Consider the following 57671-nt stretch of genomic DNA (forward strand, 5'->3'; position numbering starts at 1 on the left):
CCGAGCTGCTGGTTGCCGGTCGTGGCGACCAAGGAGATGTCGAAGGCGCTCAACCAGCCCGCGGTGCGGACCAGTTCGGGGAAGCGGTCCTGCCGGTTGCCGCCGCACCATGCCTCACTGCCCACGATTCCCTTGGCGTGCAGTAGCTTCGCGCGCTCGACGGTCAGCCGCATCAGGTCGTCCACGCCTAGCCGGTAGCGGACGTGCGGATCGAAGAGCGGGTCGCTGAGCAGATCGATCACCGGTGATCCGGACACTATCGCTCCTTCCGGTGGCGGGTGGGCGCGGGCAGATCGTGGCGGGTCAGGTGCAGCGCCGAGAGGGTGGGCGCGACGATGTCACGCAGGTAGACCTGCGCGTTGATGCCGGTGGAGCGCATCAGAACCGAGCGGGCTTCGGGATCGGGCAACAGCTGCTCGGCGGGCATGCGAAAGGTCCGCAGGACATGGGCCAGATCGACGAGAGTGCCTGCGCGGTCCTCGTCGAGTAGCAGCGCGACCATGTGCTGGTAGAACTTCGTATGCGCCATCTCGTCGCGGCCGATGATCCGGTAGATATCGGCCAGGACCGAGTGCCCGGTCTCGTCGGCCAGCGTGCGCTGCGAGCGATAGACCACGAAGGTCGTGAGTTCCTGGATCATTCCGTAGATCAGCATCTCCCGGGGACTCGCGTACGGCCGTTCCCAGCGCTTGGCCAGGACCGTGTCGGCGTAGTCGTGGAGTTGGGCTTGGGTACGTTGACCGCTGCGATGCAGGTATTCGCGGAGCACGAGCGCGTGTTTGGATTCCTCGTACCCCCAGTTCGCGGCGAACCAGGCCTGGGCGTAGTTGCGGCCGAACAGTTCCAGGTGCGTGTTGAGGTAATCGGGGAGAAAGAGTTCGACACCGCAGAATGTTTCGGCGTTGGTCGCGAGCTGCGCATCACTGCGCGCGGTGTCGAGCCCGTCCCAGTCGATGTCGTTGAACGGATTCCAGCGGCGCGTGCGCTCGGCGTTCTCGAAGAAGGTCATGTACGTGCGGTGGAAGGATTCGCGCAGATCCCTGTTCAACGGTCGACCCGATGCGCTAGTTCGGTGATGATGAGCTGGCACAGCCCCTCGACATCGGTGACGGCGTAGAGCTTTTCGTCGGGCAGGCGGATGTCGAGCTGCTTCTCGGTCCACGTGACGAGCTCCAGCAGTTGCACCGAATCGATGCCGGAGGAGAAGAGGTCGGAATCCGGGCGCAGGGGCGGATGTGCTGCGGAGGTGACATCGCGCAGACCGCTGCCGAGCAAGGCCAGCAGTTCGTCCTGGGTCATAGGCGTTCCTTCGATGCGGTTTCGTTGAGGCAGAGAGCTTTTACTCGGGATCGTCCACGCGACGCAGGCACCACTGGGACAGGGTCATGTGCCTGCGCGCGAACGAGTTGATACAGCACGTCAGATAGCGGTCATAGGTTGCGAACAGTTCGCCGCCCCAGCGATCGCGAATTTCTTCCTCGTGCGCGCGCAACCGGGTGCGCCAGTGCGTCGTGGTGCGTTCGTAGTCCTCGCGCCGGGTGCGCAGTTGCATGACCTCCCAGTAGGGGCCGACGGCCATGATGATGTCCTCGGCCCGGGGCGCCATGCCGCCGGGAAAGATGGTCTCGCCGAGCCAGCGCAGCTCGCGTGCCTCTTCGGCACGGCGCGGCAGGCGCTCACGCAGACCCGTCTGGAGTGCGAAGTACGCGCCAGGGTTGGTCCATGTCCACGCTTTGTGGAAGTAATCGCGGTACCTGGCGACGGCTCGTCCGGCGCGGGCGTCCTCGGGGGTGCAGACATGTTCGATCATGCAGATCGACTGCACCGCGTCGAAGGTGTGCACCGGGATGAAGTCGCGATAGTCGACGCAGGAGACGGTGACGCCCGGCAGATCGCGGCGCACGATGTCGTCGTACTGGGCTTGCGACAGGGTGATGCCGTGTGCTCGGGCGACGTCGCGTTCCTGCGTGAGGTACGCGAGATTGTTGCCCCAGCCGCAGCCGATGTCGAGCACCGTGCGGTCGGGCGCGATGTGCGCGAAGTCGTGCAGGACCGCGAGTTTGGCGAGCTGGGCGGCGTCGAGGTCGTCGGTGTCGTCGAAGACGCCACACGTGTAGTTCATCCGGCTGTCGAGCCAGAGCCGGTAGAACTCCGGGTCGAGGTCGTAACTGACGGCGATGTCAGCTTTGCTGGACATGCAGCGCCCCTTCCAGATAGCGGCGGCGGGTCTCCTGCCGTCGTGGCTTCCCCGAGGTCGTCCTCAGTACGGTGCCGGGGGCCACGGTCACCACGTCGTGCACCGGGATGCCGAGGGCGGCGGCGACGGCTTCCCGCAGTGCCGCAGGTATTTTCATGTCCGCGGTCCGGCATTCCGCGACCACGACCAGTTCCTCGGAGCCCGATCCAGGCCGGGTGCAGGCCACGACCCCGCCCGCGCGCACACCGGCGACGGTCTCGGCGACCCACTCCACCCGTTGCGGATCGATGTTGCGGCCGTTGAGGATCAGCAGATCCTTGACCCGGCCGGTCACGAACAGCTCTCCCTCGGCCAGGTAGCCGAGGTCACCGGTACGCAGCCAGTCGTCCGGCCGAAACGTGTGGTGCGTCGCGGAGACCGCACCCAGATAGGCGTGTGCGACCGAGGGACCGCGCACCCAGATCTCGCCGATGATCCGCTCGGCGACGGTCTCGCCGGCGTCGTCGCGCACGGCGATCTGATGACCGGCCAACGGCGGTCCACAGCTGACAATCGTCGCGGTGTCCTCGGGAACCGTAGACGTGGCGTTACTCTCGGTCTCGGCCGGTATCCGGGCGGCTGTTTCCGGATCGAGGGGGACGGCGCGTCCGCCGGACAATTCGTCGGCGCGGAGGTGGTCCACGCGGTAGGGGCGATCCGGCGTGGCGAGCGCGACCGCGAGCGTGGCCTCGGCGAGTCCGTAACACGGTGTCAGCGCTTCGGGTTCGAGTCCCGCAGGTGCAAAGGTGTTCAGAAAGTGTTGCAGCACAGCATGGTTGATGGGCTCCGCGCCGCATCCGAGCACGCGCACCTGATCGAGTTTCAGCGCGGTGATCTCCTCGGGCGAGGTCCGGCGGGCACTGAGCGCGTAGGCGAAATTGGGGGCGAAACTGATCGTCGCGCGCCGGTCGGACATGGCGCGCAACCACAGCCCGGGGTGGCGGACGAAGGCGCGGGTCGGCACGAAGGAGACGGGAACGCCGATCAGCAAGGGCGCCAAGACGAATCCGACCAGCCCCATGTCGTGGTGCAGTGGCAGCCAGGACAGTCCGCGGTCCACCGCCGGATCGGCGCGCAGGCCGTCGCGCATGATGGCCATCCCGTTGGCGCGCACCGCGGCCACCCGCGCGGGAATCGCGCGCGGAGTTCCGGTGCTGCCGCTACTGAACTGCACATACGCGGTCGCGTCCGGTTCGGGAGGGCAGGGGTCCGACGTGTCCGGCGGCGCGGCCACGACGGTATCCAGGACTATCGTCCGCTCGCTGCCCGCAGGTGCGGCGGTGCCGGCGCGCAGCGCGATCGCCCGGGTCTGCGCTGCCGCGGCCATCGCTGCCACGTGATCGTGCCAGGCGGCGCGACGTCCCTGCGGCGGCGGTGGCGGCACTGGAACCGGCACCACTCCGGCCCACAGGGCGCCGAGGAAGGCCGGGACGAACAGGCGCGGGTCGGTGGCTTCCATCGCGACCCGGTCACCGGGTCGCGCACCGGCCGCGCGCCATCCCGTGGCGGCAGAGCGCACCTCGTGCAATAGGTCGTGCCGGCTGAGGACGCTCCATTCGCCGTTCTCGCCGAGGTACTCATGGGCGGGCGCGTGGTCGTTCTCGTAACCGGCCACGACATCGGTGACCCAGCTTTCGCGCAAGTGTCGTTGCCCCTCTCGCACAGCCGATTTCGAGGAATCGGAGCGGTCGTGTTCCGGGTCTCAGTACACGTGACCGCGCGGCGCGAGGGCCAGGCACGCAATTGCGGCGTGCCGATCAGTTCTTGCGATACACCGAAGGCCGGACGCCGGTGTACCGCAGGAACGCGATGGACAGCGCACCGGCGCTGCCGAAACCGCAACGCGGAGCGATCTGTTCGATCGAGAGCTCGGTGTCGCGCAGCAGCCGCTTGACCTCATCGACCCGCAGCCGGAGCAGGAACTGATGCGGTGTCGTCCCGGTCTCGGTCCGGAAGACCCGGACGAGGTGGTAGACGCTGAGATGCACCTCGCCCGCGATATCCGCCAAAGTGATCGACTCGGCGAACCGTTCACGCATCATCGTCACCGCCGCGCGCACGCGCCGATCCTCGCGGTTCGGTGCCGTCGGCGCCGCCGCACCGGCATGCCGGACGAGCAGGTGCATGCTCAGGAAGGCGGCTGCGGACTCGGCGTAGAGATCGTCCGCACCGCTGGGGACCGCGAGTGCGCGTACCACTTCCTCGATCAGCGGATCGCCCTGTGTGAGCGCCGCGGACACCGCTTCGAAATCCACGTCCTGTTCGCCCAGCTGTGCCGCGGCCGCGTCGACCGTATTGCGCGGGATGTGCACTTGCACGCTGCGCATCGGTCCGTCGCCGCGATAGCTCACCGACGTGGCCTGGCCCGGCAGTTTGGCGTCGATCGTGCCGGGCAGCCAGGTGGACCGCACACTGCGCCCGCCATTTCGCGTCTGCAGCACCGCCTTCCCCGTCAGCGGCAACACCAGATGCACATCCGCCGCGGCAGGCAACGGCATCTCGCGCACCACGGGCGCATGCTCGAACCGCTGAACGAGCAGCGACTGCCAGCCGGCATCCTCGAAGCTGCAATACGTCCGCCGAACGCAGCCGTCGAAGTCGAAACCGGCATAGGGTTGCAGATCGAAACGAGTGGAATCGAACACCATATCCCGACCCTACTCAGCGGGTAGTTCGCGACCGTAACTACTCGATAATCCGCGGGTCATCGTCTCCGAGAACGCGCCGCTCCGGCGCAACTGGGGTCGCAACTGGGGAATGTGGACGACTTCGATTGTCCTACCATCCATTCGACGGCAGACTCGCTGGAGCCGCCGCATGACGGGAGGGGTACGACAATGCGATTTCGCATGAATTTCAAACAGGGCGTCGCGGCGGTTTCAGCGGTTGCCGGAATGGTCGGAATGGGCGCGTTCGCCGCGCCCGCGCAGGCCGAAGCAGCTGGATACGACCGCTGCCCGAGCGCCCGGTTCTGTATCTTCAGCGCACCCAACGGCGGTGGCCGAATCGCCTATTTCCAGCTCGGTTCGACCGACCTCCGCCTGCAGAACATGGACGGTCAGGTCTATTCCCTCTGGAATCGCACATCGCAACCGTGGCACGGATACACCGAGTACAGTTATCGCGGCGGTATCATTTTCAGTGTCACCCCGGGCTGGAAATCCGACGTCCCAGCCGACGTCGCCGTGCAAATTCATTCCGTACGTGGTGTCTGAATCGCGACGTCAGTCTGCGACGGGCGACGATGTGGCCGGAACTTCCGGAGCCGTCGGCGCCCGGCCAGGTACCCGAGCGGCGATCGGGCGAAGGGCGAAACCAGGCGTGCTGTGCGGCCCCACTCGCACCGTGGCGAATTCCGTCGGCGTGCCTACCGGTCGACATCGCTGCCGTCCGAACCACCCCTGCTAACATCCGGCAACATCGCAATAAATCAGCCGGGTCGTGGTCCACAGAAGGGATCGGTCGGGGCGTGGCGGAAACTGTGATCGGACGACGTGCGTTGTTGACCACCGCGGCTGCGGCGGGGGCGTTGGCCGCAGGGGCGACGACCCTCGCCTGCGGGCCGCCTGCCGCTCGAACCGACTTCGCTCGGTCGATGGATCGCAGCGTGGAGTTGGCCAGGGAGATGCTGGGGGTCGACGCCGCGGGCAACGATATGCGGCTGACCTACCTGCGTACGCTGATCGACACCGGTCTGCCCGAAACTGCTGCGCCCAAACGGGTTCTGGTGATCGGCGCGGGTCCGGCCGGACTGACCGCGGCGAATCTGCTGGCCGACGCCGGGCACCGGGTGACGGTCATCGAAGCCAACGGCAGCCGAACCGGCGGACGCGTCAAGACCTTTCGCGGCATGTTCAGCGATCCGAACCTGTATGCGGAGGCCGGGGCCATGCGGCTGCCGAGCGCCCATCCCATGGTGCTCGCGCTCGCCGACAAATTGGGTCTGCGGCGGCGGCAATTCCACAACGCGGACGTTGCACCGGAGGCACGTTCCGCGGCGGTCACGCCCGTCGTCTATCGCTCCTTCACCGGTGAGCAATGGAGCAACGGTCCCGCTGCCGAGTTCCGGCCGCCGCCCGCGGCGGGCCGTACGCTGATCAACACCAACGGAAGGATCGTCACGCGCGCCGAGTACGCCGGCGATCCCGCGGCGTTGCATCGCGATTTCGGTGTGGACCTCACCGCGCCGGCCAGAGCTGCGCTCGATTCGGCGTTGCACAAAGTGGGAGTGCCTGACGACTGGCCCATCGAGCGTCGAATCGATGGCTGGGCAAAGGTTTTCAATACCTACGAGGACTACTCCACGCACCGTTATCTGACGGAGCACGGCTGGAGCCTTGCGCATCTCGCCACGGTGGGCACCCTGGAGAACCTGACCTCCCGACTGCACTACGGTGTCATCTCCGCGATGGTGGACCATGCCCTCATCCGCCCGGACGCGAGCTACTGGGAACTCGAAGGCGGCACCGCGACGTTGACCGACGCGCTCACCCGCAAACTCGGGCCTGCCGTGCGTCAGGGCAGACGCATGACCCACCTGGAGCAGACCGATCGCGGTGTAAAGGTGTGGACCACCGCCGAATCCGGCAGCGAGCACACCGATGGCGCACCGATGGATCCGATCGAATCGTTCGAGGGCGACTACGCCATTCTCGCTATCCCCTTGACCGCCACCCGTTTCTGCACTTTCGACCCACCGCTGTCCTATCCGACCCGTCGTGCCATCACCGAGCTGCACCATGATGCCGCCACCAAGGTGCTGCTCGAGTTCAAGACCAGGTTCTGGGAGCAAGGCGTTCGTGGATTCCGCGGCGGTGGGTGCGTATCGGACTGTCCTAATCGATTCACCTATTTCCCCTCTCACGTGCCCGATTCCGACGGCGGCGTCGTCCTGGCCAGCTACACCTGGTCCGACGATGCCATGCGCTGGGATTCGCTCACCGAAAGCGAGCGGGTGCATTTCGCGCTCGCTGGGATGCGTCGCATGTTCGGTCCCCGCGTCGACACCGAATTCACCGGTGTCGGTGTCTCGCAGTCCTGGCAACGTGCCCGCTATGCCCTGGGTGAAGCGGTCATTCCCACCCCCGGCCAACTACACGAACACCACGCCGCGACCCGAACGATCGAAGGGCGAATCCATTTGGCCGGCGACCACACCACGCTCAAGCCGGCATGGATCGAAGGAGCGCTCGAGAGTGCGGTTCGCACTGCCCTGGAAGTTCACCAGAGATGAAGGGGCGGTGTCGATCGCGGGTACGACCGCTGCCGAGGATTCGGGATCACAGTAGATACTGGGCGACGATGTGGCCGGAGTTTCCGGAGACGCCGGCGCCCGGCCAGGTGCCCGAACCGAGGACGTAGAGGTTGGGGACGAAGGTGCGGTGACCGGGTGCGGCGGAGATCGGGCGAAGGGCGAAGCTTTGCGCGAGGTCTTGCGCGCCACCGTAGGGGTCGCCGGGCCCGCTGTTCGGGTTGAACGCGGAAAGAGTTGCGGGAGTGACAATTTCGCGGGCGATGATAGTGGCGCTCAAGCCCGGGACGTGGCGCTCCACGACCTCGAGTACCCGGTCGGCGAAATGGTTCACCACATCGGTGTTCCAGGTGCCGTCGGTGGTGATCGCCCCTGCCGCGTCGCCGTGTGGACGGGTGGGCACATCGGTGACCTGGATGCGCAGCACGCTGGTGCCCGCGGGTGCGCGCGTCGGGTCGTGTGCGGTGGGGGAGTCGATGGTCATCGTCGGCCACGCGGGCAGCAACCCGGCCCGCGCCTGAGCGACGTGCAGGGACAGTCCGTCCAGCGAATCGGTGAGGAACGGTTGCCCGATCCGTTCGAAACGCTTGTCCGTCCAAGGGATCGGCGCGCTGGTCGCGAGGTGGAGCTGAAAGAGACCGGTGCCGTAGCGGTATCGGCTCGCTTGCCGCAGGATACGTTCGGGCACTTCGGTTTCGCCGAGCAGCCACTCGTAGAGCTGGTCGGGATTGACGGAGGCCACGACGCTGTTGCGGGCCCGACACGCGCTACCGTCGGACAGCTGCACGCCGACGGCGCGTCCGTCGGTCACCCGAATCCGGGTGACGGTGGCGCCGGTCTGGATCACACCGCCCCGGTCGGAGATTATGCCCGCGAGCGCTTCGACGAGTTTTCCGATGCCGCCCTGCGGAATCGGCATGCCGCCCGCGGTGAACCCGAGCGGGAAGATCGTCGTCCAGAACGCGCCGCCCGCGTCGTCCGGCCCGTGACTCACGTGCGCTGGCCAGGAGCCGAAAAGGCTTCGCATCGCTGGGGATTCGATCTCGGAGACGGCCGAGCGCGCGCTGTCCAACGCGATCTCGGCGACCTCGGACCAGCCATTGCCTTCGCGCACCAGCTGAGCGATGGTGGCGCGGGCCGCTTCGCTGGTCAGGTCCTGGCCCAGCAGTCCGAATATCGGGCCCACCGCGGGCCCCAGCGCCGACACGATTTCGGCGACCGCCGAGCTGTCGCCGGGGTGCAGCCGGTCCGCCTCGTCCGCGAGTGCCAGCGGATCCCGGGGGAATACCGCCGTGGTGCCGTCTTCCAGGGACACACCGGTCGGGAATTCGGGCTGCAAGATCTGCAGACCTTGTTTCTCCAGGTCCGGCCCCAGGTCACGCCACGCGGGCCCGCTGGTGAACAGCGGGATCGCGGACGAGAACGGGTCGTAGATCACTCCCGGCGTCAATTCGGCGCTGCGCACGAACCCGCCCACCCGATCATTGCGGTCGATGACGAGCACCTCATGGCCCGCTTTGCTCAGGTAGGCCGCGGCGACCAGTGCATTGTGGCCGCCGCCGACGAATATGTGATCGAAAGTCTGCATCTGTTCAGTCGACCAGCACCCGCAGGGGACGTCGATATTTCTTGTCACTCACCGGACCGGAACCTCGTTTTCGGCAGTGGGCTTGATGGCGACCAGGATGTCGAACGGTCCGGGCAGGACCGCGGCCTCCTGGAAACCGATCTCGCCGAGCAGGTCGAGATAGTCGGTCGCCTCTCGCAACATGCTCGTGCAACTGTCGACGCCGATGAGGAAATACGACCAGAAGAATTGCCGGGCGAGCCGTTCGGCGTCCCGGAATTCCTCGCAGATGAGCACCCGCCCGCCCGGGGCGAGGGCGCGGTAGGCCTTGATCAGAAGTTCCCGGGCTTGCGGTCGCTGCCAGTCGTGCAGCACGCGCACGAACGACAGGACGTCGTACCCGCTCGGCAGCGGTTCGGCGAGGAAATCGCCGCCGACGAAACCGAGCCGGTCGCCGCAGCCAGATTCCGCCCGCGTGCGGTCCACGAGGGGACCCAACGCGGGCAGGTTGTAGACGTCGGCCCGCAGGGACGGCTGATTCCGCAACAGGTGCGCGGCCAAGGTGCCGTCGCCGCCGCCGACGTCGAGTAGCCGTGCGGTGTCGCGCCACAACTCGGCGTGCATGCCGAACGCCTCGGCGATGGGGCCGATCCCGGCCGCCATGCTGTGTTCGAATCCGGCGATCTGCTCGGCGTTGTCGAGCGGCCATTCGAAAGCGGAGGCCGCCATGCCATGCGTGCCGTGCAGTACCTCGGGCAGCCGGCCGTACAGCGTGCGCCACGGGTAGCCGTCCCGGTCCCGTTCGACGGAGGCCGGGCCCAGCACGTCTACGGCCGCGTCGCGCGCGCCGTCGATCGCGTGATATCTGTTGTCGCGCAACAGGTCCGAAGACTGCCGAGCGACCAGGCCGAGGCATTCGAGACAGTCGAGCAGCTTGTAGAGGCGGATCGGCACCACCTCGAAGCGATCGCACAGTGCGCCGAGCGACACGGGGCCGGTGTCCAGCGCATCGAAAAGGCCCATCTTCCAAGCGGTTCGCACGACATCGATGGCTTTGTCGCCGTTGAACAGCAAACTGAGCAGTGCGCGCGGCGAGACCACGATCCCGGTCATGCGCGCAGCCCCTTTCGCTCCGCAGCCAACGCGTCCATGAAAGCGTCCACTTCGTCCACCGTGTTGTAGATATGGGGAGCCACGCGCAGCCCCTCGCGCCAGCTGCACACCATGCCGCGTTCGACCAGCCGCTGCTTGACCAGCTCGTCGCCCGGAAAACTGAGGCAGACAACGCCGCCGCGGTGCTGCGCCGCCTTCGGGGTGCGCACCGTGAGACCCGCTGCGACCGCCCGCTCGATGATGCGTCCGGTGCAGCGCAGCGAGTGCGCCCGGATGGCCGGCATGCCCACCGAAGCCAGCAGATCGAGGCCGACGCGGGACATCATGGCGGTGAGCGGAATCGGCGTGCCGCCCGCGAGCCGCCGCGCATCGGCGGCCCAGTCCTCGGCGGGCCGGAACGACAGCGGGTCACGACCCGCGAACCAGCCGGTGGCGGCGGGTCGCAGCGTCGGCAGGAGTTCGCGGCGTGCGTAGAGGAACGCGGTGTGCGCCCCGCACAGCCACTTACCCGCGCCGCCGAGCACGAAATCCGCCCCGAGCGCGGGCAGATTCAGCGGCACTGCGCCGACGGTTTGGAAGGCGTCGACGATGACCAGCGCACCCATCCGATGGGCGCGCGCGACGATCCTTTCGAGATCGAGCATTGCTCCCGTGGTGTAACTGCCATGGGCCACACAGACGAGCAGGGTCTGCTCGTCGATCGCGGATTCGATTGCCTCGGTACCGAAATCGACCACAACGCGTTCGGCGCCGTAGCGGGCGAAGCCTTGCCACAGGAACGGCACGGTGGGGAACTCGCGGTCGGTGGTGAGCACCTTCGAGCGCTCGCCACGAAAATCGAAACAGGTGGCGAGCCGGCCGAGCAGTGTGGTGAGGTTGGTGTCGGTGACGATCGTTTCCGCTGGGGCGCTGAGGAATTCGGCGAGCGCGTGGATGTAGCCGTCCAGCTCGTCGAGCCATCCGCCCCATGCGTCGTCTCGCCAGCTCCGCATCGTCGCCCAGTAGCGATCGAGTACCTGCTCGACGCCGCGCGGCATCGCCCCGGTCGAATTGCTGTTGAGATACACGCAGGTGTCGAGCACCGGGAACTGCGCACGCAAAGTGTCGATATGGCCGAGGTAGTTCATCGGGCCGTCGCCGTACGTGCCGCTCCGGGTGCGTATCCGCACTCGCGTCGCCAACCCTCGGTCAGCTCGATCCGGATCTGCCACAGCGAGCGGAACAGCGGCTGGGTCATCCGGCCGGTCAGGACCCGCGTCGGCACCCCGTCGAGCGCGTGCACCCCGTGGCCGATGCCGATCGTCCTGCGCACCAGCATGAAGTGGCTGATCAGCCACAGCTGGAACCGTTCGTCGAAATCGACCAGCAGCTCACAGATGCGTTCGAGCTCGGGCTGCGCGCCCGCGTAGACCTGCGCCAGGCCGACCCCGCGGCGGTCCAGCAGCCGTTCCATTGCCGCGTCGACATGTTCGGCGGCGAGGAGAACGGCGTTGTAGCCCGGCGATTCCTGCCCGCTGCCGTTGCCGAGACTGCGCCGGATGGCCTGATAGGTGCTCGGTGTCAGCGTCTCGAGCACGCGGATTTCGCGGGCCAGGCACTCGGCGATCCGGATCGTCCGATCGAGCCGCGCGGAGACCCGCCACAGGTCGTCACTGTCGAGTTCGCTTACAACACCGACGAGTTCGTGGGCGATCAGCTTGAGCCAGACCTCCTGAGCCTGATGGACGATCTGGAACATCAGTTCGTCCGGCTCGGTGAGCCGGTCCACCTCGGTCTGCAAGGACAACAGCTCGGTGGTGCGCAGATACACCTCGTAGTCGGAAGTCCCGTCGCCGACCCAGGCCTTCAAGACGGTGTTGAACATCGGCTTCGACAGTGCCTCCCGCAACTGTGCCGCCGCCGACCCGTCCTCGATCGTGGACATGAGCGTTCCCCCCCGGGCGGCATCGCGCCGCCTGTTCGAAATACCTTGTGCCCCCGATTTCGCGACCGGACAGCCGGGCGCATCGCGCCGGTTCACCCAGCGGATCGGTCGCCGGTGACAGTCGGTGTGCAGAACCACACCGAGGGTTCGTGACCTGCGTGCGGTCCGCTGAGTCGACCGAGGTCTTTACCCGGCGAGGGTGGGGTTCGAGAGTGGTGGTCGGCGCCGGGGTTGCTCGGTGGTAGCGAAATGGGCTGTGCCCCAACATTATCTAGATGTAGGAATAATCGTCGTATGACTGCTTCGGCTCGGCTGCACATCAGCAAAGAATTCCCTGCGATGCTGGAACGAATCGACGCGCTCGCCGAGTCGATAGAAGCGAACGCGGCGGCGGCCGCGGAACGTGGCAGCCTCACCGACGATGTGGCGCAGGACTTGCTGGCCGCGGGGATCGTCCGGGCCGGACTGCCGGAGAATCTCGGTGGCTACGAATTCTCGCCGCTGCAGTTGATCCAGACGATCGAGCGGCTCAGCTATCACGACGCCTCGGCCGGATGGACGATGATGGTGTTGCAGATGGTGACGGGCACTACCGCGGCCTACCTCGGCGCGGCCGCGGCGGCTGAGTTGTTTCCCGATGTCGCTGCGGGCAAGCACGCATTACTGTCCGGCCACGGCACCCGGCCGGGACGAGCCGTCCCGGTGGACGGCGGCTACCTGGTGAGCGGGCAGTGGCAGTTCGCCTCGGGCATGGCACTGGCCACGCATATCCACAGTGCGATCCAGGTCGAAGGGACGGGGGAGCCGCGGATCCTCGCGATGCCCAAATCACAGGTGACGCTGGTGGACAACTGGGATGTGCTCGGTCTGCGCGCGACGAGCAGCATCGACTATCACTGCACGGAAGTCTTCGTCCCGCAGACGCATACCTACCCCGCGACGACCATGACGCCCGCCAATGGCGGTGCGATCTACCGCATCGGCGTGGTGAACATGTCCGCGATCGTGCACACCGGCTGGGCGCTCGGCACCGGCCGGCGACTGCTGGACGAGCTGCGACGCTACGCCGTGCAGAAGTCCGGCTCCTTCCACGCCGCCGTCGACACCGCGCAGTTCCACGCCGAATACGCCGGTGCCGAAGCGAAACTACGGTCGGCCCGCGCGTGGGTGATGCGGGTCTGGCAGGATCACGAAGAGACGCTGACCGACGGGGATCCGCTCAGCACCGAACAGGAGACGCTGGTCCGGCTGGCGCTCAACCACGCGACGTGGACGGCGCACGATGTCGGCCGGACCGTGCACCGCTGGGCCGCGACGACCGCGATCCGGCGCGGCCCGATCGATCGGTTCCTCCGGGACCTCGAAACCGGTACCCAGCACATCACTTCGGGCCCGGTGGTGTTGCAGAACTGCGGCAAGTGGCTCAGCGGTGCGCAACCCGGAGCGCACTGGGAGTTCCTGGATCTGGTGGAGTGAGCGGACTCTCAGTTCTGCAATGTGATCGGGGCGTTGACGAGTTCGGCCTCGGTGGGATCACCGTTGGCGTCGTAGAACAGCCAGACACTGGTGAATGTGGCGGGGCCGGGCTGGAATTCGAAGTAGCTGCCGGGCGGGAAATGGATGGTGTAGGGGTGTGCGGCGCCGTCGCAGTCGCCGGGCACCGTGACCGACGGTGACGAGACACCCGCGTCGTCCTGGTACAGCCCCGAATCACCCCTGATGATGCTGCTCGGCCCACCACCGCACGTGTAGGTGCCCGTGACGTCTACGCTGCGGTCGGTGTTCAGGTGCGCAACGCTGTCCACCGTGAGACTGGGCGGCGGGGCGGCCGTGGCAACGGCGGTAGGTGCCATCGTGACACCGAATCCCGCTGTGGCGGCGACGGCCAGTCCGGCGATCCGGTGCTTGACGATGCGCCTTCCAGTGCTTCGGGCATGGTTCAACATCGCATGACTCCTGTTGCGTAGGAGAGGAATTCGAAGACGCTTGCCCAAGTGAGCGTATCCCGTCCCGGGCCGTCCCACGATCCCCAGAAAGTACGGTCGTCGCGCGCGGGGTGGTCATCGCGCCGAACGGATCTGCTGCGGCGTCGCAAGACCGCTTACAGCGCAGCGTATGCGGCGGCGACGAGGTTGTGGGCGCGGCGGTCGCCGGACAGCCAGTCGCGGCGCAGATTCGGCACGAAGGCGATGGCTACCCGGTGGGTGTGGTCGCCCAGCCCGATTGCACCGCCCGCGCCGGGATGTCCGAAGGCGCTCGCACGGGCCGGTTCGGGCAGGATGAAGTTTTCGCAGGGCAGCATGTAGCCCAGGCCGAAAGCGCTCTCCAGCAACAGCACCGCGTCGGGGCCGCGGACCTGTTCGCGAGTCGCTTCGCTCAGCAATCCCGGCGGCAGCAGCGTTGCGTCGACGAGATCGCGATAGAACCCGGCCAAGGCGCGCGCCGTGGTGACCAGTCCGCCCGCGGGCCACCCGCCCGCCAGCACCTCCGGATTGTTGAAGGACCCAGCGGGATTGGTGGAGGCGCGCAGTGCAAGCGAATCGGGGTCTCGAAAGGCCTGCGCCATTTTCGCGACCGTCGCGGCATCGATCGGGCCGGGATCGGACCAGAGCTGTTCGGCGGCAGGCGGGAACGCGACCCGGGCCGCCCGTGCGGCTACCTCGGGCGGTGCGCCGATCCACAGTTCGCCGCCGAAGTGACGGCGTACGTATTCGCCGACCGTGGCACCCGTACGGCGCCGGATGAATTCCCCGACGAGCCAGCCGAAAGTGAGTGCGTGATAGCCGTGTTCGGCACCCGGCCGCCACAGTGGTCGCTGGCCGGCGAGGAGCGCGGCCATGGCGGCCGGGTCGGCAGCGTCGGCGGCGGTGACGATGCGATCGAAGACCGGTAGCCCGGCGCGATGTGCGAGCAGGTCTGCCAGGGTCGTCGCCGCTTTCCCTGCGGCGCCGTACTCCGGCCACCATTTCGTCACGGGTTCGTCCCAGCCGATACCGTCCGCGTAGGCCAGCGCGAGGGCGGCCGTCGCGGTGACCGCTTTCGTGCACGAAAAGGTGACAGCTGGGGTGTCACGCTCCCAGGCTCGCCGCGTGCGTGTGTCCGCCACGCCACCCCAGAGATCGACGACGGCACGACCATCCACGAAGACCGCGACGGCGGCTCCCGTGTTCTGTCCATCGTCGAAACTCGCCTCGAAAACTTCGCGCACGGCCCGGAACGCAGGATCTACGTGCCCGTGCACCAGCCGGTTCATGGACAGAATTAGAACACGTTCTAATTTGTGGCGGGCAGTTTTCGCTCTCGATGAACCCAGAGGTCGGCGCGATCGCCCGAAACCAGAGCCAGCGCCCTGGATGCAGTGCGGAAGTAGCGCGCGCCGAACGCTGGGGTCAGTCGCCGTATTGGTCGTATGCCTCGAACTCGCCGAAGCCGTCCTCGAACCAGCCCAGATCACGCCACGTGCCCGAGCCGTCGAGCGGGCCCTCGTACACGATTTCGAGATAGCTGCCGGACTGGTCGTCCAGTCGCACGCGGCGGCCCCGGCTGTACAGGAACAGGGACACGCTGATATCAGGCTTTGCGTCCTCGTACGCCATACCGAGCACCCCCTCCCACGCCACCTGGAGCGGCCCGGACGGAGCCGGCCCCCGTAGGAGACAGGAGAACCCCTCGTCGAACTGGTTCGACTTGACCAAGGTCACCTCTTCGCCGAGATGCGCGCCGAAACCTGCGACGAGGGTATCGATCGTCGCCTGCCACCGGCCGGGTGGCGGGTTGTCCTGAGGGTCGTTTTCGACCGTCACTGCCAGCTGTTCCCTTCCCAGCTCTCCCGCGTGGGATACACCACTTCATGAGCGCCGTTGTTACGGGTGATTTCGACGTAATGCTCGCTCTGGGACCATTTTTCCGGTTTGAGCGCTTTCGGCTTCTTTTCGTTCTTGTCGATCAAACCATAGGCCGTGATGACGGAGTTCTTGTTGCCTGCCTCGGTGACGACAATCGAGCCTTTGCTGTAGTAGACGTCGACGGGGCGGATGTAGGGCTCCTTGGTGACATGGTGCTTGCCGTGGTAATCCCCGCTGAAGATCCGTTGCGGGTTGTTGAGGATCGATGCTTGAACCTCAGGGGTGACACCGTGTTTCTGCAGCGCGTGACCGATGCGGCCGCCGGGGTAGGGAGCAGGCGCCCGTTGCAGTTCCTTCGGCGTGACCTGCCGGTAGAAGTTGGCGAAGCGTTCGCACGCGGCCGGCGTCAAACCGAGTGGGTCGATGAACCGGAGCGGATTGCTGGTGTAGGCGTACGGGTTCGGTGCGGGGTCCAACCCGAGGGGATCGGGTGTCAGGTACTGGCCGGTGTCCGGGTTGTAGTACCTGAACATGTTGTAGTGCAGGCCGGTTTCGGGGTCGTGGATCTGGCCGGGGAACCGTAACGGCGAGCCGGTTCGCCCGCGCCAAGTCGTCCGGCCCCACAGATCGGTGTGTGCGTCGGCCACGGTGTCGGCGGTGGCGGGGTCGACCAATTCGGCGGGGGCGCCTACGAGATCGGCGACGATCGCGTAGAACTCGCGATCGACCGTGCCCTGGTCGGTCGACTGGGTGAGCGGCGTGTGTGAGCCGGGTTGGTACTGCCAGCGAACGGTCGCGGTACCGCTGGACTGCTCGATGAGATGTGTGCCGTCCCAGAGATAGTCGACGCGCTCCAGGACGGTGCCGTCGGTAGCGAGGTGTTGTTTGGTGGTGCGGCGGCCTAGGGCGTCGTAGGTGTAGTGCCACCACTGGCCATCCGGCGTCCAAGCATCGGTCAATTGGTCGAAAGCGTTGTAGCGGTAGTGCCATACGTCCGGTTTCCGGGACAGCCGGACAGTGGTTTTGCGAATCAGCCGTCCGGCGGCATCGTAGTGGTACCGGGTGCGGCCATCCCGGACGAGGAGAGCGCCGCGGTACTCGCGACGACCGTTGCCAGGCGGAAAGCCGGGTTTGCCCCCAGGTGTCGGTGCTGACACCGTGGCGCTGGTGACGTTGTCGAGTGCGTCGTAGGTGTAGCGCTCGGTGGGCGCGCCATCGGTCGAAACGGTGGTGACCCGACCGGCGGGGTCGAGCTGGTAATCGCGTCGCAAGAGGTCGGTCTGCGCACGGTCGACGGTGTGGGAGATGAGGTATCCGTCTGGGCGATAGGCGAATTCGTCGCGACGAAGGCGGATCGGGTCCGGTCGAGCGGACGGCCCGGCTGCCAGTGACAGGGAGCGTGGCGGAAAGGCGGTCACCTCTTGGTGCGTCACTCGGCCGAGGGCGGTGAGGCCACGCGTGACGGCCACTTCGCCTACCCGCCAGGTGGTCAGCCGTCCGAGCGGGTCGTAGTCGAAGGTGATGTCGTGGTCGTCGGCGTTGAGATGGTCCAGGCGGCCGGTGACATCGTGGTGCCAGGTGGCGACGGCGCCCGAAGGTGTGGTCCGGCGCGTGCGGTGGCCGCGCCTGTCGTGTTCGAAGAGCATCGGCGGGTTGGCGTCGAGTTGCTCGGACGCAACGGCACCGATTGCGGTGTAAGCGAATTCGAGACGATGGGTGAGATCCGCGCCGACGCCGTTCACCGCGGCCAGGACGCGGCCTGCCGGGTCGTGGGTGTAGCGGATCCACTCGTCGCCCGCGGAAATCTCGGTCAGGCGGCCGAGGACGTCGTGGTGCTGGTGACGAGTCGCGCCGGTTGCCGGGGTGATCGCGCTGACCCGCCCCGCGCGGTCGTACGCGTATCGGGTGGTCGCGCCGCTGTACGCGGTCTCGGCGACCAGCCGTCCGGCACTGTCGTATTCGTAGGTCCAGGTCTGGCCGATCGGGTTGTGTACGGCGACGAGGCGGCGTTCGGTGTCCCAGGTGTAGCGAGTGGTCGAGCCGTCCGGATCGGTCCGGGAGCGCAGGAGGTCGAAATCGCCGTACACGAGCCGGGTGACCGCGCCGGTGCGATCGGTGCGACTGCGAATGTTGCCCTCGCCGTCGTAGGTCCACGATTCGCTGCGCCCGTCGGGATCCGTTCTGCGCAGCAGCTTTCCAGCGGCAGACCAGTCGAAGCGAGTGACCTCGCCGAGGGGATCGGTGATGTGGGTGGCACGGCCCGCGGCGTCGCGCCGGATATGCGTCACCGCGCCGTGCGGCTCGGTGACCTGGATCAGCAGCCCGGCCCGATCCACCTGAAAGGTGGTGCGGGCACCGTTGGCTTCGACGACGGACGCCAGCGCGCCGTTGGGGTGATACGTGAACTCGGTGCGGCCCCCCACGGCGTCCACCGCCGCGGAGAGATTGCCGTCCACGGACCATTCCCGGCGCGTTACCGAACCGTCGGGGGAGGTGATGGTGAGTGGACGGCTGCGCCAGAGATATTCGACGTCGGTCGAATACCCGTCCGGCCGAATGACTTTCGCGCAGTCGCCCGCGCCGTTGTAATGGTAGCGGGTAATCGCGCCGTCCGGCCCGGTGACGGTCAGCGGCCTGCGGTCGGCGTTGTAATCGATGTGCGTGCGGCCGCCGGTCGGGTCGACGAGATCACGCAGTTGCAGTTCGCGGTCGAAGCCGTGGGACGTGGTGGCGCCGGACGAATCCGTGACCATGGTGAGCCGGCCGGTGCCGTCGGGGAGTTCCAGATAGTCGTAGTCGCAGTTCAATACTCCGGCAGTGCCGCGCTGGAAGACGACGCGACCGTACTCGTCGTAGGTGTTCACCATCTGGTTGCCGTTGGAGTCGGTCCACGAGGTCATCCGGTGCTCGGCGTCGTAGGTGTACCGGGTGGTGGCTCCGTCGGCATCGGTGACCGCAGCCAAATCTGTTCCGGCATAGGTGAACCCCAGCACCCGGGTGGCTGATTCGCCGAGCTCGGGATCGTCGGAGAGCAGCGACAGGCCGGTGATCCGCGCACCGTCGGAATCGATCCGGACCCGATACCCACCCGAGTGCGTGACCTCGACCGGCACGCCGTCGGCGTCATAGTGGAAGCGGATACGGTTGCGGTGCCGGTCGGTGATCGCCGAGATCGCGTAGTTGCCGAATCTGGCCTCGATGCCGTCGAGTCCCAGTTCCGGCGCGAAATGCCAGAGCACCTCCGCTCGTTGATCCCACACGCGGTAACCGCCGGCCTCGGTGCGGGTCAACGACCACTGCTGCCCCTCGGTGAGCGGGTGCACCGGAACGCCGACCTCGGCATGCGGGTAGGCGAGCATCATCGCGTTCTCGCCGATGAACGTGACACCGGCGTCCTCGACCACGATCCTCGCGTCCAACGTGCTCGACCACGACGGGCCGAACCAGCGTCCGAAGCCGTAATTCGAATGATGGGCCCGCTGCAAGGTCAGCGGCAGCACACCGGGTAGATCGAGATCAGTGTCGGGCAGGAGGAATTCGCCGGTGCTGATATCGACCGGGTCCGTGGAACAGGTCTTCTGCGCGGGCGTCCGATCGGCCTCGGGACCTGCCGCTCGTGCGTGCTCATGCGCATTCCGGTCGGCGTCGGCGCGATTGCGGGCGGGGTGATCGGCATCAGGGTCGTGGTGGTCCCGCGGTGCGTTACCAGGATCGTGCGGACGGTCGCGGTCGGTGTGGCGATCGCGGGGTGCGTCGTCGCGGTCGCGGGGGCGGTCGTTGTCGTGTTCGCGGTCCCGGGTGCGTTCGCGGTCACGGTCGGTGTGGCGATCCCGCGGTGTGTTCTCCGAGTCGTGCGGACGATCGCGGTTGTCGGTGCGGTCGCGGTCGGTGTGGCGATCGCGCGGCGAGTTGTCGGGCCTGTGCTGCCGGTCGTGATCGGTGTCGCGATCGCGCGGTGTGTCGTTGCGGGGGCGGTCGCTGTCCGGGTGGCGATCGCGCGGTCTGTCGTTGAGGTCACGAGGGCGGTCGTGCTCGCCGTCGCGGGTTGGTTGGCGGTCGCGGTCGGGGTGGCGATCGCCCAGGTCGCGACGACGGTCCCGCGGTGCGTCGTCGGGCTCGTGTGGGCGCCGGTGGCGGTCGGCGCTGTCCGGGGCCCGATGCGGGTCCTGGTGCGGCGCAGACCTGTTCGTGTCGCGGTCCGGGTGGGAATCGGCGTGCCGAGCAGGTGTTTCCGGGTGCGAGCGGGCCGTCGGTTCAGCGTGTGCGCGCTGCGGGGCGTGGTCGGGGGTGGCGCGGGTGGCCGGCGACGGGTGTGGCTCGGTGCGGCTGGTGGTAGCGGGGTCGCGGTGCGGGCGGGCGACCGGTTTCGGATCGGCGTAGGGACGCGTCGCCGGGTCCGGCTGCGCCCGTGCGGCAGGAGTCCGGTCGGGGTGGGGGCGGGTACCGGGTTCTGGGCGTGACGAGGGGGTGAGATCGGAGTATGCGCGTGTGGGGTCGGGCTGCGCGCGGACGCCCGGCGCGGGATCAGGGCGGGTGTATGGCGCCGGAGCGTCGGGATGCGACCACGGGCTGGTCTGCCAGACAGGTGCGGGATCGGGTTGGCGTGCGGTGCTCGGCTGCGGGTCCGGCGTGTGCGTGCGGACCGACGCCGGGTCGGTCTGCTGTGTGGGCGTGGCCCCGGTCTCGGCGCGTGCAGGCGGCGCGTGGTCGGGGTGGGTGGTCGAAGTGTGGTCCGGGTCGGTGCGAACCCGCGGTGCCGCTTCGGAGTTCGCCTGGGGCGATCGCGGGGAGTCGGTGTTCGCGCGGGTGTCAGGTGTCGCGTCGGAGTTGGCGCCCGGTGACCGCGTCGCATCGGAGTTCTCGCGCATGCCCGGCGTGGTGTCGGCGTGTGGTGCTCGCGCGGTGTCGGGGTCGGCGTGGCTGCCCGGTGCGGTGTGCGGCGCTCGCGCGGTGTCAGGGTGCGCGTGGGTGTCCGGCGTGGCGTCGGTGTGCGGCGATCGCCCTTCGGGGCTCACTTGCGGCGCATCGGAATTGGCGCGTGTGGAGGGCGAGTCGACGTCGGTGCGGGAATGGGGTGCGCGTTCGGGATCGGCGTGCACCGTCGGGGGGTTGTCCGCGTGGGTCGTGGGGCGCAACGCCTCCGGGCGGGGTCGGTGCGATGCGGCGGTGGATCCGCGTCAGGGCGCGCGGCCGGGGTCGGGTCCGCGTTCGTGTGCGGCGACGGTGCGGGGTCGGGATCGCGGTGGGTGACCGGCGACCGGTCAGGGCCGGGATCCGCGTGCTGGTTCGGTGTGGGCGAGGGGTCGGTACGCGAGGTAGGGGAGGGGTCGGCGTGCGGGCTCGGTGCCGGGTCAGGGTCCGAGTGCCGAGTGGGCGCCGGATCGGGCGCCTGCCGCGCCGGACCGGCTGCGGGGGACTCAGGTCTATGCGGTTGCTCCGTCGTCGAATGATTTGTACCGCCGACGTTTTCGGGCCTCGGGGCGGGGGCCTCGGGACGGCTGTTCGCCTGCACCGGGTTCTGGTCGGTGGGCGTATGCCCGTTGTCCACCCGGGTGGGCGCGGGTCGCTGCGAGGTTTCCATCGACATGTGCGACGGCGTGCCGCTCGGGGTGTGCGTCGAATTGGGCAGGTGCCTTCCGACGTCGCCGACATCGTCGGCGACGCGGGCGAGCCGGCCCGCGTCCTTCATCTTCCGCAGTGCACTGACGGCGACCTTGGCACTGCCGCCGCCACCGGTGGCGGCGGTGAGCAGCGCGTCACCGGTCAGCGCGCCCATGAACTCGAACGGATTCTTCCTGGCGTCGGACAGTATCGCAGAGACCGTCGCGCCCGGATCCGCCACTGCGACAACCAATCCCGTCGCGAGATCGGACAAGCCGGCCGCGTACTCGGCGGGGTGGGTCATGTTGTAGATATCGGTCGGGTTGACCTGGCGCACGAACTGCACGAGTCCGGTGAAACTGGTGAGCAGCCCGGAGGTGAAGTTCAACGCCCCGTGTTCCAGAACGCCGCCCATATCCGAGATGTTGGCGATCCAGCGGTCGGTGAAAGGGGGTTCCTTCGGCGCCTTGTCGGTGGCGGCGCTGAACGCGCCCACGGCGATGGATGCCCCGTTGTCACGCTGAGTTCGCGCGCCGCGCAGAATTTCTCGCGCTTCGTTGCGCATCGAGGTCCAGGTGTCGACGAGTGTGGTCTGCGCCTGCTGTTCGCCGGTGAGCGAGTTCCACCAGTTCTTCTGCCTGCGTTCCTCCGCGTCGGCGGCCTTCCACTTATCGATGGCGTCGGCGGCCTTGCCCTGTCCGGTTTTCACCTCGTTGTGCCAGGCTTCCATCGCCTTGGCTGCCGAGGTGAAGGCGTCGGCGCAGTCGAACCACAGTTTCGGCTGCTTGTCGTAGACCGCGTTGAACGCGTCCGCGCCTTCGCCGACCCATTCGGCGGCATCGATCTGCTTGAGCGCCTGCCCCGTCGAATCGATGGCGGTGGCCATCTTCTGCAAGGTCTGCGCGGTGGAGCTGATTTCGGCAGGCTCGCCGCGGATCAGTTCTTTCGGTTCCTCGGTCTCGCCGAGTTCTTCCTCTTCGACGTCGCCGCCGGTGCCGGAGGCGATGTTGTCGCCGAGGTCGTCCAAGCCCTCGGCGATGCCGTCCAGACCGATCGCTTTCGCACCGTCGGAGAGCACGTCCAGCGCGTCGTCGGCGACCTGTCCGACTCCTTCGACGACCGCTTCGACACCGTCCTCGATCGCCTCGCCGATGTCGTTGACAACATCCCAGAATCCCAAGCCTATTGCCCCTCGGACTGTTTCATGATTTCGGCGGCCTTCTTCGCGGCGCCGGTGTCCCACCCGGGTGTCTGGCCGGAGAGCAGGCTGCCGCTGACCGGGGACACATTCGCGATCGCCTGCGGAGCGACCGCTTCGATCACTTTGAAGTTCGTCATGATCTTCTGGTTCGCCTTGTCGAACGACTGCATGCTGTAGTCCGCGTTGCGAATGTGGTTGAAGGCGTTGTCGGAGAAGGTGTCTCCCCAGGAACGGGCGGTGATCTGCTCGTCGGTGAGATGTGGGTTGCCCGCCAGGTGGGTCCACATCTTCTTGAGCATGCCCTCGGCCTTCTCGTCCATCTCGTGGTAGCGCCCGGCCGCCAGACCGAGCGTCTTGGCGATCGAGTTGCCCGCCTGCACCAGTGCCCGTACGCCCCACGACCAGCGCTCGGTGAACTCCTCGAACGTCTGTTGCACGGTGTGCTTGCCCGCCTCCATCGTCGACAGGGTGAGCAGGGCGAAACCGCGGCCCATGTTGCCGGTTTCGCCGATGCCCAGGTTCGACAGCTCACCGATGGTGGACTGAATGCCTTTCGCGGCCTGCTGCAGCACCGCAGGATCGACCTTCACCTGCTGGGTCACGCTGCCCCCTCGATTCGTGTGTTACTCGGTTACTTCGGGTGGAAATGCCATCGGGGTCGACCCGACGATGTCTACTGCGATGCCGGTGGGTTGCTTGCACGATTCGGCGTAGTCGAGCAGTCGCCAACCGGAGAGGGTGTGGTACCGGTACTCCCGGTCGGCTTCGATACCGTCTTCGGCCAGATAGCCTCGCGCCGTCATGTAGCGGGCGTATTCCTCGACGCTGGTGAACGCACACAGCCAATCGACACCACACACCTGTGACGTGGAGATGCGCTCGTCGTCGGTCACCGGCACGAACAGCGCTGCCTGCCGAAATGCGGCCTGCAAAGCTTCGGCCTGACCGAAACCGGCATAGAATGCGGCGATTTCACCGCGCAGAATTCCCCGGCCGTCGGCGTCGGACATCCCCCGAACCCTCCCCTGTGATTATGCATTGTCCGCTGAACGAGTTCAACAGAGTGTACGCACATCCCGCGACCAGTCGAGGTGCTACCAGTTTGCTGGAGCGCCCCTATTTCTACCGGCACGAACGATTTCAAACTGCGTCGCGAGACGTGTCGGCGAAGGGGGTGGCAATTCGCGGGCATCGGCCCGTGCCAATAGAATTGGGGGCATAAAGGTCGTCCGGCGGTGCACCACGTTCGGTCGTCGGGACAGTCTCGAACCGGGGCGAATCGTGTCGAAGACAGCTCAGGTCAGCTTGGCGGCCAACCTCTTCGCGTTCATGTGGGCGATCGCTTCGATGGAGATCATCGGGTTGACGCCGGAGGCGGTGGGGAAGCAGGAGCCGTCGGCGACGACGATGTTGGGGACGTCCCAGGTGGCGCCGTCGGGATCGGTTGCGGACAGCTGCGGGGAGCCGCCCATACGGGCCGAGCCCATGATGTGCAGGGCACCCATCGCACAGCGTCCGGGCGCGTAGCCCGCGGCACGGCACGCGGCGGCGAATTCGGCGTGTGAGCCGCGGCGACCGGGCTCGTAGTCGACGCCGGCCTGATGGCCGGAGAAGATGCGGCGGGCCCCCGCTGCTTCGAGAATGCTTGCGGCGCCTTCGATCCCGGTGTGCAGATGTGCGGCGTCGTAGGACGAGAGACGGTAGTTGACGATCGGTTCGCCGGATTTGTCGACGGTGACGGTGCCCGAGTCGCGGTCGCGGGTGATGATGCCGATCGGTGTGGTGCGGGCGAATTCGAGCAGGGTGCGACGGTGGGCGTCCGCCCCGCGCCATCCCATGAAGCCGAGGGCGAGGCCGGGGTGCACCGGCCCGGTCTCGTAGATGACGCCGTAGCCGTTGCCGTCGAGATCGGCGTGCTCACGGCAGATTCGGCCCTGCAGCGCGCCCTCCCAACCCCGCAGTTGCGCCCCGAACACGCCGAACACCGCGGCGGCCGGATGCAGGCGTAGGTGGCGTCCGATGTTCTCGTTGCCCAACCCCGATCGGCGCAATAGCGCGGGCGTCTGTACCGCGCCCGCGGCGACGACGACGGCGCGGGCCCGCACCTCGATCTGCGACCCGGACTCGGTGATCGCCGAAACGCCTTCGGCGCGACCGTGTGTCACGTGGATTCGGCGGACGTTCGCGCCGACGACCAGCCGCGCACCGGCGGCGGCCGCGTCAGCGAGCCAGGTCTTGGTGACGGACTGTTTGGCGCCGACACGGCAGCCGTAACCGCAAGAACCGCATTCTTTTCCGGCGTCGCAGGCGTCGGTCACGTTGCGCGGCAATGTGTCGACCGCCCAACCGAGCGCTTGTGCGCCGCGTTCCAGCACGCCGTCGCGGGCCGAGAGCGGCGACCGGGTGTCGGTGACGGCCAGTCGTTGGCTCACCACCTTCAGTGCTCGGTCGAACTCGGTCTCGGCGAACTGCTCGGCGCCCAGCGCGGCCCATTCCGCGCGGACAGAGTCGGGAGTCGGCAGAGAGGTGCTCCAGTTGACGACCGTGCCGCCGCCCAGACAGGTACCCGCGACCAGGGTGATCTGCCCCTCCGCGGAACTCGCGCCGGGCGCATAGAGCTGTTCCAGGGCCGCGAGTTCGCCCGCGCCGAAATCCCGGTCGTCGTAGTAGCTTCCGCGCTCCAACACGATCACGTCCAGGCCCGCTTCGGCCAGCACGGCTGCCGCGGTGCCGCCGCCCGCCCCCGATCCGACGATGACGACATCGCAGGTGAGTGTGGCGTTTTCGGTGTATCGCAAGGGCGTGAGCGCGGGTGCGGGGGCGGTGCCGAGCGGTCCGCTCGGTGCGGGATAGCCGATCTCGCGCCACAGCGGATTGGTGCCCGCCGGGCCGGGCGTCACGTTGTAGGCCAGCAACGCTGCCTGTTTGAGCGCTTGGAAGATCGCACGCACCGGCCCCAGCCGGGAATCACCGAGGCGCAGCAGGGCCTGTTCCCGTTCCTGTTGCGACAGTGTGGAAAACCGTCGCGGTCCCGCGCCGAGCAGCAAGCCGGTCAGCCGAGAATCCCACCACCCCAACAGCATTGCCAGCTGCTTGCGATCGGCCTCCCGCGGGCTGCGCCGCAACAGCCGGAACACGGTGTCCACCGCCCCGAGCTCGCTCGCCGACGGCAGCGTCGAACCGTCGCCGGGAACGAAGGTATCGCAGATCATCCGCAGCGCTGCCCGCTGCTCGGCCGTCGGCTCCATCCGAATCTCCCCTTCTCCACTGCCGGACGCAGTTAACCATGCGACGCGTGTGTAGTACCCACTTTGGTCCATATATGCAGGTAGGGATCTTGCAGCAGAAGAATGTAGATTTACTTTCCGGTGTGCGGCGAGTGCTTCCGGCAGTGTGCGCCACCGCACGCTCGGACGGTTGCCTGCAGTCCGGTTCGCTGAGCAGACCGGATCGTGGTGTCCGGGCGGCGTTCCTGACACGCTGCGGATGGATGGCACAGTTCTGGTGCCACTTCGGGAGGGGTGATCAGATGAAGGGGCAGTGGATATCACCGAGGTCAGCGGGCTGCTGATTTCCGACAACTGCCACACCGACGTGGTGGTCAACTGGTTCATCTGGGCCTGACCCCAGCACATTCCAAGGAGTCGAGATGGAATTTCCACTCTTGCAGGGCGCTGGAGAAGTGCCCGAGGTCGACAGCGTCCGAACCGTCGCCCTGTACGAACCCGGGTCCGGCCGAATCATCCACCAGCACATCGCGGTCGTCTTCGCCGGTGGACGCGACCTCCCTGAGGCGGAGGCGATCGAAGCCGCCCGCCGCAGCGCCGCCGAGGCCGGTCACCGCACGAAGGACCTGAAGGTCGCCGTCGGCACCAGCCCCGACACCCTCCGCGGCGCCCACCGAATCGACACCGCCACCGGCGCATTCGTCCGCATCCCGAATCCTGTTCCTGGACAACGTGGCCCGTCTACGTCCTGACCGATCGCCGACCTGGAGTGAACGCGATGGTGGATCAGCGCACAGTCTCGGCGTGGTCGAGGATGACCTGTTGTGCGAGGGCCCACGCCGAGGAGGTGGCGTCGGCGAATTCGCCGTGCCCCGTGCCCGGCAGCAGCCGCAGGTCGGCACTGTTGCCCGCGCGTCTGGCCGCGTTCACATAACGGCGGCTTTGTTCCGGAGCCACGACGGTGTCGGCGTCGCCGTGCAAGGCGGTGATGCGTACGCCGGTCGGGAGATGAGCGATGGGGGAGGCGTATCGGTAGCGTTCGGGGACCTCGCTGGGCGAGCCGCCGAGGAGTTTCCGGACGAATCCGTCGCGCCCTTTGGTGACGGCGTATTCGGGATCGAGCACCGCGGACATGAGGGTGGCACTGCGGATTCGCAGCGCCTTGGGCTCGGGCGACCGCTGGAACCGGCCGGCCACCCAGGCGGCCAGATGACCGCCCGCCGAGTGCCCGGCGACTTGAATCCGCTGTAGGTCCAGCGCATTACCCGACTGCTGCTGCACGGTGGTGGCGAGCGCGAGAACCGCGTCCGCGACGTCGGTGAGGGTGACCGGCCAGCCGCCCGCACCGTTGACCCGGCGGTATTCGATGTTCCACACCGCCACCCCGTTCTCCGCCAAAGCCGTTGACTGTGCGTCGAATTGGGTGAGCGTTCGATTCTGCGACCAGCCGCCGCCGTGGATCAACACCACGACCGGAAACGGGCCGGGTCCGGTGCGCGGCAGATAGAGCTCGCCGAAACAGTCCGGCGCAGTGTCGTACGCGATGCGCAACGGCCGGTCCGGGGTGGCGGCAACAATGCCGGAACTGATCATGGCCGGTGCGATGGGTTCACGCGGCCCGTACGCGATCCCCAGGGTGACCAGCGCGGCCAAGACGGCAACGACTAGTCGGCGGACTCGCCGCGGGCCGAACACCATGATGGCCGGCACCTCCTCTTCCCTGGCGCATCGCCGCCACCCTACTGGCCGCCGGTGTCCGATATGGCAGGCAACGGACAACAGGTGTCGACCGTCACTCCAGGGCGCGCGCCGACCGGGTTCAGCGCATGATCGAGGGGCTGCCCATACGTGGCCGCGAGACAAGGACTCGGCGAAAGCGAGTGAATGCATGGACCGGAGAATCCACAGTTGGCGCACCGTGTCGGTGGTGGCGGCCGCGGTCGCGCTGGCCGGCGCGGTGTCGTACTGCGGTTCGGCGGCCGCCGAACCGATCGCACCGGCAGGCTGTGCGACGCCGGACTTGTGGACCGTGCCCACCCGACCGGCGGAATCTCTGACGATGATCGTCGCGTACAGCTTCGGATATCGGAGTCCGGCCGATCCGTCCAGCGGTGACCACGAACCGGGACCGGTCAACGAGGCGCTGGCCGACGCGGTCGTCGCCGCGCGGGGTACGCGCGACATCCCGGTGTTCGCGCAGTCGGAGATCGCGGCGGTACTGCGGTCCCGGTATGCCATGCACGATGTGATCAGCATCGACGGCGACACGAATCCGGACGGTTCGCCGATCTATCTGTCCACCGAGGGCGTCGCCGCGAAGGTCGCCGCGTTGCGCGGTAGTGCTCGTGACACCGACATCGCGGGTGTTGTCGCGTTCCGCGATCACCTGTGGCGCGCAACTCGTACAACGTCGGCGGCCGGTTTCACAGCCGGAGCACCGGCCGACGTTGCGATGCCCGACCGATACGACCCCCGGTCGGCCCAGCCCTGGACCACCGGCCCGGAACGCTATCTGCCCGTCGACTACGCGGGAAGGCTGAAATTCCTGATGTGCCGATAGCGGCAGCGCCGTCGATTGCCCCGCTGTCGAGCCCGGCCCCGCCGAACACTCCGGCGCCGCCGCAGTTGCGGCGGATCACGGCCGGGGTGCTGGAAAATATGCCGTCCGGAAGTTTACGCGGTGCATACGAAAGGGGCAGGGCATGCTTCCCTCGGCAGATGTCGTCGGCATCGTCGCGCAGCGGGCGAGACCTCGGCGAGCTCGGCGTTACCTCTCGGTCGCAACGCTTCTCGCGCTGTGCATCGGACTTCTGGTGGTACCTACGGTCTTCGCTTCGGCAGATTCGCTGCCCACAGCGCCGAAACTCTGCACAGCCGAGGAAGAGAAGTCCGGCGACGCTGAAACGATCGACAGTTGCCAGCGGAGAAGGCTCGACAGCGCGATCGCCCGCTATGACGCATTGCCGGAATCGGCCAAATTTTCGCCTTTCGAGGTCAAAGGTGACATGAAGGCGCCGTCCAAACCCAGGGACGCTCAGTCCGCGGCCAATCCTCGCTTATATGAGGCATGGGCAAAGGACGTGAACTTCAGTGTGTGTCGATACGTCGCGATGAACGGCGGCGAGCTTTGTGGCTACGAGGAATGTGCGAGCGGCGATAACGTGCTGAAATCCGGGCTGTGCGACGCGTTGAGTGGTGGCTATCCCGAGGATGGTAAACAGCACGATGATGACAAGCTGCCCGAGGATCTCCTGGATCTGAAAACAACCACTGAAGACGTCGTGTTCGCCGCCGGCGCAGTGGATACCAGCGGCAGCTCGGCGGAAAGCCGGATCGCCGCGAACACGGCCGAAGCGGCCGCGGTCGCGGCGCAACGCGCGCTCGGCTGGCTTTCCTGACCCTTCAGCTCACGGCCGGGCTCTCAGCGCAATGCGAGGTATTTGGTTTCGAGGTACTCCTCGATACCTTCGGTGCCCGCCTCGCGGCCCAGACCGGATTGCTTCATGCCGCCGAAGGGGGCCGCGACGTCGGAGACGATGCCGCGGTTGACGCCGACCATGCCGGACTCGACCGCTTCGGCGACACGAAAGGCTCGGTCCAGATCTTTGGTGTAAATGTAAGCAGCCAAGCCGAATTCGGTGTCGTTCGCGGCCTCGACCCCTTCGGCTTCGCCTTCGAAACCCGTGATCGCGGCGACCGGGCCGAAGACCTCCTCGCGCAGGATACGGGCGTCGGCGGGGACATCGGCGAGGACCGTGGGCGCGTAGAAGTAGCCCTCGCCGGGCAGGCTGTGGCCGCCGGTGGTGACGACGGCTCCCTTCGCGACGGCGTCGAGTACCAAGTCGGACACCGTGTTTCGCTGTCGCTCGTTGATCAGCGGCCCCACTTGGACACCGTCGAGGTGACCGGGACCGATCTTCAGCGCGAGCATGCGGGCGGTGAGCTTCGCGGTGAATTCCGCGCGCACCGCGTTGTCGACGTGGAAGCGGTTGGCCGCGGTGCACGCCTCACCGATATTGCGCATTTTGGCCGCCATCGCGCCGTCCACCGCCTCGTCGAGGTCCGCGTCGGCGAACACCACGAAGGGGGCGTTGCCGCCGAGTTCCATGGACGTGCGCAGCATCCGGTCGGCGGATCGGGCGAGTAGAAGCTTGCCCACGGCGGTGGAACCGGTGAAGGTGACCTTGCGCAGGCGCGGGTCGGCGAGCAGGGGGCCGGTCAGTTCGGCCGCGCGCGAGGTCGGCAGGATCGACAGCACGCCCGGCGGCAAGCCGGCCTCGGCGAACATCTGTCCGAGCAGCAGCATGGTGAGCGGAGTTTCGGGGGCGGGCTTGACCACCATGGTGCAGCCGGCGGCGAGCGCGGGCGCGATCTTGCGGGTGCCCATCGCGAGCGGAAAGTTCCACGGCGTGATCGCCAGCGTGGGGCCGACGGGCTGTTTGGTCACCAGGATCCGGCCGTTGCCGGAGGGCGAATGGGTGTAGCGGCCGTGTACGCGCACCGCTTCTTCGGCGAACCAACGCAGGAACTCGGCGCCGTAGGCAACCTCACCGTGGCTCTCCGCCAACGGTTTTCCCATCTCCGAGGTCATCAGCAAGGCGAAATCGTCGCGCCGCTGCAGTACCAGTTCCCAAGCCCGGTGCAGGATTTCGGCGCGTTCTCGGGAAGGCCGCGCCGCCCAGTCGCGCTGCGCCGCCGCGGCGGCGTCGAGCGCGGCCACCCCGTCGGCGACCGTGGCGTCGGCCACCTCGGCGAGCACCGCACCGGTCGCCGGATCGTGCACCGGGAACGTGGCGGCGTCAGCGGCCGCCACCTGCCGTCCGGCGAGCCACAGCCCGGTCGGCACCTCGTCGAGCAGGGCGGTTCGGTCACGCATCGTTGTTTCTCCTGGTGGTCGCGGGGGCTCGGTCGCGCAACACCTCGGCGAGCACCTCGATGCCGTCGGCGAGCAGCTCGTCGTCGATGATCAGCGGCGGCAGCAATCGGATCACGTTGCCGTAGGTGCCGCAGGCGAGCAGTAGCACGCCGCGCGAAAGCGCTTGGGCGACAATTTCTTTGGTCAGCAACGGATCCGGCTCCGTAGTGCCCGGACGGACGATTTCGAGGGCGAGCATCGCACCGCGTCCGCGCACCTCGCCGATCACGTCGACCTGCGCCGCCAGTGCGCGCAACCGTGGCAGCACCGCGGCTTCGATGGCCCGGGCCCGGGCGGGCAGATCGAGCTCGCGCATGGTCGCGATGGTGGCGAGCGCGGCCGCGCAGGCCACCGGGTTCCCACCGTAGGTTCCGCCGAGTCCACCCGGATGCACCGCGTCGAGCAGCTCGGCCCGTCCGGTGACGGCCGCGAGCGGCATACCGCCCGCGATGCCTTTGGCCATGGTGACGATGTCGGGCACGACGCCTTCGTGCTCGCTGGCGAACCAGGAGCCGGTGCGGGCGAAGCCCGTCTGCACCTCGTCGGCGATGAACACGATGCCGTTGCGCGCCGCCCAATCCGACAGGGCCGCAAGAAAACCGGGGGCCGGAACGATGAAGCCGCCCTCGCCCTGGATCGGTTCGATGATGAGCGCGGCCACCGCGTCGGCGCCGAGCTGCACCTCGATCCGGGAGATCGCGCGCCGCGCGGCCGCCGCGCCCGACAGGCCGCCGTCGCGATAGGGATACGACATCGGCATCCGGTAGATCTCCGGCGCGAACGGGCCGAAATTCGCCTTGTAGGGCTGGTTCTTCGCGGTGAGCGCCATCGTCAGGTTGGTGCGGCCGTGATAGGCGTGATCGAACGCGACGACCGCGCTGCGCCCGGTGGCCAAGCGCGCCACCTTGATCGCGTTCTCGACCGCCTCGGCGCCGGAGTTGAACAGCACGGAGCGTTTCTCGTGCCGTCCGGGTGTCAGTGCGGCTAGTTGCTCGGCGACCTGTATATAACCCTCGTACGGCGTGACCATGAAACAGGTGTGGGTGAAACGTGCGGCTTGGTCGGCGATCGCGGCGGTGACGGCCGGGTGGGCGGCGCCGACACTGGTGACGGCGATCCCGGAACCGAGGTCGATCAACGAGTTTCCGTCGACATCGACGATGACGCCACCGTCGGCGTCGGCCGCGTAGACCGGCACCGAGGATCCGACTCCGGCGGCCACCACGGCCGAGCGGCGGGCGGCGAGCGCCGCCGACCTCGGGCCCGGCAGGGCGGTGACGAGTTTGCGCTGCTGCGCTAAACGGTGGGCGATATCGAGCATCGAAGACTCCCTAACGGGTCGAGTTGTCTGGGGCACTCCGAATAGAGTTCTGCCCCGTGCGGTGCAGGTGGTGCCGGCGCTATTCGACCGGAACCAAGGCGGGGACAACAGGTTCGGCGGGCACCGTTTCCGTGCGGGTGGCCACGCCGTCGCGGAAGAAGCCGGGATTGCACCAGCGCGCCGCCAGCATCAGGACCGCGCCCAGGCACAGCATGCCGAAGCCCATGAAGAACACCAGCCCGATGCCGCCGATCGAGGCACCGCTGCCGTTGTCGGGGTTCATGCTCTCGCGCACGGAGACCGCGAAGACCGCGAGCAGCATCAGCCCGCCGAGCAGCGGGAACGCGAACTTGAACACGACATTGCGTGCGCTGCTGAACAATTCGGCGCGGAAATGCCACACGCAGGCGAACGCCGTGATGCCGTAGTACCAGCAGATCATGATGCCCAGCGCGGCAACGGTATCCATCAGCGTGTGCTCGGAAAGCAAGGTCACCAAGGTGTAGAAGATTCCGGTGACGACGCCCGCGACCACGGTGCTGAACGCCGGTACCCGCAAGCGCGGGCTCACGGCGGCGAACTTCTTCGGGAACGCCCCGTAGGCGCCCATCGCCAGCATCGTGCGGGCGGCGGGCAGGAACGTCGTTTGCAGGCTGGCCACCGAGGAGGCGAGCACCGCCAGCAGGAGCAGCGGGCCTGCCCAGCCGAGCACCGGATCGGCCAGCGCGCCGAAGACATTGTTCGCGTTCGCCGCGTTGCCCAGGCCGAGACCGCTCTCGCCGACCCCGGCGTACATCATCACCGCCACCGCGACGAGCAGGTACGTCAGCAGAATCGACAGCACGCACAGTAGGCCCGCACGGCCCGGCACCTTGTCCGGGTTCTTGGATTCCTCGCCGAGGGTCAGGCAGGTGTCCCAGCCCCAGAACGCGAAGATGGATCCGGTGACGCCGATCGCGAACGCGCTCAAGGTGATTCCGGCGAACGGGTTGAACCAGTCGAGTGCGAAGGACAAGCCGCCGGGCGCATCGCCCGTGCCGACGCGGACCAGCGCGACGACCGCGAAAGCGAGCAGCACCACCATCTGGAATCCGACGAGCACGTATTGCACCCGTTCGCTGGTGGTGACGCCGCGCCCGGCGACCACCGTGGCGATCGCGATGAACAACAGCGTGGTAGCGATAGCGACGGCCTTGTTGCCCGCCAGCTCGGCGAGGGCGGCGTTGCCGGATACCCGCGCGAGGAACAGGTAGAGGAATTCGACGCCGATCGAGGCCAGATTGGACAGCACGATGATCGTCGCCATCACCATGCCCCAGCCGCACATCCAGCCCACGTACGGCCCGAACGCCTTGGTGGACCAGGTGAACGAGGCCCCGCAGTCGGGCATGCGCGAGTTCAGCTCGCGATAGGCGTAGGCGGTGAGGAACATCGGGACGAAGCCCGCGATCAGGATGGCGGGCAGTTTCAAACCCACGGCGGCCACGATCAGGCCGAGGCTCGCGGTCAGCGTGTAGCCGGGCGCGACGGTCGAAACCCCCAGGACGGCACCGGCGAACGCGCCGACCTGCCCCGAGGCGAGTCCTTTGTCGACCAATTCCGGACCCGGGGCGTTGGTTGTGCTCATCTATCCGCCGCCTAGTCGTGTGCGCTCATCACGTGCTTGACGCGCGTGTATTCCTCGACGCTGTAGGCGGAAAGGTCCTTGCCGTAGCCGGAGTACTTGAAGCCGCCGTGCGGCATCTCGGCCACCAGCGGGATGTGACAGTTCACCCAGACGGCGCCGAAATCCAGTGCGCGGGTGCAGCGCTCGACCGTGGCGTGATCTTTGGTCCAGACGCTGGCGGCCAGGCCGTAGCGGACGCCGTTGGCGTATTCGATGGCCTGTGCTTCGTCGCGGAACGGTTGCACGGTCAGCACCGGGCCGAAGGTCTCGTCCTGGACGATGTCGTCGTGCTGGCGCACCTGCGTGATGATCGTCGGCTCGACGAAGAAGCCCTTCTCGCCCAGTCGATGTCCGCCGGTGACCACCTTGACGTGCGCGGGCAGCGCGGCGAGTTTGCCCAGTACCGCGGCGAAGTGACGCGCGTTGTTGAGCGGACCGTAGAAGGTGTCCGGATCCTCGGGCAGGCCGGGTTTCAGCGTTTCCGCCTTCCGGACCAACGCGTCGACGAGCTGATCGTGGATCGATTCGTGCACGAGCACGCGCGTCGCCGCGGTGCAATCCTGGCCCGCGTTGAAGAACGCGGCCTCGGCGATACCGCTTGCGGCCCTGTCGATATCGACGTCACCGAAGACCACGGCCGGCGCCTTGCCGCCGAGTTCGAGGTGTGCGCGCTTGAGTTGCTGCGCGGCCGATCCCGCCACCGCGATACCCGCGCGCACCGAGCCGGTGATCGACACCAGTCCGGGAATCGGATGGCTCACGAGTTCGGTTCCGGTGCTCGCATCGCCGAGTACGACGTTGAAAACCCCGTCCGGCAGAATGCCTTTCGTCAGCCGCGCCAGCACCAGCGTGCTCTCCGGCGTGGTGTCGCTCGGCTTGAGCACGATCGTGTTGCCCGCGGCCAGCGCGGGGCCGATCTTCCAGATCGCCATCATGAACGGGTAATTCCAGGGCGTCACCTGCCCGACCACGCCGATCGGCTCGCGCCGGACGTAGGAGGTGAAACCCGCCATGTACTCTCCGGCGGGTCGGCCCTCCAGCATTCGGGCCGCGCCCGCGAAGAACCGGATCTGATCGGCGCTGACCGCGACCTCCTCGGCGGCGATCACCGCTTTCGGCTGACCGGTGTTGCGGCATTGCGCCTCGACCAGTTCGTCGGAGTGCGCCTCGATGGCGTCGGCCAGCTTCAACAGCGCGGACTGGCGCGCGCTCGGCGTTGTCCGCCCCCAGGATTCGAATGCCCGGGCGGCCGCGGCCATGGCGGCATCGATGTCGGCGCGGTTCGAGATCGGCGCCCGGCCCACCACGGTCTCGTCCACCGGATTCACCAGATCGATTGTTTCGGCGGCGCCGGAAGCCACGAATTCGCCGTCGATGAAGTTCTCGAGTACCGGCAATGACATTGTTCACCGTCCATCTCTCGGGGCGTGTCCTTCGGTTCGCCCTGCGATCAGTGTGCCCTGAGACACACTCGCGCGCCTCTCGACAAAGTGGCGAAACGGTCGGTCACCCTTCGCCATTCTGTACACTCCCATCGATGGCGGTACCGATTAGCTGGGTGTTGTCCCAAGCGGATCTCGCACTCCGGCTCCGGGGCGGCGCCGGTGGTGTCGGTCGCGAGGTCGATCTCGTGCTCACCACTGAACTGGAAGATCCCTTTCCCTGGCTCTCCCACGGCGAACTGGTGCTCACCACCGGCATGCGGTTGCCGCGCACCAGCCGGGAGCGCGCGGCCTACCTGCGCGCGTTCGACGACTGCGGGGTGGCGGCGGTCGGCTTCGGCACCGGCCTCACCTACGCCGAAGTGCCCGAGGATCTGATCGCCGCCGCCGACGCCATCGGTATCCCGCTGCTCGAGGTGCCGTTACCGACGCCGTTCGCGGCCGTGGTCAAGAAGGTGTCCGCGCGTGTCGCCGAACTGCAGTACGACGCGCTGCTGCGGGCCTCGCGCGCACAACCGCGAATGACCAAGGCGCTGCTTAAATCGGGCGCGCGGGCGATCGTGCGGGAACTGGCCGGCTCGCTGGCGGCGACGGTGCTGATCGTCGACGCGGCGGGCACGGTCACCGAATGTCATCCGGAGGCGCCGTCGGACGCGCTGCTGCGCGCGGTCCGGGCCGCCCTCGCCGCCGACCCGGCCGCTGCGGCCAGCAGCGTCCGGACCGATACCTCCGGAGCCTCGATCACGCATCAGCGGATAGGTGTCGACCGCCGCTCGTTCGGTGAACTGGTGGTGGTCAGCGCGGCACCGCTGAGCGGTGTGGATCAGATCCTGCTCGGGCACGCGAACTCCTTGCTGGCGTTGGATTTCGCGAAACCGGTTCGGTTGCAGGCGGCGCAGCAGCAGCTCAACAGCCAGGCGCTCGCCTTGGTGCTGAGCGCGGAAACCGATCTGGCCCCCGCCTGGGCGCAGCTGCTGCCCGTCCTCGACGCGCACGGCCGGATCCGTGTTCTCGTCGCCGAATGCGATTCGGCCGCAACGATGTCCGACGTTCGTGACGTGGTGGCGGCGGCGCTGCACGACGCCGGGCACCCGGTGTTCCTGCATATCGCGGACCAGCGGGTATCAGTGCTGCTGCCCGGCTCCGAGGGGGTTTCGTTCGCGCGCCGCCTCGCGCTCGAAATCGGCTCTTCGGCAGGCACACTCACCCGGATCGGGCTGAGTGGCGGACATCGGCTGCGTGATCTGGGCGTGGCGGCCGAGAACGCGACGCGGGCCGCTTCGGTGGCCGAACGTGGCGGCGCCCCGGTGGAATTCGACGCGATGACCGGTCGCTCGCTGCTGGCGTTCGACGCGACCAGGCAGGTGCTCGACGCGATGGCCGACACCGTGCTCACCCCGCTCGTCGAGCACGACCGGAGCAACGGCACCGACCTGCTGAACGCCCTGCACACCTTTCTGGAGGCGAACGGGCAGTGGGAGTCGGCCGCGGCGACGCTCGGCGTGCACCGGCACACGCTGCGCAAGCGCATCGCCTTCGTCGAGGACCTGCTCGCCTGCGACCTCGACAACGCCAGGGTGCGCGCGGAGCTGTTGCTCGCCATCCTGGTGCGCCGCACGTGACGGTGTCCGCCGCGCTGCAGCGCAGAATTCGACGGATTTCGTTGCCGAGCGGGTGGCCAGGTGCCTGATCCGGCCGTCGACATCACCTCTCGATGCTTGTCGGTGTCCGAGTGTTCGGGCAGGATGCCGGGCGTGAGCGACCAAGAATCGAGCCGGACGGCGCCGGTACTGGATGACACCTCGAAGAAGATCATCGCCCAGTTGCAGGAGGACGGGCGGCGCGCCTACGCGACGATCGGCAAGGCCGTCGGGCTGTCCGAGGCGGCGGTGCGGCAGCGGGTGCAGAAGCTGTCCGACTCCGGTGTCATCCAGATCGTCGCGGTCTCGGATCCGTTGCAAGTGGGACTGTTTCGGCAGGCGATGGTCGCGATCACGGTGGACGGGCCGCTGCAACCGGTATCCGACGCGCTCACCGCGATGGACGAGATCAGCTATGTGGTCGAATGCGCGGGTCGCTACGACGTGCTGTGCGAGGCGGTCTGCGCCGACGACGCGGCACTGCTCGACCTGGTGTCGAACCGGCTGCGCACGCTGCCCGGTGTCCGGCACGCCGAGATCATGATCTATCTCAAGCTGCGCAAACAGACTTATCAGTGGGGGACTCGCTGATCTGCGCAACGAAATCCGTAGTTCGTCTCGGTATTTCAGGCAGAAACAATCGATAGATGGAGTTTTTGCAACGGATCTAGTTGCGGCCTGGGGTGTGATGTGGGATAACCGAAAACATGACCGCTATCACCGATCTGTCCGCCGTAGGCTCCAGCGACTCGGCCCGCGTCGTCCGTGACCATCTCTGGATGCACTTCACCCAGCAATCCGAGGACACCGATGCCGAGACGCCGGTGATCGTGCGCGGTGAAGGGGCCTATATCTGGGACGCCGCCGGCAAGCGCTACCTCGACGGGCTCGCGGGCCTGTTCGCGGTGCAGGTCGGCCACGGCAGGGCCGAGCTCGCCGAGGCCGCGGCTCGCCAGACCCGCGAACTCGCCTACTTCCCGCTGTGGGGATACGCGCATCCGACGGCGCTCGAGCTCGCCGAGCGCCTGGCCGTGGCCGCCCCCGGCGACCTGAATCGGGTGTTCTTCACCGTCAGCGGCGGCGAATCCGTGGAAACCGCATGGAAACTCGCGCGGCAGTACTTCAAGCTCGTCGGCAAGCCGACCAAGCACAAGGTGATCAGTCGGTCGATGGCTTACCACGGCACCTCGATGGGTGCCCTGTCGATCACCGGAATCCCCGGCGCGAAAGCGGATTTCGAGCCGCTGGTGCCCAGCACCGTGCGAGTGCCGAACACCAACTTCTTCCGCGCCACCGAGCACACCGACGATTACGACGCCTACGGCCGCTGGGCCGCCGACCGCATCGAAGAGGCGATCCTGTTCGAAGGCCCCGAGACGGTCGCCGCGGTATTCCTCGAACCGGTGCAGAACACCGGCGGCTGCTTCGTCCCGCCGCCCGGCTACTTCCAGCGGGTCCGGGAGATCTGTGACCGGCACGACGTACTGCTCGTCTCCGATGAGGTGATCTGCGCGTTCGGCCGCCTCGGATACGATTTCGGCGCAAAACGTTTCGGCTATCAGCCCGATATCCTCACCACCGCCAAGGGGCTCACCTCCGGGTACGCCGCGCTCGGTGCGGTGCTGGTCAGCGATCGGGTGGCCGAACCGTTCCGGCACGGCGCCACGTTCATGCACGGCTCCACTTACGGCGGCCACCCGGTCGCCTGCGCGGTTGCCCTCGCCAACCTCGACCTGATCGAGCGCGACGGCATCTACGAGCATGTGCTGGCCAACGAATCCCGGTTCAAGTCGACCCTCGACAAGCTCACCGATCTGCCCATCGTCGGCGAGGTGCGCGGCGCGGGGTACTTCTATGCGGTGGAGCTGGTCAAGGATCGAAATACCAAGGAGCGCTTCACCGATGAAGAAGCGACCCGCATCCTCAAGGGCTACGTGTCGAAGTCGCTGTTCGAAGCGGGCCTGCACTGCCGGGCCGACGATCGTGCCGAGCCGGTCATCCAGCTGGCTCCACCGCTGATCTGCGAGCAGGCCCAGTTCGACGAGATGGAACAGATCTTGCGCGAAACCCTCACCGGCGCATGGTCACTGCTCTGACCGGCAGTTTCGGCTGGACGAAGGGGAGACCCGTATGACGAAAACCGGCGCATACGCCGATCTGATCCTGCTCGCCGAACGGGTGCACACGCTCGATCCGGCGCGGCCGCACGCGCAGGCGGTCGCGATGCAGGGCGGGCGCATCATCGGCGTCGGCGGCCCGGCCGATATCCGGGACTGGCGGGGGGCGCGGACCGAGGTCATCGATCTCGGCGACGCGACCATTACGCCCGGTCTGGTGGACGGTCACGCCCATCCGCTGGTCGGCGCGGACATGACCAACGGTATCGACCTGTCGTCGGTGTCGAGCGTCGACGAGCTGATCGCGGCGCTGCGCGCCGAGGGCGTCGCGCCGGTCGACGGCTGGATCCGCGGCTGGGGCCTGGACCCGAATGTTTTCGCGGACCAGCCGATTACGTTCGAGCCACTGCTGCGGGCCGTCGCCGAGACGATCCCGGTGTATCTCGACCTGAACGACGCGCATTCGGCGCTGGTGAACCCGGCCGCGCTGCGGGCGGCGGGCGTGACCGGCCACCGCGAGTTCGATCAGGGTGCGCGCATCGTCTGCGACGGCGCGGGCCGGCCGACCGGGCACCTGCTCGAACCGGCGGCGATGGACCTGGTGCTCGACGTCGCCCCGGTGACCCCGATGCGCGTACGCCGTGCCCGCGTCGCCGAGGTGCTGCGAGGGATGGCCGCGACCGGACTCACCGCCGCGAATGTGATGGACTTCGACGGTGACAGCGAGGAATTGATCACCGGACTGGCCGCGGAGGTGGAGCTGCCCGTCCAGTTGCGGTTCGCACCACGTTGTCACCCGGGCACCGGACGCGCCGGGCTCGAGCACATCGTCGACTTGCAGCGCCGCGGCGGACGCCGGTGGCGGGTCGACGGGGTGAAGTTCGTCATCGACGGCACGATCGACGGCGGCACGGCATGGCTCGACGAACCGGACAGCCATGGCGAATCGACGACGCCGTTCTGGCCGGACCCGGCGCAGTACCGAGAAGCCGTGCACTACTTGGCCGCTCGTGGAGTGCCGACCGTCACCCACGCGATCGGTGACGCCGGCGTCCGGTACGCGCTGGAGACGCTCGCGGGCGCCGCGCTGCCGCCATCCGGCGTGCGGCATCGAATCGAGCACATCGAAACCATCCCGACCGAACTCGTCGCGAAGTTCCGGGAATACGGTGTGGTCGCGAGCATGCAGCCGACGCACTGTAGTCACTTCACCCGTGCCGATCACACCGACAACTGGTCGGCGCGATTGGGCGACGAGCGCGCGAACCGCGGGTTTCGCACTCGCGATCTGCGCGATTGCGGGGCCACGGTCGCGTTGGGCTCGGACTGGCCGATCGGCCCCTACGACGCTCGCGCCATTCTGGCCGACGCGCAATTGCGCCGTCCGGCAGGACGTTCGGAGGTCGAACCGGTTTCTCCCAAGCAATCGCTCACTGCGGCAATGGCGTTGGAGGGTTATACCTCGCACGCCGCGCGCGCGGCGGGGCGGGAAGGTACGGCCGGGCGCGTGGCGATCGGCTGCACGGCTGATCTCACGGTGTTCTCGCTCGATCCGCTGGCTGTCCCGCCCGATGAATTGGCCGGTGCGCCGATCGCTGCGACGGTCGTCGCCGGAGCTGTGGTGCACCGCGCCGAATTCGCTTGAAGTCGTTGTGTGACAAGGGAGTAACGAACGATGAAAGCCAGCGCCACAGTATTGACTGAATATTCAGTTGAGAATACCGTCGCCTCATGAAAGAGCATGTGGACCCGACCAGTGATCGGGTCGGCCGGATCGAACAAGCGGGCGTCGAATATCTGCCGGAGGCGGCCCGGGATTCGTCGCCGTGGAATGTGGCCGCGGTATTCCTGGGCAGCGGATTCACCTGGACCGCGGTGATCTACGGCTGGGTGGTGATTCAGCTCGGACTGTCGTTCTGGCAGGCGCTGCCGGCGCTCCTGGTCGGCGGGCTGATCGGTGCCCTGGTCGTGCTGCCGACCGCGCTGATCGGCCCGCGCACCGGAACCAACATGACCGTCGCGAGCGGTGCCGAGTTCGGTATCCGCGGGCGCTTCATCGGTTCCGGGCTGGCCTTGGCGACCGCCGTCGTCTTCGCCGCGATCACCGTGTGGACCAGCGGTGACGCTCTCGTCGCGGCCGGCGCCCGGTTGCTCGGAACGCCCGACGCGGGTTGGGTGCGCGGCCTCGCCTACGGCGTGATCGGCGCGGCGATGGTCGCGATCGCCTTGTTCGGACACGCCACTATCGTTGCGGCACAGAAGATCATCGTCCCGGTGGTCGGGCTGCTGATGCTCGCGGGGGTCTTCGCCTTCGTGGGCCGGTTCGACGCGGACGCGGCGCCGGGGGAGTACGCCCTCGGCGGATTCGTGCAGACCTGGGTGGTGGCCGTGGTGATCTCCGCGTCCGGGCCGATCTCGTATGCGACCACCATCGGCGACTACACCCGCCGGGTATCGCAGCGGCACAGCGACCGCCGGATCGCGGGAGCGCTCGGTCTCGGCCTGTACTTCGGCGGCATCATTCCGGCGACGTTCGGTGCGTTCACCGCATCGGCGCTCACGAGCAACACCGGCTCCTATACCACCGACCTGGTCGCCGCGGCGCCGCTGTGGTTCACCTTCGCGATCGTGGTGATCTCGATCCTCGGCGGCCTGGGTCAGGGCGTGCTGTGCGTCTACGGAAGCGGCCTGGATCTGGAAGGGGTGTTTCCGCGATTGCTGCGCGTGCAGACCACGATGATGACCGCGGCCCTGGTGGTCGTGCTGCTCTACGTCGGCGTATTCGTCTTCGACGCAGTGGATTCGGTGAGCGCGGTCGCAGTCGTACTGAACGCCGTGGTCACGCCGTGGGTGGTGATCATGGTGATCGGCGCGCTGCGCCGGCGCGTGCACGGCTACGACGTCGTGGATCTGCAAACCTTCGCCCAGCGGCGCACCGGCGGTCGGTACTGGTACACCGGCGGCTGGCATCTCGGCGCTGTGGTGGCTTGGGCCGCGGGCGCGATCGTCGGCGTACTGGCGATCCACACCACGGTGTACACGGGCCCGATCGCTGCGATAGCGGACGGAATCGACATCAGCATGATCGGTTCCGGACTGGTCGCCGCGACGGTTTACCTTGTCGCCTCGCGTATTCGGACCACCGCGGCCGCGTCGGTGCCGCTGCCACGGGCGGTGTCCGAGTTCGACGAGGCGCTGATCTTTCGTCCCACCAATCTTGACTGAATATTCAGTTATGTATATCGAGAAGGCAGGTAGTGATGACCGAGCAGACCTTCGTGGTTACCGCCGCACCGACACCGCCGGTGTCGCCCGCGCGCGTCGCGCCGAGTGACCGGACGCCGCTGCGCGTCGGACTTGTTCAGCACCAATGGGTTCCGGACGCGGAGGCGTTGCGCGCCACGCTGTACGAGGGCATCGGCCTGGCCGCGGCCGAGGGGGCGCGTGCGGTGTTCCTGCCGGAACTGACGCTGTCCCGCTATCCCGCCGACGTGCGAGCGGCGGCGAATCCGGGCGCGACAGCCGAGGACCTGCGGACCGGGCCGACGTTCACCTTCGCCGCCGCCGCGGCCCGCGCGCACGGCGTCGCGGTGCACGCCTCGCTGTACGAAAAGTCGATCGGCCCAGATGGTCTCGGCTACAACACCGCGATATTGGTCTCACCCGAAGGCGAGCTGATCGGGCGGACCCGCAAGTTGCACATCCCGATCAGCGACGGCTACTACGAAGACACCTACTTCCGGCCGGGCCCTGCCGAGGACGCCTATCCGATCTATCGACCCGCCGCGCTCGACGGTGCCGCCATCGGTCTGCCGACCTGTTGGGACCAGTGGTTTCCCGAGGTCGCCCGGATGTATTCGCTCGGCGGCGCGGAAATCCTGGTGTACCCCACCGCGATCGGGTCCGAACCCTCGTTCCCGGGCTTCGACACCCAGCCGCTGTGGCAGCAGGTCATCATCGGAAACGCCATCACCGCGGCCACTTTCATGATCGTGCCGAATCGGTTCGGCGACGAGGGCGGTGTCACCTTCTACGGATCTTCGTTCATCGCCGACCCGTACGGGCGGGTGCTCGCGCAGGCGCCGCGTGACCGTGCCGCCGTGCTGGTCGCCGACCTGGATCTGGATCAGCGTAAGGACTGGCTCGGTCTGTTCCCGTTCCTCACCACCCGGCGGCCCGATACCTACGACCGGCTCACCGCGCCCGTCGACCGGGACCACGCCTTCGGCGCGGATCAGATCGGGAGCCGGGCGTCATGAGCTGGGTGATGCCGGCGGAAACGGCACCGCAGGAACGGATCTGGATGGCCTTTCCGCCCCTGGGCGCGAGCGTGTTCGCCACGGCGGAATCCGCGCACGAGGCGCGTGAGGCCTGGGCGCGGGTGGCGCACGAGATTCTCGAGTTCGAGCCCGTCACGATGGTGGTCGACCCGCGTGATCGGCGGGCGGCTCGAAAGTATCTGTCGGGCATGGTCGATCTGCTCGAAGCGCCGCTCGACGACGCCTGGATGCGCGATATCGGCCCGTCCTTCGTGCTGGACGCGGACAGCGGCAGGCTCGGCGCCGTCGACTGGACCTTCAACGGCTGGGGCAGGCAGGAGTGGGCGAACTGGGCGCGGGACAGCGAGATCGGTGCGACGGTCGCCAGCGCGGCCGGCGCCGAAACGGTCGGCTCGAAGCTGGTCAACGAGGGCGGCGGTATCCAGGTCGACGGGCTGGGCACCGTACTGGTCACCGAGACAGTGCAACTCGATCCGATGCGCAATCCGGGGCTCGACAAGGCCGCGGTCGAAGCCGAATTGGCGCGTACCATCGGCGCGCGGCACGTCATCTGGCTGCCGCGCGGCCTGACCCGGGACAACGAACAGCACGGCACCCGCGGGCACGTCGATATCGTCGCCGCGATTCCCGCGCCCGGAACTCTGCTGGTACATGCCCAGCACGACACCGCGCACCCGGACTGGGCGGTGACCCGCGAGCTGCTGGCACTGCTGCCGGACACCACCGATGCCGCCGGCCGAGCTTGGGAGATCGTCGAACTGCCTGCCCCGCAGGTGCTCCGGGATCGCGAAGGCTGGGTGGACTACAGCTATATCAACCACCTCGTCGTCAACGACGGCGTAATCGCCTGCGGCTTCGGCGATCCCCATGACGACGTGGCACGGGGCATCCTCGCCGAGATGTATCCGGGCCGGCAGGTGCGCACGGTCGATGCCCGGGAGTTCTTCGCCCGCGGTGGCGGCATTCACTGCATCACCCAGCAGCAGCCGAGGGTGATCGACTGAAAGTTCAGTTGGGCTATGTTGGTTCGGGAACCGGAGCCGACCGACTGGAGCAACTGCGATGGCGAGCCGACGCGAAGCGATCCTGCGGGCGAGTGCCAAGGCGATCGCCGAGCGGGGTGTGCGCGGACTGCGCGTACACGATGTCGCCGAGGTCGCGGGCGTCTCGCCCGGCCTGCTCTACTACTACTTCAAGGATCGGGACGGCCTGCTCGCCGCCGCGCTGACCTATATCAACGACCGGGCCCGCGAATCCGGTACCGCCAGTGAGGGATCGGATTCTGCGCTGGAACGGCTGCACGCGCATGCGCTCGCCGACATCCAGGATGAACCCGAGGTGTTCGAGAACGCGTTGGTCTGGCACGAATTACGGGCGTCGGCGGTCTTCGAAACGCCGCTGCGGGCACCGCTCGCCACGACCTCGCGGCAGTGGGACGCGGAGATCGCCGACGCGATTCGGCTGGCGCAGGCGGCGGGGGACGTGCCGCAGTCGGTGGATCCGAAAGCCATGGGCCTCATCGTCACCGCGCTGACCGACGGCCTGTCCGCACGCTGGCTCTCCGGTGAACTCAGCACCGAGCAGGCACGCTCGCACCTGTCGATCGCGCTGAACGCCCTGCTCCCCGCGACGAATCGAGCGTCCGCGGACCAGGGGTGACGCCATGCGGTGGCCGCCGCGCCGGGAAAGTATGACACGCCGGGACTTTTCGACTGAATAGATCGAAACGATGACATCGGCGATGAGATCTGATAAAACATCGGCCGTACTAGAGGTTGCTCCTCCGCTTACGTCCACGCCGTGCCTACCGTGCGGTAGGTAGAAGGACGGCGCGGGGGAGCTGTTCGCCTGCAAGCGGGCCGCGAAGGTGCTGTACGGGCCCTGATCTCAGCACAACCCGGTTACCTCGAGGAGAGCCCGTTCGTGTCCGTATACCTCTATAAGTGGGGAAAGTTCGCCTTCCGCCGCAAGTGGATCGTGCTGCCGCTATGGCTGGTACTCCTCGGTGCGCTCGGCGCCGGTTCGCACCTGTTGAGCAAGTCGATGAGCGACGAGTTCAGCATGCCCGCGCTGCCGTCGGAACGCGCGACAGAAATCCTGGACAAGCAGTTTCCGGGCATGTCCGCGCAGTTCGGCATCGATGCCGTCAGCGGTACCTACGTGCTCGAGGCGCCCGCCGGTACGAAGCTGACCGACAAGGACAACAGCGCCGCCATCGACGCGCTGATCGCTGATCTGCGGGCGCTGACGGTCGGGGACGACCGGCACCGGCTCGTGGCCGAAAAGGCCGGGGCGGCTTTGCAGAACCCGGTCGCCGCCACCCAGGCGATGGGCTGTCTGACCACCGCCGATCCCGCGACCTGCGCGGGCGCTCCGCTCAACGTGCTGAGCAAGGACGCCCCGGCGACCGTGGCCGTGCTCACCGTGCCGTTCGACATCGCCTCGTCGATGGATATCACCGACGAGCAGCGACGGGCCGCCTACGCCGTGGCCGACCCGGCCCGTGCGCGCGGATTGGTGGTCGAACTCGGCGGGTCCATCGCCCGCGAGCAGGAACAGCCCAGTGGGCAGGCCGAGTTGATCGGCATGGGGGTCGCGCTGGTCGTCATGGTGATCGCGTTCGGCGCCATCGTGGCGGCTTTCGTGCCGATCGTCACCGCCATCGTCGGACTGGGCGCCGCGATGCTGGTGATCTCGCTGAGCACCGCGGTCGTGGAGGTGCCGAGTTTCACGACGTTCCTGGCATCGATGATCGGTATCGCGCTGTCGATCGACTATGCGCTGTTCATCGTCTCCCGGTACAAGCACGAATTGCGCGTCGCGGCGAATCCCGAAGAAGCGGCGGGCGTTTCAGTGGGTACGGCAGGTTCGGCGGTGGTGTTCGCCGGGCTCACCGTGATCGTCGCGCTGGGCGCGCTGAGCATCGTCGGGGTGAACTTCCTGACGTTCATGGGTCTCGGTGGCGCCGTGGCCGCGTTCTTCGCCGTGCTCACCGCGATCACGCTGATGCCCGCGCTGCTCGGCGCTTTCGGCCGATTCCTGTTCAAGCCGAAGCTGCCGTTGGTCGCGCGGCACGACCCGGAGGACGACACCTCCGTCACCAACGGCATGCGGGTCGGCCGACTGATCGGCAAGCGGCCGTGGCTCGCGCTGATCGTCGCGGTGGCCGCGTTGGCGGCACTCGCGCTGCCCGCGCTGCAGTTGCAGTTGGGTCTGCCCGGTGAGGACAGTCTGCCCACCGAGTCCACGGCCAGGCAGGCCTACGACATCCGGACCAACGGCTTCGGCGAGGGCAGCAACGGCGTCCTCACCGTGGCCGCCGATCTGGAGCAGGTGCCGGCAGACGAGCGCAAGGCCGCGGTCACCGCGCTGCGCGACCGGCTCGCGGAGTTCCCGGAGATGGATTACCTCACCTCACCGCAATTCAGCGCGAACGGGCTGGGTGCGATGCTCAGCGGTGTGCCGAAATCTGGTCCGAACGATCAGGACACCAAGGATCTGGTGCGTGACGCTCGCGCCGCCGAAGCCGAATTGACCGAGCGCTACGGCATCCGATACGGCATCACCGGCACCACCGCCATCTACGCCGACATGGACCACGTCCTGCTCGGCAAGATCGTGCCCTACCTGGCGATCGTCGCGGGCGCGGCCTTCGTGCTGCTGATCCTGGTGTTCCGGTCCATCCTGGTCCCGCTCACCGCGGCGCTCGGCTTCCTGCTCTCGATGGCGGCTACCTTCGGCGCCACCGTCCTGATCTTCCAGGAGGGCACCTTCGGCCTGATCGCCGACCCGCAGCCGATCGTCAGCTTCCTGCCGATCATGTTGATCGGCTTGGTATTCGGGCTCGCCATGGACTACCAAGTGTTCCTGGTGACCCGCATGCGCGAGGAATTCGTGCACGGCAAGTCGGCGCGGCAGGCCATGATCGCCGGGTACCACCACGGCGCGCGCGTGGTCACCTCGGCGGCGATCATCATGATCTCGGTCTTCGGTTCCTTCCTGCTGGAAACCGACGTGACCGCGAAATCCATGGGATTCGCGCTCGCGGCAGGCGTCGCCATCGATGCCTTCGTGGTGCGCATGGTGCTGGTGCCCGCCCTGCTGGCGATCATGGGCAAGGCGTCGTGGTGGATGCCGAAATGGCTGGACCGTATCCTGCCCGACATCGATGTCGAGGGGGCGAAGCTGCGCGCGTTGCAGCGCAAGCGGTCCGGCGCGGCCGAGCTCGAGCCGGTTGGGGCCGAACAGGCGCCTGCCCTCGACGCGGCGGTGAATACCGTTGCGGTGCAGCAAATGCCGGAGGCGGAAAGTGAGCAGTTCGGCGCATCGAGCGGCCGCACGATCTTCGGGCGGGTGTGCCGCGACGACGGGTACCCGGTGCCGGACGCGGCCCTGACTCTGATCGACCAACGCGGGCAACAGGTTTCGCGAGCGGTGGCGGATGACGACGGCAACTACGCGATCGAGCCGCCCGCACCGGGCGGCTACGTCCTGATCGTCTCCGCGAGCCGGCATCAACCCGCCGCGGTGAATGTCACTGTCGCCGAAGACGGTGCGCACCACGTCGACGTCACGCTGCAGGGTTCCGGCGAGCTGTCCGGCGTGGTGCGCACCGCCGCCCGCGAGCCGGTGGCGGAGGCCACGATCACCGTGACCGACCTGCGCGGCGAGGTGGTGGGGGTGGCGGTCAGCGCGGCGGACGGCGGCTACGCCTGCAAGGGTGTGCTGGCCGGAACCTACACGCTGGTGGCGGTCGCCGCGCGGATGCGACCCACCGCGACGACGTTGACCGTACCCGACAGCGGCCGTTTGCGTTTCGACGTCGAACTCGCGCCGATGGCAATGCTGTGGGGCACGGTGCGGGCGAATGGCCGCGCGGTGTACGACGCCCGGATCACCGTGCTCGACTGGTCCGGCACGATCGTCGGCACCGCCCACACCGACGAGGACGGCCGCTACGCGGTGGCCGACCTGCCGGAGGGCGAGTACACCGTCGAGGCCCGGGGCTACCCGCTGGTGACCGGTCAGGTCACCATCACCGGCAGCCAGGTCGACCACGATGTCCGCCTGGGCTTCGACATCGACGAACACGCGGAAATGTCCTGAGCCACGGCTTTTCGGTTCGTGACGAGCACGGGCGGACCCCGTGCGCACGGGGTGCTGTGCCCCTGAAACCGTGGGCACGCCCCTGGATGGGGTAGCTCCTACGATGTGAGGTTTGGAGTGCAGGGGCGACAGAGGTGGGGAACGCGCGGTGACCGAGGTGCTCGTCGGTGTGGCACTGCACGACATCGTGATCGCCGCGCTGCGGGAGGCGTGGACGCAGGCGCGCCCGCACCCGGTGGATACGCGCGATCTGCTCGTCGCGCTGATGCGCGCGGACATGTCCACCGGTTGGTCGCGGATCTGGTTGGACGTCGGTGACATTGCGGCGATCACCCGCAAACTCGTCGTGGACCCGGCTCGCGGCGGCACCGCGACGTGGTCGGACGTCGAACTCACGGATACCTGTGCCACCGCCCTCGGCGTCGCTTGGCGGTTGGCCTACCGGTACCACCTGTGGCCGATTCCGGTCGGTGTCGTCGCGCTCGGTCTGGTTGCCGACGACGGTTCGGCCGCCGCACAAGCGCTCCGAGACCGCCTGTCGCGCAGTGAGATGCTGGCGTTGCTCCAGTCCGAGGTGCTGCGCATCCAGCTGGGCGCCCTCGACCGGACACTTCCGGCACTGCTGGCCGAGTCACGCTACCCGGTGCCGGTCACGAATTCGCCACCGCCGATTCGAGTGCCGCCCCCGCCTCCGTCCCCGCCGGTGCGTCGGCCACTGACCCCGGCCCAACTCCGCCAGCAGAAGCGCAATCGCGTCATCATCCCGATCGCCTTGGTGCTGTTCGCGATATTGGCTTTCATCATGACCATGAACCCTTACAACATCCTCGACGAGCCCGGCGCCAAACCCCCGCCTCCGGCTACGGTCACCACCACGAGCGTCGTCCGATGAACGGCCCCGACGACCGTGCGTCGGTCATCGAAGTGTGGTGATCGGTTGGTGGGGAAGGGGTTCGGGCAGAGTCAGGGCGGTATGCGCGGGGCGGCCAGTTTGCGGGGGCAAGGTGGTTAGGCTGCGCAGCCTGGCGTTGCGTTTCGCCAGAGCTTCGGCGGTGGTGGGGAAGAGGGCGGCGTCGCCCGCGCCGACCAGTGCCTGATTCTGTTCCACGAAACCGCATAGGCCGCGCTCGTAGGCGGCGAAAGCCGCGGTGTGGTCGTTGTGGGTGGCCAGAGAGTGGGCGAGCACATACGCGCCGACCAGGGCGAGGCTGGAACCTTGCCCGGTGAGGAACGACGGGGCGTGCGCGGCGTCGCCGAGCACCGCGTATCGCCCTCGCGTCCACCACGGCATGCGGACCTGGCTCACCGTGTCGAAGAACGCATCGTCCGCATCGCGCAAAGCCGCGACCATGGCCGGGATTTCCCATCCGTCGTTCGCGAAAGTTGCTGCGACGAGCTCACTCTGGGCTGCGCGGTCGCGCAGGACCGGGTAGGGCGGTATCGGGTGCGTGAAATTGAGGAAGGCGTGTAGTTCGTTGCTGTCTTCGACCGCGTAGAGCGCCGCGCCCCGTCCCGGGGTGTTCCAGATGACCGCCTCGTGCGAGAGCCCGAATGTGTTGGGCATCGTGAAGATGGCGAAGCAGTAGCCCAGGTAGCGGTGGAACTGTGCCGCGGGCCCGAACACGAGTTCCCTTATCCGCGAATGCAACCCGTCGGCGCCCAGGACCAGGTCGAAACTGCGCTGGACGCCGCTGCGGAAGGTGACCTCGACGCCGTGTCCGTGTTCGGTGAGCGCGGCGACGGAGTCGTCGAACACGAACTCGACGTCGTCACGGACGTTCGCGTACAAGGCTTTCGACAGATCTCCGCGCGACACCTCGAGGTCACGTCCCTCGACTCCGCCGACCACCGCCTGGGGGTGCACCACCGCAGCGGTCGTGCCGTCGGCGTTGCGGAAGGTCAACCGGCCTGAGTTGATATGCGCTTGCCGCAGCTGCGGCAGGATTCCCATCCGGCGTGCGACCTCCACCGCGGTGCCGCGCACATCGATCGGGTACCCGCCGCTGCGCACTCCGGCCGACTTCTCCACCACGGTCACCGCGAACCCGTAGCGGTGCAGCCAGAACGCGACGGCAGGACCGGCGATGCTCGCCCCGGACACCAGCACAGACGTTTTCGATGCGGACTTGCAGTTCATTGCTCAACTCCTGAATCGAGAGGGTCACACGCGGCCGCGGTGGATGTTGCGGGCGAGGACGACAGACAGCACGGCGGCGATCGCGAATGCGGCGGAAGCGATTGCGATACAGCCGAATACGCCGGTTGCCGAGTTCACCGTCGCGCCGTCGACGACCACGGTGGTCGAGTCGAGCACGGCCGCGCCCACGAAGTTGAGCACCACCGACCCGATCGAAACCATGACCATGACGAGACTGGAGACGATGCCCTGCCGCTCGGTCGCGGCCGAACTGCCCGCCATGTTGAACCCCGCCGTTCCAAGCGCGCCCACCGTGACGCCCAGCAGGAAGGCGAAGCACAGCGCGGCCGTCAATTGTGAAGCGCCGAGGAACATTCCGACGGTCACCACGGTGCCCAGCACGATGGCTCCGGCCAAGGTCGACGCCGGCCCGACGCGCGCCGCAAGCCATCCGGCTCCCGGGCCGCCGAGCATCACGCCGAGTCCCGGCGCCGCGAGCAACAGCGCCACCGATCCCTGGTCGGCCAGTCCGTACCCGAGGTGCTGATCCGCCGAGACGTCACCGATGAGTGGGATGAGCTGGAGCATGCTCTGGTACGAACCGGCGCCGAGGAAGACGACGAGCAGCGTGAGCGCCAACGGGCCGTTGAGATCCCGGACGTCGATGAGGGGATCGGGCTTTCGATTCGAGACCAGGAACCAGCGGGCCAGTGCCGCGCCGCCGCCGCAGAGCAGCGCCAGCGGACCGGCGGCAAGCCAGCCGAGATCCGAGCCGAGGCTGATGTAAGCGAGCACCCCGGCGAGACCGCCACCGAGCAGCAGCGCGCCACCGACGTCGATCCTTCCGGGCGTCTTGACCAGGGATTCGGGCACGATGCCGCGCACGACGATCGCCATCGCCACCGCGACGAAAGCCGAGACCAGGAACAGGATTTGGAAGCCGTACCGCATGGCCAGTTGCTCGATGAGGAACCGGGAAGCGATGTTGAGCACCGCCGACCCGGAGGTCACGATCCCCACGATGATCATTCCGATCCGTGGTGCGCAGACACTGCGAACGATCGCGACGGAGAGGAACACGGCCGCCAGCGACGCTCCCTGCAGCATGCGTCCCGGCACGAAGATCCAGATGGTGGGGGCTACGGCGCAGACGAGCGCGCCCACGCCGCTGACGAGCAGCGTCAGGACGAGGACGATGCGTTTTCCGTAGATATCGGCGCTCTTGCCGAGCAGCGGCGCCCACAGCACGCCGGCCAGCATCGCGGTGGCATTGAGCCACGCCGCCTGGTGGGTATCGAAATGGTCGAGCATCTCCGGCAGGACGAGCAGCGGCGCCGTGATGGCCGAATCGACCACGAAATTCACCAGGGCCAGTACCGCCACCAAGCCGATGAGCTGCGCGTTCCAGCTCGAGTGCAGTCCGGTGCTGGTACTTCCGGACACGATCCGGTGCATCAGGGACTCCTTGATACGGGCGCGTGTCAGAGCGACGCGCAGCTAAGTAAGATACGAGAAGGTTTCTTAACGGCGAGAGTAGGCTCCCCGATAAGAAACGTCAAAGGATCTAAGGAGTGCGGTGTTACGACGGCGCGGTGAAGCGCTCGAGGCGGCCATCCTCGAGGCGGCATGGGACGAGTTGAGCGAGCGAGGCTACGCGAACTTGACCATCGATGCGGTCGCCCGGCGAGCCGGCACGAGCAAGCCGGTGCTGTATCGGCGCTGGGCCGACAAACAGCAGCTGGTCGAAGCGGCGGTGGTGCGCCGCAACGTGATTGCGCTGATCGCTCCGGCGGATACCGGGTCGCTGCGCGGCGATCTGCTCGCCACGCTCACCGCGGCGAGCGAGAAGCAGGGACCGTTTCTGGCGCAGCTGAGCCTGTTGCTCGCGGGTTACTTCGCGGAGACCGAGACCAGCTTCGCCGAACTGCGCGACATGATCGTCGCGGGTCGCCGCTCGGGGCGCGACGAGATCATGCAGCGGGCGATCGAGCGGGGCGAGCTCGATCCCGCCAAGCTCACGCCGCGTATCGCGGCATTACCCTTCGACCTGCTGCGCGCCGAGACGATGATGACGCTGCGACCGGTCGCGCCCGAGGTGATCGAGGAGATCGTCGACACGATCTTCCTGCCGCTGGTCCGCTAGTTCGTGCGCCGACGGCGCAGACGCTCAATCCCTCCCACTTCAACATATATCGCACCGGGGGGCTTGCGGCAAGGCCCGGGTGGTGTCGCAGAATAGCCGGCCGGAAGTCATAACCTGCGGAAATGGGGTATTGCGAAGTGCGTGTGCTACTGACGACGTGGGGATCGCGCGGGGATGTCGAACCGCTGGCGGGGCTGGCGGTCGCGTTGCGCGAACTGGGCGCGCAGGCGCGGGTGTGCGCGCCGCCGGACGACGAGTTCGTCCGGTTGCTGGAGCGGGCGGGTGTGCCGCTGGTGCCGCTCGGTCCGACCGTGCACTCGATCGTCGCCAACCCGAAACCGCCGACCGCGCAGGACGCGTTCCAGCTCGCTCCCGCGCTGGTCGCCGCCCGGTTCGAGACGCTGATGACGGCCGGTGAGGACTGCGATGCCTTGCTGGCGACCGGGCTGATGCCCGCGGGTGCGCGTGACGTAGCCGAAAAGCTGGGCATGCCTTATGTTCTCGCGTGCTTCCATACCCTCGGCCTGCCGTCGCAGCACTTCCCGCCGGGGCGGCGGCCGGGCACGCCGTCGCCGGACGGGGAGACCGACAACCGGGTGCTGTGGCGCCAGGACGCCGAGCGGGTGAACGCCCTGTACGGGGACGCGCTCAACAAGCACCGGGCGGCCATCGGCCTGCCGCCGGTCGACAACGTCCGCGACTACGTGTTCACCGACAGGCCGTGGCTCGCGGCCGACGAGACACTGTGCCCGGCCGCCGGAAAAACCGACCTCGACGTGGTGCAGACCGGCGCGTGGATCCTGCCGGACCACCGCCCGCTCCCGGACGATCTGGAATCTTTCCTGAATGCCGGTGCGCCGCCGGTATACGTGGGTTTCGGCAGTATGGCGTCCTACACCGCGACGGATATCGCCCGGGTCGCTATCGAGGCGGTCCGCGCGCAGGGCCGCCGAGTCCTGCTGGCTCGTGGCTGGGCGGAGCTCACGCCGATCGACGACGCCGCCGACTGCTTCGTCGTCGGCGACGTCAATCAGCAGGCCTTGTTTCCCCGGCTGGCGGCGGTTGTCCACCACGGCGGCGCGGGTACCACCACGACGGCCGCCCGCGCGGGCGCGCCCCAGGTGATCGTGCCCCATATCGCCGACCAGCCGTTCTGGGCCGCCCGGATCGCCGAGCTGGGAATCGGTGCGGCGCACCAGGGTTCGACTCCTACCGTCGATTCCCTGTCCGCTGCGCTCGCTACGGCCCTGATGTCCGATACCCGCACCCGAGCCGAAGCGGTCGCCCGCGACGTCCGCGGCGACGGTGCCACGATCGCCGCGAAGATGCTCCTCGACCTGGCGGCCGAGAACAGTCGGTCGTAGACCGTACCTAGCGTAAGGCCGCGGGGAGGCCGTGAGCCCAGCTGCGCTGTTGCCCACGCTTGACGATGCGCCAGCCGCTGGGCGTGCGCACGTATTCGTCGATGTACCACATGCCGAGCAGGGTCACCGCGGGATCGCCTTCCTCGACCGGCAGGAGCAGTGCGTTGTAGCACATGATCCGCCCGGTCGCCCGGTCACCGTCGAGGTGGATCTCCGGGTTGCCCAGCAAATGCTGGGACGCCGAGATCGGCGCCATGCTCGCGGTCAGCCACTCCTTCATGTCGGCCAGTTGCCCCGCGATACCGCCGAACGCCGTCAGATCGATATAGGCATCCTCGACGAACACGTCGTCGAGAGCCGCGAAATTCCGGCTGTCCACCGCGGTCGCGTACGCCACCGCCAATTCCTGGATCGCCAACCGATCCGAGATCTCCTGCATGTCGAGCACCGAACCTCCTGGAACCATGACTGGAATTCGGAAGTTACCGGCGGGCGCAGTACCGAGCACAGCCCCCAACGGGCTGCTCGTATCCCGCCGATCGGCGGAACCGGTCGGACACCGTTCAGCCGTTGATGATCTGGGGCGCGGCGACGGCTTTGAGTCCCTCCGTGCCGAATTCGAGGCCGTAGCCGGATTTCTTGGTGCCGCCGAAGGGGACTCGGGGGTCCAGTCCGCCGTGCGAGTTGATCCAGACGGTGCCTGCTTCGAGGCGGGTGGCGATGGCGCGGGCGGTGGTGGTGTCGCTGGTCCAGACGGACGCGCCCAACCCGACGTCGAGGGCGTTGGCCATGGCGATGGCTTGTTCGACGTCGTCGTAGCGGATGATCGGGAGGGCAGGGCCGAACTGCTCTTCGGTCACCAGCGGGTTGTCGTTGTCGATATCGGCGACCAGGGTGAGCGGATAGAAGTTTCCGGGTGCGGCGAGATCGGGATCGCCACCGGTGAGCAGGGTCGCACCGGAGGCGCGCGCCGCGTCGACGAGCCCGGCGACGATATCGAACTGCCTGCGATTCTGCAGCGGCCCGAGGACATTGGCTTCGTCGAGGCCCCGGCCCATCGGCATGGCCGCCGCGACCTCGACGAGCGCCGCGCACACCTGTTCGTAGACATCGGTATGCACATAGAGCCGTTTCATGGCCGCACAGGTCTGGCCGGTGTTGATGAACGCGCCCCAGAACAGATCCTGGGCGATGGCGCGCGGATTGACGTCCGGCAGCACGATGCCCGCGTCGTTGCCGCCCAATTCGAGGGTCAGCCGCTTCACGGTATCGGCCGAACCCTTGATGACGGCCTGCCCCGTGCGGGTGGAGCCGGTGAACATCACCTTGTCGATCTCGGGGTGGCTCGCGAGCCGGGCGCCCAGCTCGCCCGCACCCGCCACCACTCGCAGAATGTCTTGCGGCAGTGCGCTGTTGAGCACCTCGACCAGCGCGAGCACACTCAACGGCGTGTACTCGGAGGGTTTGACCACGGCGGTGTTGCCCATGCGCAGCGCGGGCGCGACCTGCCAGACGGTGATCATCATCGGCCAGTTCCACGGGCCGATGGCGCCCACCACCCCGAGCGGGCGGTAACGCAGTTCCGCGTGGGCGGTGTCGTCGTCGACCACGGTTTCGCCGGGCAACGGTGTGGTCGCGGCCGACCGCAGCCACGCGGCGCACGCACCCACTTCGAAGCGGGCGTTGGGGCCGTTGAGCGGTTTGCCCTGTTCCCGCGAAAGCAGTTCGGCGAGTGGCTCGCTCGCCGCCTCGATCGCGTCGGCCGCGCGTAGGAGGAGCGCGGCGCGCTCCTCGTCGGTGCGCGCCGCCCACCCGGGCTGCGCGGCGCGGGCCCGGGCGATGGCCGCGTCGAGTTCGCTGACGGGTTGGCAGCGGACCCGGCCGACCTCCGCGCCCGTCGCGGGGTCCGAGATCACCCGGCCGTCGGGGTCGGTGACGGTCGCGAGGAGGTTCTCGTAAGTGACTGTCGGAGAGGTCATTGCGCAATCCTTCGGTGTCGGTCGGGCTCGTCGCGTGGCGAGCCGATGAATCGGTGGGCCAGCGCCTCCGACCCCCGGGCGAGCAGCGCGGCGTCCGCGCCGACGAGCAGGAACGTCGCCCCGTGCTGGGCGTACACCGCCGCCTGGTCGGGATCGAAAGCGTTCACGCCCACGGGCTTTCCGGCCGCCAGCACCGCGCTGAAGGCGCGGCGTACCTGTGCCGTGACATCCGGATGGGTCTGCTGACCGAGCAACCCCATAGCGGCCGCGAGATCACTCGGGCCGACGAAAACTCCGTCGATGCCAGGTGTTTCGGCGATGGCGCGGGCATTGCCGACGCCCTCCGTCGTCTCGATCTGCACGAACACCGACACATGGTCGGCGGCCTCGGGGAGGTAGCCGTCGATGCGATTCCAGCGCGCGGAGCGCGCGAGCGCGCTGCCCACGCCGCGTCGCCCGAACGGCGGGTACTGCGCCGCCGCAGCGATATCGCGCGCCTGCTCGACGGTGGACACCATCGGCACCAGAATGCTCTGCGCGCCCAGATCCAGGACCTGCTTGATGACCACGGTGTCACCCACGGGGACCCGGACAACCGGTGTCACGGCGTAGCCGGACACGGCATACAGTTGCGCGAGCACGGATTCCAGTCCGTTCGGCGCGTGCTCCATGTCGACGAGCACCCAGTCGAGCCCGGACCCGGCCATGATTTCGGCGACCACCGGCGATCCGGTGGTGATCCAGCCGCCGTACAGCGGCCGGCCGGTGTTCGCCAGCACCTCGCGCAGGGTCGGATTCAGGCGAAGCGGCATGCGATCGTTCCCATCGGTCCGTAGTCGGCGAAGATGGTGTCGCCGGGCTCGACCCACAGCGGCCGGGTGAACGAGCCGGCGAGCACGAGTTCGCCGGCGTCGAGCCGGTCGCCGTGCTCGGCGAGCTTGTTCGCCAGCCAGGCGACCCCCGTCGCGGGGTGGTTGAGTACCGCGGCGGCCACACCCGATTCCTCGATCGTCTCGTTGCGATAGAGCAGCGCGGACACCCAGCGCAGGTCGACCGTGTCGGGCCGCACCGGGTTTCCGCCGTAGACCAGTCCGCCCATCGCCGCGTTGTCACTGATCGTGTCGACGATCGTCCGGCCCGCCAGGTCGATCCGCGAGCTCAGGATCTCCAGCGCCGGAACCACGTATTCGGTGGCCCGCATGACATCGAAGATCGTGGCGCCGGGGCCGTCGATCGGCGCACCGAGCACGAAGGCGAGCTCGACCTCGATCCGCACGTTGGCGAACCGTCCGTGTTCGATGACCGCGCCGTTGTCGTAGACCATGTCGTCGAAGACGGCCCCGTAGTCCGGCTCGGTGATGCCGGTGGCCGCCTGCATCACCTTGCTGGTGAGCCCGATCTTGCGGCCGACGGGTCTGCGGCCGTTCGCGATACCGCGCCGACGCCATTCGTTCTGTACCGCATACGAATCCGCGACCGTCATCTCGGGGTAGCGAGCGGTCAGCAACGGGATGGTGCGGCGGTCCCGCTCCGCGGCGGCCAATTCATCGGCGATCGCCGTGATCACCTCGCTGGGCAGCATCGGTGCTCCTGTCA

The 57671-nt window shown here is 67.6% G+C and carries 47 protein-coding genes and 2 pseudogenes (1 of these 49 running past the window's edge); 19 read left to right on the top strand and 30 right to left on the bottom strand.

Going from position 1 to position 57671, the window contains the following annotated elements; all coding sequences use genetic code 11:
• The 6 genes from NBRGI_RS44655 to NBRGI_RS38655 all read right to left on the bottom strand — a co-directional run.
• Positions 1 to 257, bottom strand: a 257-nt coding sequence (locus NBRGI_RS44655; protein ID WP_036562462.1) for a hypothetical protein, incomplete at its 3' end; no start/stop codon positions are given.
• The gene (locus NBRGI_RS38635) at positions 257 to 1048 is read right to left on the bottom strand and encodes an acyl-ACP desaturase (protein ID WP_036562464.1); all 792 of its coding nucleotides are present in this window, start codon (positions 1046 to 1048) and stop codon (positions 257 to 259) included. The genes NBRGI_RS38635 and NBRGI_RS44655, both read right to left, overlap by 1 nt.
• Positions 1045 to 1299, bottom strand: a complete 255-nt coding sequence (locus NBRGI_RS38640) for an acyl carrier protein (RefSeq protein ID WP_029902584.1) — start codon at positions 1297 to 1299, stop codon at positions 1045 to 1047. The genes NBRGI_RS38635 and NBRGI_RS38640 overlap by 4 nt, the downstream gene beginning before the upstream one ends.
• Positions 1300 to 1339: 40 nt before the next feature.
• Positions 1340 to 2197 (bottom strand): class I SAM-dependent methyltransferase, encoded by an 858-nt coding sequence (locus tag NBRGI_RS38645; protein WP_029902586.1) that lies wholly within the window; start codon positions 2195 to 2197, stop codon positions 1340 to 1342.
• Complete coding sequence (locus NBRGI_RS38650; RefSeq protein WP_051728361.1) at positions 2181 to 3878, bottom strand: AMP-binding protein; 1698 nt, start codon at positions 3876 to 3878, stop codon at positions 2181 to 2183. Before NBRGI_RS38650 ends, NBRGI_RS38645 begins: the two co-directional genes overlap by 17 nt.
• A 115-nt stretch (positions 3879 to 3993) precedes the next feature.
• Entirely contained in the window at positions 3994 to 4884 is an 891-nt protein-coding gene (locus NBRGI_RS38655) for a helix-turn-helix domain-containing protein (protein WP_029902590.1), read from the bottom strand.
• A 201-nt stretch (positions 4885 to 5085) separates the two neighbouring features.
• On the opposite strand from NBRGI_RS38655, the gene NBRGI_RS38660 reads away from it, so the two are divergent.
• Both NBRGI_RS38660 and NBRGI_RS38665 read left to right on the top strand, forming a co-directional pair.
• Positions 5086 to 5451 carry a peptidase inhibitor family I36 protein gene (locus NBRGI_RS38660; protein ID WP_029902592.1) on the top strand — a complete coding sequence of 122 codons (366 nt, stop codon included), beginning with the start codon at positions 5086 to 5088 and terminating at the stop codon, positions 5449 to 5451.
• A gap of 29 nt (positions 5452 to 5480) precedes the next feature.
• Positions 5481 to 7469 carry a flavin monoamine oxidase family protein gene (locus tag NBRGI_RS38665; protein ID WP_235211253.1) on the top strand — a complete coding sequence of 663 codons (1989 nt, stop codon included), beginning with the start codon at positions 5481 to 5483 and terminating at the stop codon, positions 7467 to 7469.
• A gap of 46 nt (positions 7470 to 7515) precedes the next feature.
• On the opposite strand, the gene NBRGI_RS38670 is transcribed toward NBRGI_RS38665, so the two are convergent.
• From NBRGI_RS38670 to NBRGI_RS38685, 4 genes are read right to left on the bottom strand one after another with little or no spacing between them, the layout of a single operon-like run.
• Positions 7516 to 9075: a phytoene desaturase family protein gene (locus NBRGI_RS38670; protein WP_029902595.1), complete on the bottom strand. Its 1560-nt coding sequence runs from the start codon at positions 9073 to 9075 to the stop codon at positions 7516 to 7518.
• Between the two features lie 48 nt (positions 9076 to 9123).
• Positions 9124 to 10167 carry a methyltransferase gene (locus tag NBRGI_RS38675; protein ID WP_029902598.1) on the bottom strand — a complete coding sequence of 348 codons (1044 nt, stop codon included), beginning with the start codon at positions 10165 to 10167 and terminating at the stop codon, positions 9124 to 9126.
• On the bottom strand, positions 10164 to 11336 hold the full coding sequence (locus NBRGI_RS38680) for an aminotransferase class V-fold PLP-dependent enzyme (protein WP_235211254.1): 1173 nt from the start codon (positions 11334 to 11336) through the stop codon (positions 10164 to 10166). Before NBRGI_RS38680 ends, NBRGI_RS38675 begins: the two co-directional genes overlap by 4 nt.
• Positions 11291 to 12091, bottom strand: coding sequence for a tryptophan 2,3-dioxygenase family protein (locus NBRGI_RS38685; RefSeq protein ID WP_029902601.1), 801 nt, complete (start codon positions 12089 to 12091; stop codon positions 11291 to 11293). The genes NBRGI_RS38680 and NBRGI_RS38685 overlap by 46 nt, the downstream gene beginning before the upstream one ends.
• A gap of 294 nt (positions 12092 to 12385) precedes the next feature.
• Here NBRGI_RS38685 and NBRGI_RS38690 point away from each other — a divergent pair, with 294 nt between their 5' ends.
• Positions 12386 to 13567: an acyl-CoA dehydrogenase family protein gene (locus NBRGI_RS38690; RefSeq protein WP_029902604.1), complete on the top strand. Its 1182-nt coding sequence runs from the start codon at positions 12386 to 12388 to the stop codon at positions 13565 to 13567.
• Between the two features lie 8 nt (positions 13568 to 13575).
• Here the strand turns inward: NBRGI_RS38690 and NBRGI_RS38695 are convergent, their stop codons facing one another.
• From NBRGI_RS38695 to NBRGI_RS38730, 8 genes are all read right to left on the bottom strand, one after another.
• Positions 13576 to 14037, bottom strand: coding sequence for a hypothetical protein (locus NBRGI_RS38695; RefSeq protein WP_029902606.1), 462 nt, complete (start codon positions 14035 to 14037; stop codon positions 13576 to 13578).
• 155 nt (positions 14038 to 14192) lie between these two features.
• Positions 14193 to 15344, bottom strand: coding sequence for a serine hydrolase domain-containing protein (locus tag NBRGI_RS38700; protein WP_029902608.1), 1152 nt, complete (start codon positions 15342 to 15344; stop codon positions 14193 to 14195).
• A gap of 136 nt (positions 15345 to 15480) precedes the next feature.
• Positions 15481 to 15894 carry a hypothetical protein gene (locus NBRGI_RS38705; protein WP_029902610.1) on the bottom strand — a complete coding sequence of 138 codons (414 nt, stop codon included), beginning with the start codon at positions 15892 to 15894 and terminating at the stop codon, positions 15481 to 15483.
• On the bottom strand, positions 15891 to 20951 hold the full coding sequence (locus NBRGI_RS45740) for an RHS repeat-associated core domain-containing protein (protein WP_148311126.1): 5061 nt from the start codon (positions 20949 to 20951) through the stop codon (positions 15891 to 15893). The genes NBRGI_RS38705 and NBRGI_RS45740 overlap by 4 nt, the downstream gene beginning before the upstream one ends.
• A complete protein-coding gene (locus NBRGI_RS48370) occupies positions 20948 to 22717 on the bottom strand; it encodes a WXG100 family type VII secretion target (protein WP_029902613.1) in 1770 nt (589 codons plus the stop codon). The genes NBRGI_RS45740 and NBRGI_RS48370 overlap by 4 nt, the downstream gene beginning before the upstream one ends.
• A gap of 2 nt (positions 22718 to 22719) precedes the next feature.
• On the bottom strand, positions 22720 to 23340 hold the full coding sequence (locus tag NBRGI_RS38720; protein ID WP_029902615.1) for a type VII secretion target: 621 nt from the start codon (positions 23338 to 23340) through the stop codon (positions 22720 to 22722).
• Between the two features lie 21 nt (positions 23341 to 23361).
• The gene (locus NBRGI_RS38725) at positions 23362 to 23748 is read right to left on the bottom strand and encodes an SseB family protein (RefSeq protein WP_029902617.1); all 387 of its coding nucleotides are present in this window, start codon (positions 23746 to 23748) and stop codon (positions 23362 to 23364) included.
• 285 nt (positions 23749 to 24033) lie between these two features.
• Positions 24034 to 25986 carry a GMC family oxidoreductase N-terminal domain-containing protein gene (locus NBRGI_RS38730; RefSeq protein ID WP_029902619.1) on the bottom strand — a complete coding sequence of 651 codons (1953 nt, stop codon included), beginning with the start codon at positions 25984 to 25986 and terminating at the stop codon, positions 24034 to 24036.
• Positions 25987 to 26387: 401 nt separating this feature from the next.
• Here NBRGI_RS38730 and NBRGI_RS38740 point away from each other — a divergent pair, with 401 nt between their 5' ends.
• Positions 26388 to 26717, top strand: a complete 330-nt coding sequence (locus NBRGI_RS38740; protein ID WP_063726367.1) for a hypothetical protein — start codon at positions 26388 to 26390, stop codon at positions 26715 to 26717.
• Between the two features lie 34 nt (positions 26718 to 26751).
• Here NBRGI_RS38740 and NBRGI_RS38745 read toward each other — a convergent pair whose 3' ends face one another.
• Complete coding sequence (locus tag NBRGI_RS38745; protein ID WP_235211255.1) at positions 26752 to 27675, bottom strand: alpha/beta hydrolase family protein; 924 nt, start codon at positions 27673 to 27675, stop codon at positions 26752 to 26754.
• A 178-nt stretch (positions 27676 to 27853) separates the two neighbouring features.
• Here NBRGI_RS38745 and NBRGI_RS44660 point away from each other — a divergent pair, with 178 nt between their 5' ends.
• Complete coding sequence (locus NBRGI_RS44660; RefSeq protein WP_051728364.1) at positions 27854 to 28525, top strand: hypothetical protein; 672 nt, start codon at positions 27854 to 27856, stop codon at positions 28523 to 28525.
• Positions 28526 to 28667: 142 nt separating this feature from the next.
• The gene (locus NBRGI_RS47855) at positions 28668 to 29363 is read left to right on the top strand and encodes a hypothetical protein (RefSeq protein ID WP_148311127.1); all 696 of its coding nucleotides are present in this window, start codon (positions 28668 to 28670) and stop codon (positions 29361 to 29363) included.
• A gap of 23 nt (positions 29364 to 29386) precedes the next feature.
• On the opposite strand, the gene NBRGI_RS38760 is transcribed toward NBRGI_RS47855, so the two are convergent.
• From NBRGI_RS38760 to NBRGI_RS38775, 4 genes are all read right to left on the bottom strand, one after another.
• Positions 29387 to 30841, bottom strand: coding sequence for an NAD-dependent succinate-semialdehyde dehydrogenase (locus tag NBRGI_RS38760; protein ID WP_029902628.1), 1455 nt, complete (start codon positions 30839 to 30841; stop codon positions 29387 to 29389).
• Positions 30834 to 32201, bottom strand: coding sequence for a 4-aminobutyrate--2-oxoglutarate transaminase (gabT, locus tag NBRGI_RS38765; protein ID WP_029902630.1), 1368 nt, complete (start codon positions 32199 to 32201; stop codon positions 30834 to 30836). The genes NBRGI_RS38760 and gabT overlap by 8 nt, the downstream gene beginning before the upstream one ends.
• Before the next feature lie 79 nt (positions 32202 to 32280).
• Positions 32281 to 33828 (bottom strand): APC family permease, encoded by a 1548-nt coding sequence (locus NBRGI_RS38770; RefSeq protein WP_036562467.1) that lies wholly within the window; start codon positions 33826 to 33828, stop codon positions 32281 to 32283.
• Positions 33829 to 33839: 11 nt separating this feature from the next.
• Entirely contained in the window at positions 33840 to 35270 is a 1431-nt protein-coding gene (locus tag NBRGI_RS38775; RefSeq protein ID WP_029902634.1) for a gamma-aminobutyraldehyde dehydrogenase, read from the bottom strand.
• 134 nt (positions 35271 to 35404) lie between these two features.
• Between NBRGI_RS38775 and NBRGI_RS38780 the strand changes: the two genes are divergently transcribed.
• From NBRGI_RS38780 to NBRGI_RS38825, 11 genes and pseudogenes are all read left to right on the top strand, one after another.
• The gene (locus NBRGI_RS38780; protein ID WP_029902636.1) at positions 35405 to 36931 is read left to right on the top strand and encodes a PucR family transcriptional regulator; all 1527 of its coding nucleotides are present in this window, start codon (positions 35405 to 35407) and stop codon (positions 36929 to 36931) included.
• Positions 36932 to 37033: 102 nt separating this feature from the next.
• Entirely contained in the window at positions 37034 to 37540 is a 507-nt protein-coding gene (locus tag NBRGI_RS38785) for an Lrp/AsnC family transcriptional regulator (protein WP_370627916.1), read from the top strand.
• A gap of 116 nt (positions 37541 to 37656) precedes the next feature.
• On the top strand, positions 37657 to 39045 hold the full coding sequence (locus NBRGI_RS38790; protein WP_029902640.1) for an aspartate aminotransferase family protein: 1389 nt from the start codon (positions 37657 to 37659) through the stop codon (positions 39043 to 39045).
• A gap of 34 nt (positions 39046 to 39079) precedes the next feature.
• Positions 39080 to 40711, top strand: a complete 1632-nt coding sequence (locus NBRGI_RS38795; RefSeq protein WP_029902642.1) for an amidohydrolase — start codon at positions 39080 to 39082, stop codon at positions 40709 to 40711.
• An 86-nt stretch (positions 40712 to 40797) separates the two neighbouring features.
• The gene (locus tag NBRGI_RS38800) at positions 40798 to 42291 is read left to right on the top strand and encodes a purine-cytosine permease family protein (RefSeq protein ID WP_029902644.1); all 1494 of its coding nucleotides are present in this window, start codon (positions 40798 to 40800) and stop codon (positions 42289 to 42291) included.
• 35 nt (positions 42292 to 42326) lie between these two features.
• Positions 42327 to 43325, top strand: coding sequence for a nitrilase-related carbon-nitrogen hydrolase (locus NBRGI_RS38805; protein WP_029902646.1), 999 nt, complete (start codon positions 42327 to 42329; stop codon positions 43323 to 43325).
• Entirely contained in the window at positions 43322 to 44350 is a 1029-nt protein-coding gene (locus NBRGI_RS38810) for an agmatine deiminase family protein (protein ID WP_029902648.1), read from the top strand. Before NBRGI_RS38805 ends, NBRGI_RS38810 begins: the two co-directional genes overlap by 4 nt.
• A 58-nt stretch (positions 44351 to 44408) precedes the next feature.
• Positions 44409 to 45005: a TetR/AcrR family transcriptional regulator gene (locus tag NBRGI_RS38815; RefSeq protein WP_029902650.1), complete on the top strand. Its 597-nt coding sequence runs from the start codon at positions 44409 to 44411 to the stop codon at positions 45003 to 45005.
• Between the two features lie 264 nt (positions 45006 to 45269).
• Positions 45270 to 47585: pseudogene (locus tag NBRGI_RS38820) on the top strand (MMPL family transporter); the annotation flags it as partial.
• A gap of 111 nt (positions 47586 to 47696) precedes the next feature.
• Positions 47697 to 48452, top strand: a pseudogene (locus NBRGI_RS49455) (MSCRAMM family protein); the annotation flags it as partial.
• A 148-nt stretch (positions 48453 to 48600) separates the two neighbouring features.
• On the top strand, positions 48601 to 49344 hold the full coding sequence (locus NBRGI_RS38825; protein WP_029902653.1) for a hypothetical protein: 744 nt from the start codon (positions 48601 to 48603) through the stop codon (positions 49342 to 49344).
• A gap of 24 nt (positions 49345 to 49368) precedes the next feature.
• On the opposite strand, the gene NBRGI_RS38830 is transcribed toward NBRGI_RS38825, so the two are convergent.
• Together NBRGI_RS38830 and NBRGI_RS38835 are read right to left on the bottom strand one after the other, a co-directional pair.
• Positions 49369 to 50589 carry an FAD-dependent monooxygenase gene (locus NBRGI_RS38830; RefSeq protein ID WP_029902656.1) on the bottom strand — a complete coding sequence of 407 codons (1221 nt, stop codon included), beginning with the start codon at positions 50587 to 50589 and terminating at the stop codon, positions 49369 to 49371.
• A gap of 24 nt (positions 50590 to 50613) precedes the next feature.
• Complete coding sequence (locus NBRGI_RS38835) at positions 50614 to 52044, bottom strand: MFS transporter (RefSeq protein WP_029902658.1); 1431 nt, start codon at positions 52042 to 52044, stop codon at positions 50614 to 50616.
• A 121-nt stretch (positions 52045 to 52165) separates the two neighbouring features.
• On the opposite strand from NBRGI_RS38835, the gene NBRGI_RS38840 reads away from it, so the two are divergent.
• Positions 52166 to 52732, top strand: a complete 567-nt coding sequence (locus NBRGI_RS38840; protein WP_029902659.1) for a TetR/AcrR family transcriptional regulator — start codon at positions 52166 to 52168, stop codon at positions 52730 to 52732.
• Between the two features lie 122 nt (positions 52733 to 52854).
• A complete protein-coding gene (locus NBRGI_RS38845) occupies positions 52855 to 54096 on the top strand; it encodes a glycosyltransferase (RefSeq protein ID WP_235211256.1) in 1242 nt (413 codons plus the stop codon).
• Positions 54097 to 54103: 7 nt separating this feature from the next.
• Here the strand turns inward: NBRGI_RS38845 and NBRGI_RS38850 are convergent, their stop codons facing one another.
• The 5 genes from NBRGI_RS38850 to hpaD all read right to left on the bottom strand — a co-directional run.
• Positions 54104 to 54535, bottom strand: a complete 432-nt coding sequence (locus tag NBRGI_RS38850) for a nuclear transport factor 2 family protein (RefSeq protein WP_235211259.1) — start codon at positions 54533 to 54535, stop codon at positions 54104 to 54106.
• Positions 54536 to 54659: 124 nt separating this feature from the next.
• Positions 54660 to 56075, bottom strand: a complete 1416-nt coding sequence (locus tag NBRGI_RS38855) for an aldehyde dehydrogenase family protein (RefSeq protein ID WP_029902665.1) — start codon at positions 56073 to 56075, stop codon at positions 54660 to 54662.
• On the bottom strand, positions 56072 to 56887 hold the full coding sequence (locus tag NBRGI_RS38860; RefSeq protein ID WP_029902667.1) for an HpcH/HpaI aldolase family protein: 816 nt from the start codon (positions 56885 to 56887) through the stop codon (positions 56072 to 56074). The genes NBRGI_RS38855 and NBRGI_RS38860 overlap by 4 nt, the downstream gene beginning before the upstream one ends.
• Positions 56872 to 57657 (bottom strand): 2-oxo-hept-4-ene-1,7-dioate hydratase, encoded by a 786-nt coding sequence (hpaH, locus tag NBRGI_RS38865; RefSeq protein ID WP_029902669.1) that lies wholly within the window; start codon positions 57655 to 57657, stop codon positions 56872 to 56874. Before hpaH ends, NBRGI_RS38860 begins: the two co-directional genes overlap by 16 nt.
• A gap of 11 nt (positions 57658 to 57668) precedes the next feature.
• Positions 57669 to 57671, bottom strand: partial view of a 3,4-dihydroxyphenylacetate 2,3-dioxygenase gene (hpaD, locus tag NBRGI_RS38870; protein ID WP_268808465.1) — the end only. The gene runs 1116 nt beyond the window's last position; only the last 3 of its 1119 coding nucleotides appear in the window; the start codon falls outside the window, past its right edge — the gene reads right to left on this strand; it ends in the stop codon at positions 57669 to 57671.

This window comes from Nocardia brasiliensis IFM 10847, assembly GCF_000710915.1.
GTDB lineage: Bacteria > Actinomycetota > Actinomycetes > Mycobacteriales > Mycobacteriaceae > Nocardia > Nocardia brasiliensis_A.

Coding starts and splice junctions, on each gene's coding strand:
- NBRGI_RS38830 (WP_029902656.1), bottom strand. CDS start 50,589: ATGAACTGCAAGTCCGCATCGAAAACGTCTGTGCTGGTGTCCGGGGCG.
- NBRGI_RS44660 (WP_051728364.1), top strand. CDS start 27,854: ATGGACCGGAGAATCCACAGTTGGCGCACCGTGTCGGTGGTGGCGGCC.
- NBRGI_RS38810 (WP_029902648.1), top strand. CDS start 43,322: ATGAGCTGGGTGATGCCGGCGGAAACGGCACCGCAGGAACGGATCTGG.
- NBRGI_RS38695 (WP_029902606.1), bottom strand. CDS start 14,037: ATGTTGAACCATGCCCGAAGCACTGGAAGGCGCATCGTCAAGCACCGG.
- NBRGI_RS38835 (WP_029902658.1), bottom strand. CDS start 52,044: ATGCACCGGATCGTGTCCGGAAGTACCAGCACCGGACTGCACTCGAGC.
- NBRGI_RS38655 (WP_029902590.1), bottom strand. CDS start 4,884: ATGGTGTTCGATTCCACTCGTTTCGATCTGCAACCCTATGCCGGTTTC.
- NBRGI_RS38760 (WP_029902628.1), bottom strand. CDS start 30,841: ATGCGTGACCGAACCGCCCTGCTCGACGAGGTGCCGACCGGGCTGTGG.
- gabT (WP_029902630.1), bottom strand. CDS start 32,201: ATGCTCGATATCGCCCACCGTTTAGCGCAGCAGCGCAAACTCGTCACC.
- NBRGI_RS38740 (WP_063726367.1), top strand. CDS start 26,388: ATGGAATTTCCACTCTTGCAGGGCGCTGGAGAAGTGCCCGAGGTCGAC.
- NBRGI_RS38640 (WP_029902584.1), bottom strand. CDS start 1,299: ATGACCCAGGACGAACTGCTGGCCTTGCTCGGCAGCGGTCTGCGCGAT.
- NBRGI_RS38690 (WP_029902604.1), top strand. CDS start 12,386: ATGACTGCTTCGGCTCGGCTGCACATCAGCAAAGAATTCCCTGCGATG.
- NBRGI_RS38775 (WP_029902634.1), bottom strand. CDS start 35,270: ATGTCATTGCCGGTACTCGAGAACTTCATCGACGGCGAATTCGTGGCT.
- NBRGI_RS38700 (WP_029902608.1), bottom strand. CDS start 15,344: ATGAACCGGCTGGTGCACGGGCACGTAGATCCTGCGTTCCGGGCCGTG.
- NBRGI_RS38800 (WP_029902644.1), top strand. CDS start 40,798: ATGAAAGAGCATGTGGACCCGACCAGTGATCGGGTCGGCCGGATCGAA.
- NBRGI_RS38675 (WP_029902598.1), bottom strand. CDS start 10,167: ATGACCGGGATCGTGGTCTCGCCGCGCGCACTGCTCAGTTTGCTGTTC.
- hpaH (WP_029902669.1), bottom strand. CDS start 57,657: ATGCTGCCCAGCGAGGTGATCACGGCGATCGCCGATGAATTGGCCGCC.
- NBRGI_RS38790 (WP_029902640.1), top strand. CDS start 37,657: ATGACCGCTATCACCGATCTGTCCGCCGTAGGCTCCAGCGACTCGGCC.
- NBRGI_RS38725 (WP_029902617.1), bottom strand. CDS start 23,748: ATGTCCGACGCCGACGGCCGGGGAATTCTGCGCGGTGAAATCGCCGCA.
- NBRGI_RS38665 (WP_235211253.1), top strand. CDS start 5,481: ATGTGGCCGGAACTTCCGGAGCCGTCGGCGCCCGGCCAGGTACCCGAG.
- NBRGI_RS38670 (WP_029902595.1), bottom strand. CDS start 9,075: ATGCAGACTTTCGATCACATATTCGTCGGCGGCGGCCACAATGCACTG.
- NBRGI_RS47855 (WP_148311127.1), top strand. CDS start 28,668: ATGCTTCCCTCGGCAGATGTCGTCGGCATCGTCGCGCAGCGGGCGAGA.
- NBRGI_RS38685 (WP_029902601.1), bottom strand. CDS start 12,091: ATGTCCACGATCGAGGACGGGTCGGCGGCGGCACAGTTGCGGGAGGCA.
- NBRGI_RS38860 (WP_029902667.1), bottom strand. CDS start 56,887: ATGCCGCTTCGCCTGAATCCGACCCTGCGCGAGGTGCTGGCGAACACC.
- NBRGI_RS38805 (WP_029902646.1), top strand. CDS start 42,327: ATGACCGAGCAGACCTTCGTGGTTACCGCCGCACCGACACCGCCGGTG.
- NBRGI_RS38845 (WP_235211256.1), top strand. CDS start 52,855: ATGGGGTATTGCGAAGTGCGTGTGCTACTGACGACGTGGGGATCGCGC.
- NBRGI_RS38815 (WP_029902650.1), top strand. CDS start 44,409: ATGGCGAGCCGACGCGAAGCGATCCTGCGGGCGAGTGCCAAGGCGATC.
- NBRGI_RS38780 (WP_029902636.1), top strand. CDS start 35,405: ATGGCGGTACCGATTAGCTGGGTGTTGTCCCAAGCGGATCTCGCACTC.
- NBRGI_RS38730 (WP_029902619.1), bottom strand. CDS start 25,986: ATGGAGCCGACGGCCGAGCAGCGGGCAGCGCTGCGGATGATCTGCGAT.
- NBRGI_RS38855 (WP_029902665.1), bottom strand. CDS start 56,075: ATGACCTCTCCGACAGTCACTTACGAGAACCTCCTCGCGACCGTCACC.
- NBRGI_RS38795 (WP_029902642.1), top strand. CDS start 39,080: ATGACGAAAACCGGCGCATACGCCGATCTGATCCTGCTCGCCGAACGG.
- NBRGI_RS38660 (WP_029902592.1), top strand. CDS start 5,086: ATGAATTTCAAACAGGGCGTCGCGGCGGTTTCAGCGGTTGCCGGAATG.
- NBRGI_RS38770 (WP_036562467.1), bottom strand. CDS start 33,828: ATGAGCACAACCAACGCCCCGGGTCCGGAATTGGTCGACAAAGGACTC.
- NBRGI_RS38850 (WP_235211259.1), bottom strand. CDS start 54,535: ATGCAGGAGATCTCGGATCGGTTGGCGATCCAGGAATTGGCGGTGGCG.
- NBRGI_RS38645 (WP_029902586.1), bottom strand. CDS start 2,197: ATGTCCAGCAAAGCTGACATCGCCGTCAGTTACGACCTCGACCCGGAG.